Source organism: Nocardia speluncae NBRC 108251 (genome assembly GCF_001613245.1).
Lineage (GTDB): Bacteria > Actinomycetota > Actinomycetes > Mycobacteriales > Mycobacteriaceae > Nocardia > Nocardia speluncae.
In genome coordinates this window covers 57672-115342 of record NZ_BDBZ01000013.1, presented here as the reverse complement: position 1 = coordinate 115342, position 57671 = coordinate 57672, and the positions used below count along the sequence as shown (strand labels likewise).

Annotated in this window: 52 protein-coding genes (2 of these 52 cut by a window edge); 22 read left to right on the top strand and 30 right to left on the bottom strand. The window is 67.5% G+C overall.

Annotated elements, in window-relative coordinates; translation table 11 throughout:
- From NS6_RS14700 to NS6_RS14685, 4 genes are all read right to left on the bottom strand, one after another.
- Window positions 1-1025, bottom strand: the 5' portion of a protein-coding gene (locus NS6_RS14700; protein WP_168443488.1) for an MFS transporter. 283 nt of this gene lie to the left of the window's left edge; the window shows 1025 of its 1308 coding nt (coding positions 1-1025); its start codon is at window positions 1023-1025; the stop codon falls past the left edge of the window.
- Between the two features lie 389 nt (window positions 1026-1414).
- The gene (locus NS6_RS14695) at window positions 1415-3202 is read right to left on the bottom strand and encodes an FAD-dependent oxidoreductase (protein WP_068042271.1); all 1788 of its coding nucleotides are present in this window, start codon (window positions 3200-3202) and stop codon (window positions 1415-1417) included.
- Between the two features lie 171 nt (window positions 3203-3373).
- Window positions 3374-5032 carry an alkaline phosphatase D family protein gene (locus tag NS6_RS14690; protein ID WP_068041940.1) on the bottom strand — a complete coding sequence of 553 codons (1659 nt, stop codon included), beginning with the start codon at window positions 5030-5032 and terminating at the stop codon, window positions 3374-3376.
- 197 nt (window positions 5033-5229) lie between these two features.
- Entirely contained in the window at window positions 5230-5439 is a 210-nt protein-coding gene (locus NS6_RS14685; protein WP_157112762.1) for a hypothetical protein, read from the bottom strand.
- 38 nt (window positions 5440-5477) lie between these two features.
- Here NS6_RS14685 and NS6_RS36230 point away from each other — a divergent pair, with 38 nt between their 5' ends.
- On the top strand, window positions 5478-5609 hold the full coding sequence (locus NS6_RS36230) for a hypothetical protein (protein ID WP_281211410.1): 132 nt from the start codon (window positions 5478-5480) through the stop codon (window positions 5607-5609).
- A gap of 62 nt (window positions 5610-5671) precedes the next feature.
- Here NS6_RS36230 and NS6_RS14680 read toward each other — a convergent pair whose 3' ends face one another.
- Together NS6_RS14680 and NS6_RS14675 are read right to left on the bottom strand one after the other, a co-directional pair.
- Window positions 5672-6403 (bottom strand): hypothetical protein, encoded by a 732-nt coding sequence (locus NS6_RS14680; protein WP_068041935.1) that lies wholly within the window; start codon window positions 6401-6403, stop codon window positions 5672-5674.
- Window positions 6400-7008, bottom strand: coding sequence for a DUF8020 domain-containing protein (locus NS6_RS14675; RefSeq protein WP_068042269.1), 609 nt, complete (start codon window positions 7006-7008; stop codon window positions 6400-6402). The genes NS6_RS14680 and NS6_RS14675 overlap by 4 nt, the downstream gene beginning before the upstream one ends.
- 467 nt (window positions 7009-7475) lie before the next feature.
- Between NS6_RS14675 and NS6_RS14670 the strand changes: the two genes are divergently transcribed.
- A complete protein-coding gene (locus NS6_RS14670) occupies window positions 7476-7892 on the top strand; it encodes a hypothetical protein (RefSeq protein ID WP_068041931.1) in 417 nt (138 codons plus the stop codon).
- 124 nt (window positions 7893-8016) lie between these two features.
- The gene (locus NS6_RS14665) at window positions 8017-8877 is read left to right on the top strand and encodes an SDR family oxidoreductase (RefSeq protein WP_068041928.1); all 861 of its coding nucleotides are present in this window, start codon (window positions 8017-8019) and stop codon (window positions 8875-8877) included.
- A gap of 151 nt (window positions 8878-9028) precedes the next feature.
- Here NS6_RS14665 and NS6_RS14660 read toward each other — a convergent pair whose 3' ends face one another.
- The 5 genes from NS6_RS14660 to NS6_RS14640 all read right to left on the bottom strand — a co-directional run bounded on the left by NS6_RS14660 (window position 9029) and on the right by NS6_RS14640 (window position 15020).
- Entirely contained in the window at window positions 9029-9709 is a 681-nt protein-coding gene (locus NS6_RS14660; RefSeq protein WP_245669348.1) for a TetR/AcrR family transcriptional regulator, read from the bottom strand.
- Complete coding sequence (locus NS6_RS14655) at window positions 9706-10491, bottom strand: PaaI family thioesterase (RefSeq protein WP_068041926.1); 786 nt, start codon at window positions 10489-10491, stop codon at window positions 9706-9708. The genes NS6_RS14660 and NS6_RS14655 overlap by 4 nt, the downstream gene beginning before the upstream one ends.
- A 331-nt stretch (window positions 10492-10822) precedes the next feature.
- Window positions 10823-12094, bottom strand: a complete 1272-nt coding sequence (locus NS6_RS14650; protein ID WP_068041924.1) for an acyl-CoA dehydrogenase family protein — start codon at window positions 12092-12094, stop codon at window positions 10823-10825.
- Window positions 12095-12305: 211 nt separating this feature from the next.
- Complete coding sequence (locus tag NS6_RS14645) at window positions 12306-13583, bottom strand: cytochrome P450 family protein (RefSeq protein ID WP_068041920.1); 1278 nt, start codon at window positions 13581-13583, stop codon at window positions 12306-12308.
- Between the two features lie 264 nt (window positions 13584-13847).
- On the bottom strand, window positions 13848-15020 hold the full coding sequence (locus NS6_RS14640) for an aminoglycoside phosphotransferase family protein (protein WP_068041917.1): 1173 nt from the start codon (window positions 15018-15020) through the stop codon (window positions 13848-13850).
- A 272-nt stretch (window positions 15021-15292) separates the two neighbouring features.
- On the opposite strand from NS6_RS14640, the gene NS6_RS14635 reads away from it, so the two are divergent.
- Window positions 15293-15520 (top strand): FitA-like ribbon-helix-helix domain-containing protein, encoded by a 228-nt coding sequence (locus NS6_RS14635; protein WP_068041915.1) that lies wholly within the window; start codon window positions 15293-15295, stop codon window positions 15518-15520.
- A gap of 20 nt (window positions 15521-15540) precedes the next feature.
- Here NS6_RS14635 and NS6_RS14630 read toward each other — a convergent pair whose 3' ends face one another.
- Window positions 15541-16149, bottom strand: coding sequence for a TetR/AcrR family transcriptional regulator (locus NS6_RS14630; protein ID WP_068041912.1), 609 nt, complete (start codon window positions 16147-16149; stop codon window positions 15541-15543).
- A gap of 68 nt (window positions 16150-16217) precedes the next feature.
- Here NS6_RS14630 and NS6_RS14625 point away from each other — a divergent pair, with 68 nt between their 5' ends.
- The 3 genes from NS6_RS14625 to NS6_RS14615 all read left to right on the top strand — a co-directional run bounded on the left by NS6_RS14625 (window position 16218) and on the right by NS6_RS14615 (window position 18655).
- Window positions 16218-16802, top strand: a complete 585-nt coding sequence (locus NS6_RS14625; RefSeq protein ID WP_068041910.1) for a peroxiredoxin-like family protein — start codon at window positions 16218-16220, stop codon at window positions 16800-16802.
- A 141-nt stretch (window positions 16803-16943) separates the two neighbouring features.
- The gene (locus NS6_RS14620) at window positions 16944-17984 is read left to right on the top strand and encodes a flavin-containing monooxygenase (protein ID WP_068041908.1); all 1041 of its coding nucleotides are present in this window, start codon (window positions 16944-16946) and stop codon (window positions 17982-17984) included.
- 137 nt (window positions 17985-18121) lie between these two features.
- Window positions 18122-18655: a hypothetical protein gene (locus NS6_RS14615; protein WP_068041905.1), complete on the top strand. Its 534-nt coding sequence runs from the start codon at window positions 18122-18124 to the stop codon at window positions 18653-18655.
- Between the two features lie 51 nt (window positions 18656-18706).
- On the opposite strand, the gene NS6_RS14610 is transcribed toward NS6_RS14615, so the two are convergent.
- Complete coding sequence (locus NS6_RS14610) at window positions 18707-20119, bottom strand: aminotransferase-like domain-containing protein (protein WP_068041902.1); 1413 nt, start codon at window positions 20117-20119, stop codon at window positions 18707-18709.
- Between NS6_RS14610 and NS6_RS14605 the strand changes: the two genes are divergently transcribed.
- A complete protein-coding gene (locus NS6_RS14605; RefSeq protein WP_084471054.1) occupies window positions 20118-21137 on the top strand; it encodes a DMT family transporter in 1020 nt (339 codons plus the stop codon). The genes NS6_RS14610 and NS6_RS14605 overlap by 2 nt on opposite strands.
- 106 nt (window positions 21138-21243) lie before the next feature.
- On the opposite strand, the gene NS6_RS14600 is transcribed toward NS6_RS14605, so the two are convergent.
- On the bottom strand, window positions 21244-21690 hold the full coding sequence (locus tag NS6_RS14600) for an NUDIX hydrolase (protein ID WP_068041897.1): 447 nt from the start codon (window positions 21688-21690) through the stop codon (window positions 21244-21246).
- Window positions 21691-22416: 726 nt separating this feature from the next.
- Between NS6_RS14600 and NS6_RS14595 the strand changes: the two genes are divergently transcribed.
- The 4 genes from NS6_RS14595 (at window position 22417) to NS6_RS14580 (ending at window position 26968) form a co-directional block, all read left to right on the top strand.
- A complete protein-coding gene (locus tag NS6_RS14595; protein WP_068041894.1) occupies window positions 22417-23226 on the top strand; it encodes an SAM-dependent methyltransferase in 810 nt (269 codons plus the stop codon).
- Window positions 23227-23254: 28 nt separating this feature from the next.
- Complete coding sequence (locus NS6_RS14590; RefSeq protein ID WP_068041891.1) at window positions 23255-24523, top strand: sensor domain-containing diguanylate cyclase; 1269 nt, start codon at window positions 23255-23257, stop codon at window positions 24521-24523.
- Between the two features lie 61 nt (window positions 24524-24584).
- Window positions 24585-25139 (top strand): TetR/AcrR family transcriptional regulator, encoded by a 555-nt coding sequence (locus NS6_RS14585; protein WP_068041888.1) that lies wholly within the window; start codon window positions 24585-24587, stop codon window positions 25137-25139.
- Between the two features lie 71 nt (window positions 25140-25210).
- Window positions 25211-26968 carry an alpha/beta fold hydrolase gene (locus NS6_RS14580; RefSeq protein ID WP_068041886.1) on the top strand — a complete coding sequence of 586 codons (1758 nt, stop codon included), beginning with the start codon at window positions 25211-25213 and terminating at the stop codon, window positions 26966-26968.
- 118 nt (window positions 26969-27086) lie between these two features.
- Here the strand turns inward: NS6_RS14580 and NS6_RS14575 are convergent, their stop codons facing one another.
- A complete protein-coding gene (locus NS6_RS14575) occupies window positions 27087-29141 on the bottom strand; it encodes an MDR family MFS transporter (protein ID WP_068042263.1) in 2055 nt (684 codons plus the stop codon).
- Window positions 29142-29412: 271 nt separating this feature from the next.
- Between NS6_RS14575 and NS6_RS14570 the strand changes: the two genes are divergently transcribed.
- Entirely contained in the window at window positions 29413-30147 is a 735-nt protein-coding gene (locus NS6_RS14570) for a dienelactone hydrolase family protein (protein ID WP_068042260.1), read from the top strand.
- 282 nt (window positions 30148-30429) lie between these two features.
- Window positions 30430-31857: a DUF2252 domain-containing protein gene (locus NS6_RS14565; protein WP_068041882.1), complete on the top strand. Its 1428-nt coding sequence runs from the start codon at window positions 30430-30432 to the stop codon at window positions 31855-31857.
- Between the two features lie 20 nt (window positions 31858-31877).
- On the opposite strand, the gene NS6_RS14560 is transcribed toward NS6_RS14565, so the two are convergent.
- Together NS6_RS14560 and NS6_RS14555 are read right to left on the bottom strand one after the other, a co-directional pair.
- A complete protein-coding gene (locus NS6_RS14560; RefSeq protein ID WP_068041880.1) occupies window positions 31878-32540 on the bottom strand; it encodes an O-methyltransferase in 663 nt (220 codons plus the stop codon).
- 258 nt (window positions 32541-32798) lie between these two features.
- The gene (locus tag NS6_RS14555; RefSeq protein WP_068041877.1) at window positions 32799-33488 is read right to left on the bottom strand and encodes a TetR/AcrR family transcriptional regulator; all 690 of its coding nucleotides are present in this window, start codon (window positions 33486-33488) and stop codon (window positions 32799-32801) included.
- Window positions 33489-33576: 88 nt separating this feature from the next.
- Here NS6_RS14555 and NS6_RS14550 point away from each other — a divergent pair, with 88 nt between their 5' ends.
- Together NS6_RS14550 and NS6_RS14545 are read left to right on the top strand one after the other, a co-directional pair.
- A complete protein-coding gene (locus tag NS6_RS14550) occupies window positions 33577-34539 on the top strand; it encodes an ATP-binding cassette domain-containing protein (protein WP_068041875.1) in 963 nt (320 codons plus the stop codon).
- Window positions 34536-35357, top strand: a complete 822-nt coding sequence (locus NS6_RS14545) for an ABC transporter permease (protein WP_068041872.1) — start codon at window positions 34536-34538, stop codon at window positions 35355-35357. Before NS6_RS14550 ends, NS6_RS14545 begins: the two co-directional genes overlap by 4 nt.
- Before the next feature lie 60 nt (window positions 35358-35417).
- On the opposite strand, the gene NS6_RS14540 is transcribed toward NS6_RS14545, so the two are convergent.
- Complete coding sequence (locus tag NS6_RS14540; RefSeq protein ID WP_068041869.1) at window positions 35418-36338, bottom strand: alpha/beta hydrolase; 921 nt, start codon at window positions 36336-36338, stop codon at window positions 35418-35420.
- A 140-nt stretch (window positions 36339-36478) separates the two neighbouring features.
- Here NS6_RS14540 and NS6_RS14535 point away from each other — a divergent pair, with 140 nt between their 5' ends.
- Both NS6_RS14535 and NS6_RS14530 read left to right on the top strand, forming a co-directional pair.
- Window positions 36479-37411 (top strand): aminoglycoside phosphotransferase family protein, encoded by a 933-nt coding sequence (locus NS6_RS14535; RefSeq protein ID WP_068041866.1) that lies wholly within the window; start codon window positions 36479-36481, stop codon window positions 37409-37411.
- Window positions 37412-37523: 112 nt separating this feature from the next.
- Entirely contained in the window at window positions 37524-38462 is a 939-nt protein-coding gene (locus tag NS6_RS14530; RefSeq protein ID WP_068041863.1) for a helix-turn-helix transcriptional regulator, read from the top strand.
- A 16-nt stretch (window positions 38463-38478) separates the two neighbouring features.
- Here the strand turns inward: NS6_RS14530 and NS6_RS14525 are convergent, their stop codons facing one another.
- Together NS6_RS14525 and NS6_RS14520 are read right to left on the bottom strand one after the other, a co-directional pair.
- Entirely contained in the window at window positions 38479-39678 is a 1200-nt protein-coding gene (locus NS6_RS14525) for a cytochrome P450 family protein (protein WP_084471051.1), read from the bottom strand.
- 228 nt (window positions 39679-39906) lie between these two features.
- Window positions 39907-40665 (bottom strand): GntR family transcriptional regulator, encoded by a 759-nt coding sequence (locus NS6_RS14520; RefSeq protein WP_068041860.1) that lies wholly within the window; start codon window positions 40663-40665, stop codon window positions 39907-39909.
- A 164-nt stretch (window positions 40666-40829) separates the two neighbouring features.
- Here NS6_RS14520 and NS6_RS14515 point away from each other — a divergent pair, with 164 nt between their 5' ends.
- Entirely contained in the window at window positions 40830-41975 is a 1146-nt protein-coding gene (locus tag NS6_RS14515) for a TIGR03364 family FAD-dependent oxidoreductase (RefSeq protein ID WP_068042254.1), read from the top strand.
- A 117-nt stretch (window positions 41976-42092) separates the two neighbouring features.
- On the opposite strand, the gene NS6_RS14510 is transcribed toward NS6_RS14515, so the two are convergent.
- The 8 genes from NS6_RS14510 to NS6_RS14475 form a co-directional block, all read right to left on the bottom strand.
- On the bottom strand, window positions 42093-42896 hold the full coding sequence (locus NS6_RS14510; protein WP_068041859.1) for an alpha/beta fold hydrolase: 804 nt from the start codon (window positions 42894-42896) through the stop codon (window positions 42093-42095).
- A gap of 197 nt (window positions 42897-43093) precedes the next feature.
- Window positions 43094-43735, bottom strand: a complete 642-nt coding sequence (locus NS6_RS14505; protein ID WP_068041857.1) for a dihydrofolate reductase family protein — start codon at window positions 43733-43735, stop codon at window positions 43094-43096.
- A gap of 374 nt (window positions 43736-44109) precedes the next feature.
- Complete coding sequence (locus NS6_RS14500; protein ID WP_068041853.1) at window positions 44110-45009, bottom strand: alpha/beta hydrolase family protein; 900 nt, start codon at window positions 45007-45009, stop codon at window positions 44110-44112.
- 234 nt (window positions 45010-45243) lie between these two features.
- Entirely contained in the window at window positions 45244-46275 is a 1032-nt protein-coding gene (locus NS6_RS14495; protein ID WP_068041851.1) for a TIGR03617 family F420-dependent LLM class oxidoreductase, read from the bottom strand.
- A 124-nt stretch (window positions 46276-46399) separates the two neighbouring features.
- Window positions 46400-47881: a catalase gene (locus NS6_RS14490; protein WP_068041848.1), complete on the bottom strand. Its 1482-nt coding sequence runs from the start codon at window positions 47879-47881 to the stop codon at window positions 46400-46402.
- Window positions 47882-48489: 608 nt separating this feature from the next.
- On the bottom strand, window positions 48490-49224 hold the full coding sequence (locus NS6_RS14485; RefSeq protein ID WP_068041846.1) for a TetR/AcrR family transcriptional regulator: 735 nt from the start codon (window positions 49222-49224) through the stop codon (window positions 48490-48492).
- Window positions 49221-50447 carry a cytochrome P450 gene (locus NS6_RS14480; protein WP_068042251.1) on the bottom strand — a complete coding sequence of 409 codons (1227 nt, stop codon included), beginning with the start codon at window positions 50445-50447 and terminating at the stop codon, window positions 49221-49223. The genes NS6_RS14485 and NS6_RS14480 overlap by 4 nt, the downstream gene beginning before the upstream one ends.
- A 100-nt stretch (window positions 50448-50547) precedes the next feature.
- A complete protein-coding gene (locus NS6_RS14475; RefSeq protein WP_068041844.1) occupies window positions 50548-51681 on the bottom strand; it encodes a questin oxidase family protein in 1134 nt (377 codons plus the stop codon).
- 62 nt (window positions 51682-51743) lie between these two features.
- Between NS6_RS14475 and NS6_RS14470 the strand changes: the two genes are divergently transcribed.
- Entirely contained in the window at window positions 51744-52244 is a 501-nt protein-coding gene (locus NS6_RS14470; RefSeq protein WP_068041841.1) for a MarR family winged helix-turn-helix transcriptional regulator, read from the top strand.
- A gap of 123 nt (window positions 52245-52367) precedes the next feature.
- A complete protein-coding gene (locus NS6_RS14465; RefSeq protein ID WP_068041838.1) occupies window positions 52368-52670 on the top strand; it encodes a DUF1540 domain-containing protein in 303 nt (100 codons plus the stop codon).
- Between the two features lie 208 nt (window positions 52671-52878).
- On the opposite strand, the gene abmR is transcribed toward NS6_RS14465, so the two are convergent.
- Complete coding sequence (gene abmR, locus NS6_RS14460; RefSeq protein ID WP_068041835.1) at window positions 52879-53478, bottom strand: ATP-binding transcription factor AbmR; 600 nt, start codon at window positions 53476-53478, stop codon at window positions 52879-52881.
- Between the two features lie 557 nt (window positions 53479-54035).
- Between abmR and NS6_RS14455 the strand changes: the two genes are divergently transcribed.
- On the top strand, window positions 54036-57317 hold the full coding sequence (locus NS6_RS14455) for an arabinosyltransferase domain-containing protein (protein WP_157112771.1): 3282 nt from the start codon (window positions 54036-54038) through the stop codon (window positions 57315-57317).
- 331 nt (window positions 57318-57648) lie between these two features.
- Here NS6_RS14455 and ligD read toward each other — a convergent pair whose 3' ends face one another.
- On the bottom strand, window positions 57649-57671 hold the end of the coding sequence (gene ligD, locus NS6_RS14450; RefSeq protein ID WP_307647620.1) for a non-homologous end-joining DNA ligase. Its footprint extends 946 nt past the window's final position; the window shows 23 of its 969 coding nt (coding positions 947-969); its start codon lies beyond the right edge, outside the window; it ends in the stop codon at window positions 57649-57651.

The following is a 57671-nucleotide window of genomic DNA, read 5'->3' as shown; positions in this document are numbered from 1 at the left end:
GTCGCGCTGATGGTCGACAGCTGCGGTACGTACAGCAGGCCCAGCACCACGAAGCCGAGGATCGCCCAGCCGGTGCCCTGGCCCATCAGCCAGTACATCGGCACGGCGAACACCGCAAGACCCACCAGCGAGAACAACCACATGGGCCGACGGCCGACCCGGTCGGACAACTTTCCGAAGAACGGTACGCACAGCATCATGACGAGCTGGCCGATCAGCACCATGGCGGTCGTGGTGGACTCCCCCATACCGATGGTGTTCTGCAGGTAGGTCGGCTGATAGGTGAGCAGCGTGTAGTTCGCCACGTTCAGTGCCACCACGAGACCGAACAGGATCAGGACTTCGCGCCAGTACGTGGCGAGAAGGATCCGCAGCCCGCTCTCGGGATGCTCCTTCTCGTTCACCTCGGTGAAGACCGGGGATTCGTCGAGCCGTGTCCGCAGATACCACCCGATGGCGCCCAGCGGAATCGCGATCAGGAACGGAATCCGCCAGCCCCAGTCGTGCATCGCCTCGGAACCGAGGATCAACTGGCACAACAGCACGACCGCGGAGCCGCCGACGAACCCGCCGAGCGTGCCGAACTCCAGGAAACTGCCGAAGAAGCCGCGCTTCTTATCGCTGGCACATTCGGCCAGGTAGGTGGCCGCACCGCCGTATTCTCCACCCGTCGAGAAGCCCTGCACCACCCGGAGCAGGATCAGCAGGATCGGCGCCAGCACCCCCACCTGGCCGTGGGTCGGCAGGACACCGATGAGACCGGTGGCCGCGGCCATCAGCAGGATGGTGGTGGCCAGGACCACCTTGCGCCCCACCCGGTCGCCGAGCGGGCCCCACACCATTCCGCCGACCGGGCGCAGGACGAACGACACCGCGAACCCGAGCATCGTGCCCAGGGTGCCGAGTTCACCGGGGAAGAACGCGTCGGTGAGATAGGTGGCGGTGGCGGCGTAGACGCCGTAGTCGAACCATTCGGTGGCATTACCCATCGCCGAGGCCGCGACCGACTTCTTGAGATTCGGCATATCCTGCGGTTTCTCGAGGTGCGCGCCCTCTGGTTGCTTCTCGAGCCGTGGTGCTTCCGGCTGCTGCTCCGTCACGGTCAGTCCTCTCCGGCGCGCGCGGCCAGTCGGCCCGGCCGACCCATAGCGTCGCGCCCGCCGGCGACCGGGTTCCGGCGAGTATCGACCACAAACCGTTACCCGGGATTTGCCCTGGGTAAACGCAGACCAGCTCCGGACCCACCGGTCCGATGGCTTTGATCAGCAACTTCCCAGCTTATGTGAAGGTGGTCACGCCTGCCCGGTATCGGGCCGCCGACGCACCGGTGGACAGGCGCACAGAGCCGGCCGCGAGGTTTCGTGGCCGGCTCCGGCGGGCTGTTCGGCGATTGCCCGCGCCACCTGGATGTGGATCAGTGGGCCTGTTCTCCCGCGGCCACTTCCGGGCGCTCGCGGTGCTTCACCTCCACCAACGGCAGGCGCAGCGCCGCCGGCGCCGAGGCGGGGACCGCCGGCGCGACCGGTTGCACCGGCGTGATCCGCCGATACGGCGATCCCAGCGGCGGCCGTGGATCCGCCTCCCCTTTATTCGGCCACAGCGCGACAGCCCGCTCGGATTGCGCGGTGATGGTGAGCGAGGGATTCACCCCGAGGTTCGCCGAAATAGTCGAACCGTCGATCACGTGCAGGCCCGGGTATCCGTAGAGCCGCTGGTAAGGGTCGACCACACCGGATTCGGCGTTGTCACCGATCACGCAGCCGCCGATGAAATGGCCGGTCATCGGGATATCGAAAACGCTGCTGAGCGGCCCGCCGGGGGTTCCGTCGATTTTGCCGGCGACCCGCCGCCCCACCTCGTGCCCGGCAGGGATCCAGGTCGGGTTGGGGGCGCCTTCGCCCTGTCGCGTGGTCATCTTGCGCTTGAACAGGCCGCGTTTGGTGTAAGTGGTGATCGAATTGTCCACCGACTGCATCACCAGCAGGCCGATCGACTGCTCCGACCAGTGCCGCGGATTCTGCAGATGCGGCATATCGCGACGGTGCCGCCACATCTCCCGCAACCAGAGCCGTCGCTTGGATACGCCGGGCTCCTCGCTCACCATGATGCTGCCCAGCAGTGCGATCACATTGCTGCCCTTGCCGTAGCGCACCGGTTCGACATGGGTATCGGCGTCGGGGTGGATCGACGAGGTGATCGCCACCCCCTTGGTGAAATCGTTGTCCGTCCCCCGGCTGCGGATGGCGAGCAGTTCCTCTGAGTTGGTGCGCGAGAGGAAACCGAGCCGGCCGGAGATATCGGGCAGCGATCCGGCATCACGCAATTTGTGCAACAACCGCTGAGTTCCCAGCGCCGCGGCCGAGAAGATCACCTGTTCGGCGGTGTAGGTGGTGCGCTTCTTGCGCACCCAGCGACCCGTGGCCACGGTCTCGACGGCATACCCGCCGCCCGGCAGCGGCTTCACATCGGTGACGGTGCGCAGTGCATGCACCGCGGCACCGGCCTGCTCGGCCAGGTACAGGTAGTTCTTCACCAGTGTGTTCTTGGCATTGTGACGGCAGCCGGTCATACATTCACCACAGTGGGTGCAGGAGCGCCGCGCCGGGCCCGCCCCGCCGAAATACGGGTCCTCGACCTCCGCACCGGGCCGGGCGCCGGGGCCGCCGAAGAACACACCGACCGGGGTCGGCTGATACGTATCGGCGACCCCCATCTCCTCGGCCACCTCACGCAGCACCCGGTCGCTCGGGGTGGTGGCGGGGTTGGTGGTCACGCCCAGCATGCGCTTGGCCTGGTCGTAGTGCGGACCGAGCTCGTCCTTCCAGTCGGTGATATGCGCCCACGGCCCGTCCCGGAAGAACTTCTCCGGCGGCTCGTACAGCGTGTTCGCGTAGACGAGGGAACCACCGCCGACCCCCGACCCGGCCATGATCAGGGTGTCCTTCAACAACGCCAGCCGCTGGATACCGAAACACCCGAGGTAGGGCGCCCACAGGTACTGCCTGGCCCGCCAGGACGTTTTCGCGAATTCGTCGTCGGCGAAGCGGCGCCCGGCCTCGAGGACACCGACCCGGTAACCCTTCTCGGTCAACCGCAAAGCGCTCACGCTGCCGCCGAAGCCGGAGCCGATGACGAGTACGTCGTAGTCGAAGGTCTGGCCGGGCCCGGCGCCGGTGCCGGGACTCGTTGCGGAACTGGACATTCTTCCGAGAATATGGCCTGGGTCACCCGGCGGAAACACACGCGCGGTCAGAAAATCGGCTTTTTCGGCCAACTGCAGTCGTGAACGGCCGGATGCCCGATCGACGACGACGCAACAGCCCCCGTTCCGGCGAACCCACCGTGGTCACGAATTCCGCGGGGCTGCCCGCGCTCATCGTCCTGCGTCGATTTCCGTTTCGTGGCCGGATACCTCCACTTCCGGCGGCGCGGTCGCCGGACCCGGATCCCCGGCGTGTTCGGCGCCGGGCCGGCCGTGTTCGACCACAAAACTCGCTCGGGTGGCAACGGGTGCACCGGGTTCCCGCACGTATGGCACCACCCGGAAATCACTGCGCCACAGCTGGTGATCCACCTCCACCCGGACGTAGCCGCGCTGACCGTTGAAGAACTTCATATCGGGATTGGCGGCCAGCAAGGTTCGACCACGCGGGGTCAGGTCCGCGCCGTCGCGACCGGTGGTGATCGAGGTACCGGTGAATTCCGTGGCCACCACCGGCGACCCCGGATCCCGGTAATCGCCGCGGATATCGACCACATAGTTCTCGTGCCGATCGCCGGTGAGCACCACCAGATCTCCGCGGCCGCGGGCGGCGGCCGCCGCGAGAACCGCGTTGCGATCGGCGACATAGCCGTCCCAGGCGTCGGTCCCCACCGCCACGGCGGGACCGGGGTCGTAGTCCGATTGCGCCATGGCGACCTGATTGCCCAGGATCTGCCAGCGCGCCGGCGAGCGGGTGAGACCGTCGATCAGCCATTCGCGTTGTTCGACGCCCAGGATCGTACGGTCGGGGTCGAAGCGATCCGCACAGTCGACGACCAGATTCGCACCGTCGCCGCAGACCAGCGATGAACGGTACTGGCGGGTGTCGAGCATGGTGAGATCGGCCAGGTCACCGAAGGTGTACCGGCGATGCATCCGGGCGTACGGCCCCGTCGGGAGTTGTTCGATACGCAGCGGCAGATGTTCGTACATCGCCTGGAATGCGGCGGCGCGGCGCCGCCGGAACAGAGCGGGCAGCAGATGGATATCGATTCCGGCGCCGGGTTCGAAACCCGCCCAGTTGTTGTCGATCTCGTGATCGTCGAAAGTGCAGACCCAGGGAAAAGCGGCGTGCGCCGCGCGCAGTTCCGGTTCGGCCTTGTACTGCGCGTAACGGAGGCGGTATCCGGTGAGGTCGGTGGCCTCATCACGCAACGTCTGCGGGATCGCGGACCCCACCCGGCCGCGCGCCCATTCCATTTCGTAGATGTAGTCGCCGAGATGCACCACCAGATCCAGGTCCTCGCCGGCCAGGTGCTCGTATGCGGTGTAGTAGCCGGAACTCCAGTGCTGGCAGGACGCGAACGCGAACCGCAGCCGCTCGGTCCGCGCTCCGGTCGCGGGGGCGGTGCGGGTGCGGCCGACCGGTGAGATCGCCGAACCCGCACGGAATCGGTAGAAGTACCAGCGATCCGGCGCCAGACCGTGCACCTCCGGATGCACACTGTGGCCCAGTTCCCGGGTCGCTACCGCGCTGCCCCGGGCGGCGATCCGGCGGAACTGCTCGTCCTCGGCGACCTCGTATTCGACGGTGACCGGCGCAAGCCCGGTCCCGGCCAGCCCGTCGGGTGCGAAAGGGTCGGGGGCCAGGCGCGTCCACAGCACCACGCCGTCGGGCAGTGGATCGCCGGAAGCGACTCCGAGCGTGAACGGGTCGCCGAGCAGACGCGGCGCTCGTAACGGTGCACTACTCACCAGCCCCGCACCGGCCAGCACTGCGACGGCACCGGCCGACCCCGCATGCAGCAATCTGCGACGGGATAGGGGCATGAATCAAATTATGGCCTGTCCCCCGCCGGTGGTCACCGTGACCCGGTGGTCCCCGCAGCGATACGGCCACACGACCCGGCCCGCCGACTCGGCAAGCTCCGGACCGCTCGGGCCGATTGCCCGCGAGTCGCCACTCCCGGTCACACTGCCCGGCCCGTGGGTTCCTTGTTCCCGTACCCGCCGAACGGCGACCGCATTCACCGGGCGATACGATGCCGCCAGTGTGAGGCCGTGGCCCCAGCGGGCCCGGCCGGCGCCTCGACCACCACTACATCGGGCTCCCCGAAATCCATCGCAGCGCAGGCGTCACCGAATTGTTCGACACCGCGATCGCCTTCCTGTCGTGCCCTGTCGACTGCCCCGCCCTGCAACAACTCGTGATATCGGCGACCAGCGTTGCCGGTCACGGGAAATCCGGCGTCCGGAACCACGACGGATCGTGCACGTGCGGGTTCGCCGGCTCCTCCCGTACACCGTCGCCGATGCGCGGGTCGGCGAACTGATCGGGCCCACTCGTGCACTGGCCACCGCCCATATGGACCCGTCGGCCGGCGACGACGCACCGGCATATTCATGACGGCCGACCGTAACCGCGCACTCGGCGGACCGCTACCATCCGCCGCACGGTTTCCGGGTCGGCTAGAGGCCGGCGAAGCAGACCACGAAGCGGCGCTGGTCGTAGACGAATCCGCTGTCGGCCGAGGGGCAGGCGTTGACGCTGTTGGTGTCCGGCAGGATGCTGATCACCTGTACCCCGCCGGGGCCGCAGTCGGCCCGCTGGGGCTCATCGCCCGACACGTCCACGCAACTGCCGACGACCCAGTCGATATCGAGGCACAGGGTGGTGTCGGCGATCGTATGGCTGGTGTCGCCGTCGGCGGGACACGCCGTTGCGGCCGGACCCACCGCGGAGATCTTGTACCGGGATTCCGCGCTGCCACAGGGTGCTTCGGTGACTTCTTTCTCACCGAATCCGCTGAGACATTCCCCGGCGGCCACTTCCACCTTCGGCGGCGCCTGTTTCGCCTCCTTGTTGACCTCCCCCGCGGTGCCCAAGGGGGGCGGGGTGGTGGTCGGCGGCGCGGAGGCCGCAGGCGGTACGTCCGGCGACACGGGCGGTGCGGGTGTCGTGGTCGTCCCGGCGATCGCGGTGGTGGCGGCCGTGGTGGGTGCGGCGAGGTCCTCGGTCGCCTCCTCGGCGCCGCCACCACCGGCCGTGGCCAGCAGGGCGGCGATCCCGATTCCCAGCACGATCGAGGTCACCACCGCCGCGATGGCGATGGCCGCCGCGGTGGCTCCTACCCGTGCTCGTTTGTCCTGCTTCGAAAGCGGCGGCTGCCCGTCGTTCTCGTTCGGTGCCGGATCGGTCACGGTTCGCCGCGCAGGACCGCCGCCACGGCGTCACCGAACGACTGCCCACCCATGACGTAACCGCCGGCCACACCGCCGACGAGCAATCCGATCGGGCCGGTGATGATGCTCAGGAAGCCGAGTCCGACAAGCGCGCCGAGCAGGCCGCCCAGCACCGCGCCGACCGCGACCCCGGCGACGTTCTTCTCCAGTTCGGAGGTGAGCCGCGCCATCGAACTCACCGGCCGCATCTCGCCGATGTTCTCGGCGGTCACGGTCGGGGTGAGTTCGAGAGAGGTGCCGTCGTCGCTGATCTCGTGTGCGACGGCCATATCGCTGCCGGAGATCTCGTAGGTCAGCGGTACCTCGGCCACGACGGCGCCGCTGACGGCTTTCAGTACGGCCGTGGCGCCGTCGGGAGTGAGTTCGAATCGGCCGTTCTCGACCTCGGTGACGATGGTCTGTGTCTTCTGGTCGACGCTGGTTTCGTAGGCGATTCCCTGGTCGACACCCTCGCTTTCGAGCGTGGGAGCCGGAGCCGCCGGTTCGGCGTGCACGGTCGCGGCCGAAATACCGACGGCGGCGACGGACAGAAGTGCGGTTGCGGCGAAAGTGCCGAACTTCATTACGTTCAATTCCTTCTCACGTAGACCGCCCGTAACGGGCGGCTGCGATTTCAGTTCGCGCACAGGACCATACCGATATTCGGACTCGAGGTGCATACCCAGAATTCAAAGGAATGTTCATCATTTAAATTGCTACGCAATAACGGGCATTCGGTGGCGGAATTCCACAGAACTCGCCCGACGCAACGGTTATACCGTTCGGCAATGTCCGCAGCGAACGACAGAACCGGCCATCAGCATTCATCTGGCAATCCCACGACTTCGATAACGTTTACGCACCGTTATCCACTCGAAGACCCCCGGCTGTTACACGTACGCCGGATTCCCGCAGTGCCTTCGGTGAGCACTACCCGATTCGTGACCCCCGCACACACTTCGTGATCATCCGGGGCTGTGTCCCGTGATCCGCGGGTGCTCGACTACTTACCAGGATGTCCGATACCTGCCGATACCACCGGGAGCCGGCCATGAACTCATCGGGAAGTCGCTACATCGGGGTCATCGCCTGCGCGCTCGCCGCGGCAGTCGTCCTCGGCCGGCCTGCCGCCGCCTCGGCCGCCATCACCGATGTCGGCGTATCCGGCGGTTTCGGCCTGGGTTTCATCCAGTACGGCGTCGGCTGCACGTACACCGTGACCGCCACCGGCGCGCCCGGCGATCGGGTGGTTTTCGAGGATTCGGTGAACGGGCAGCCGGGCGGCGGCACGTTCGGCCCGGTCGAAGAGGAGGAACCCGGCGTGTTCACCGCGGACTGGAATCCGGCCGTGCTCGGGCGGCACACCGTCTCCGCCGGGGGCGCCGCCACAGATGTCAACGTCCAGGTCGGATACGACTTCGGCATCATCTGCTTCACGCTGCCGGAGTGGGTTCACCTGCCGTTCTGACCCGGTCGGCGCATCAGCCGGCCCGCGCTTCTGCTTCCAGAGCGCTTGACAGGCCCGGCAATTTTGACAGACTCCGACGAAATCGCCGGGCGGGTAGACGCCGGGTCGTACGGAAGGATTTCGGATGGGTGTCTATGCGGTCACCGGAGCTGCATCGGGTATGGGCCGTGCCGTCGCCGAGAAGCTGACAGCCGAGGGGCACCGCGTGATCGGCGTGGATATCCAGGAAACCGATATCGTCGCCGACCTTTCCACCGCAGCAGGACGCCGCCAGGCGATCGACAGCGTGCTCGAAGCGGCGGACGGGCGGCTCGACGGCGCCGTCCTGGCGGCGGGACTGGGGCCGGTACGCGATCGGGCGCGACTCCCGGTGATCGCCGCGGTCAACTATCTCGGCGTGGTCGATCTGCTCGAGGGCTGGCGCCCGGCCCTCGCCGCAACGGGCGCCGCGCGTGTGGTGGCCTTCGGCAGCAATTCCTCCACCACGGTCCCTATGGTGCAGAACCGGACGGTCAAGGCATTTCTGGCCGGCGATCCCGCTCGCGCGGTCCGCACTGTGCGGATCTTCGGCGCCCAGGCCGCGCCTTTCGTGTACGCCGCGTCCAAGATCGCGGTGAGCCGCTGGGTCCGCCGCCACGCCGTCCGGCCGGAATGGGCGGGCGCCGGTATCCGGCTCAATGTCATCGCGCCGGGTGCCATCCTGACCCCGCTGCTGGAGCGCCAGCTCGCCACGCCCGCGGAGGCCAAGGCGGTCGAGGCCTTCCCGGTTCCCACGGGTAATTTCGGCAAACCCGAGCACATCGCCGACTGGGTGTACATGATGCTGTCCCCCTCGGCTGAATTCCTTTGCGGCAGTGTATTGTTCGTAGACGGTGGTACCGACGCCCACTTCCGCCCGAACGATTGGCCGCGGGCCGTCCCGTTGCGGGGGGTAGTGGGATACCTCCGGAAATTCCTGGGGTTCACCGCGGCCCGGCGCGGGTGATGACACCGGGCGCCGGACTTGTTCACACCGGGCAGTGCCGTCGAGACGGCCCGGCCCCGCACCGGTCGCCTGCTGTACGGGTTGCCATGGCTCTACCTGGTGTCCCTGAGCTTCTTCTGCTTTTTCGTGTCCGAAGGCGGTGACGCCGACGTCACGGCTGTTCGGGCAGTTGGAGTGCGTTGAACCAGATCCAGTTCAGGGTTTCGAGCAACGTATCGAATCCGATCTTCTCGCCCTCGACAAACACCAGCGAGGCCATCCGGCTCACCATGCTCGACAACGCCAGCGCCGTCACCCGCGCGTCCAGCCGCGGCGTTACCAGTCCGCGCTGCTGAAGATCACGGATCAGCGCCGCGTTGCGATCGATGAACGCCGACGCCCGTTCGGCGCGCAGGGCCGCGAACTGCTGATCGACCCGCGATACCTGTTCCAGCGCCGCCATCAGCCGGGCATTACGCCGGTAGGCGCGTAAGTACTCCCGGTTGGCGGCGGCGATCCAGTCCCGCGGATCGGCACTACCACCCCGGGCCCGGACATGTGGATGCAACATTTCGTCGCGGACCTGCGCGACGACTTCGGAGAAGATCTCTTCCTTGTTGTCGAAATGGGTGTAGAAGGAACCCGATGCCACGCCCGCGGTGCGCGTGATATCGCTGATCCGGGCATCGACGAACCCGTCGCTTTCGAAAACCTGCCGCGCCGCGGCCACCAGTGCGGCCCGGGTCCGGATGCCGCGCCGGCTCTTCGGCGCCGGGCGCGCGCCGGCCGGTCTCTCCGCGGCGCCGGGGCCGGTTACGGTCTCCGCCTCCGGGCTGCCTTCCCGCGCTGTCACCGGCCGGTCGCCGGAAACAGGCGGCCCGTCGCCAAGGTGGTGATCCGATCCTCGTTACCGGCGTCGCGTAGCGTCGCCCGCACCACATCGGCCCGCAGCGTTGCGGCGGCGACCACCGGCCCCACTCGCGCGGCCTGCAGATAGCGCAGCCCCAACGTGCTCAGGGTCGCGCCGGGAGCGAGCGAGAGCATCGCCTCTTCGGCGGCGAGCGCGATCAGGCCACCGTTCACCGTGCGCGAAGCGTTCAGGCCGTCGTCGGTACGCGGCAGCACCGCGGTCCCCGGTGCTCGACGCTCGCAACCCGCCCGCTCGGCCAGCGGTACCGCGAGCAGCCGGCCGGTGACCGGCATATCGATACTCATCTGCTCCGGTAACCGCAGTTCCTCGTTCGGCGACACCATGAACGACCCACCGCCGAACGCGAAAGGCTCCCCGTCGACGGTCCACTCCACCTCCGCGACGAAGACCGAACGCCCCGCCTTGATCGTGCGGCCCACCGCCCGCACCTCACCGGAACTCGGCGCCGGCCGGTAGAGGTGCACATCGAGTTCGAGCGTGACCGGGACCCGCGGCCCCAGAGTGAGCGCTGCGAGCAGCCCCGTCACCGTATCGGTCCAAGTGGCGAGAATCGAGGTACGCAGCCGGTCGGTCCCCGGTACATGCATCTGCGGGGTGATCGTCGCCGACCCGTGCAGCTCCTCCCCCACCATCGTGGTCGCGAACCCCAGCTCCAGCAGAATATGGCGCCGCCGCTGCGGTTCCGTACCGGTCTCCACGCTCATCCGTTGCCTCCTCGTGCTCGTCCACGACACCACCCGGTGATCGCCGGGCACCGTCAGGACCTATTCAACGTATCCGCCGACGGGCGCGTGCACAGCAGCTACGCCGGCGGATTGCCGGCGCGATGCCGGCAAACTCCGCCGAGGGCTCGGCCACGACCGAGCTCCCCGACAGCACCGTCGGTGCCGGCCGGAAAGAGCCCGGCGCCTGAATTCAGGAGGCACAAGTCTTCGGCCGGTCCTTTCCCTCTCCGGGACAACCGGCGCCTGCGCGTAGCCCGAGCGGCAAGCCGGGCCGGCGGGTTCCGCGCCACCGGCCCGGCTTGCCGGGAGTTCAGCGGGCGGCCTCGGCGGCGGCGCGGGCCTTGCCGAGTTCGGCGCGGGCGATGGTCAGTTTGTGCACCTCGTCGGGGCCGTCGGCGATACGCAGTGTCCGCAGATGGGCGTACATACTGGCCAGCGGGAAATCCTCGGTGACCCCGGCCGCCCCGTACACCTGGATCGCGCGGTCCACGATGCGCAGCGCCATCACCGGCGCGGCGATCTTGATGGCCGCGATCTCCGTGCGCGCCTCCTTGTTGCCGACCGTATCCATCATCCAGGCCGTTTTCAGGGTGAGCAGCCGTGCCTGTTCGATATCGATGCGGGCCTCGGCGATCCAGTCGCGGATATTCGCGCGTTCACTGACCTTGCGCCCGAACGTGATACGCGATTCGGCCCGCGCGCACATGAGTTCCAGGGCGCGCTCGGCCATACCGATGGCACGCATCGCATGGTGGATCCGACCCGGTCCGAGCCTCGCCTGGCTGATCGCGAACCCCTCGCCTTCGCCTTTGAGTACATCGGTCGACGGCACCCGGACATCGGTGAATTCGATTTCGGCGTGCCCCTCGCGGTCGACATACCCGAACACCGGCAGATTGCGCACCACCCGGACCCCTGGCGCATCGATCGGCACCACCATCATCGACTGCTGCCGGTGTTTGGGCGCCTCCGGATCGGTCTTGCCCATGACAATCAATACCTTGCAGTTGCGGTGCATGGCATTGGAGGCGAACCATTTCCGGCCGTTGAGCACGTAGTGGTCTCCGTCGCGGTCCATCCGCATCTCGACATTCGTCGCATCGGAGCTGGCCACACCGGGCTCGGTCATCGCGAAGGCCGAGCGGATGGTGCCGTCGAGCAGGGGCTCGAGCCAGCGCTGCTTGTGTTCTGGGGTACCGAAGAGGGTGAACACCTCCATATTCCCGGTATCGGGCGCCGAACAGTTACATGCCTCCGGTGCCAGCGCCGGGCTGCGGCCCATGATCTCGGCCAGCGGCGCGTACTCCAGGTTGGTCAGCCCCGGGCCCCATTCCTCGTGCGGATGGAAGAGATTCCACAGGCCGCGCTCCTTGGCCTCGGTCTTCAGATCCTCGAGGATCTGCGGGTGATGATGCGGGTCGCCGGCCGCGGCCATCTGCTCGGCGTAGACCGGTTCGGCCGGGTACACGCACTCGTCCATGAAACCGAGCAGTTTCTGCCGGTACTCGCGGGCGCGGTCGGTCGAGGTGAACAGTTCCACGGGAGAACTCCGATCTTCGGGGCGCGGCTCGATGCGCCGCATGCGGACCTTCGCTGCTCTCCGCACGCTAAACCAACTTGAATCCGGATTCAAGTAATACCCCCGCCCCCTCGCGTCGATATTCGGGCGTGGTCCGGTATCCCGAGAGCCTCGTCGATCTCGAGATACCGCAGCCGGCGCGCCCGGCTCCCACGGCCCCTTCACACGCGTCGCCGAACCTCGCGAGACGCGGGGATGCCCGTACCGCCTTTCGTCAGGTGTATGTCGCGGGACGGGCCGCTGCATGCTCGACCCCCAGCAGGGGCGCACCAGGCGGGAAGCTGACCGGGAGTTCCACCAGCGACCGATGGAACGGGCCCGGACGCCACTCGGGTTCGCCGTCGGGGAAATCGGCGCGCATCTCCGGTAGCGCGTCCAGCAGCTGATCGATCGCCCCTTCGGCGATGATGTAGGCCAGCGACTGCGCGGGGCAGGCGTGCGGCCCCAGCCCCCAGGCGAGATGGGCACGGTTACCGGTGAGCTCCGAGCCACGGATCTTGGGATCGTTGTTACAGGCGGCCATGCTGATCACCACCGGCTGATGCGCCGGCAACCAGACATCGTCGAGCAGGATCGGCATCCGCGGATAGGTCACCAGCAGGTTGGCCAGCGGCGGATCGTTGAACAGCACCTCATCCAGGGCATCGCGCGAGGTGAGGTTGCCCCCGAGCACACTGCCACCGAACCGGTCGTCGGTGAGGATCAGCAGCAGGGTGTTGACGATCAGATTGAGTTCGAATTCGATCCCGGTTCCGTACACCTGCGAAACATGATGGGACACCTCCTCATCGGAGAGCTCCGCGGAATGCCGCAGCAGTACCGAGGTGATATCGGCCGCGGGGTTCTCGCGCTTCATCGTCACCAGATTCGCCAGGGCCTCGCCCAGCATCCGGCTGCCGGCCTCCGCGTCGATCCCCTCGAGCATGGCGGCGATACCGGCGGCGACCTGCTGACCGACCTCCGGGGGGCTGCCGAGCAGATAGTTGATCACCTGGAACGACAGGGGGAAAACATATTGCTGGATGAGTTCGGCACGCCCGTCCGCGCAGAACGAGTTGATCAGCGGGCCGGCGATGTTCTCCACCACGGCGTGGATGGCAAACATATCCACTTCGTCGATACTGGTCGTGATCGCCTGCCGGTAGCGCAGGAACTCCTGACCGGCGCAGCGGCTGGCCATCGGCCGCCACTCCATGATCGGCAGCACCGGGCATCCCGCCGGAACATCCTTCTGCCAGTTCCGTGGATCGGCAGGGAAGCGTTCGGGATCGTTGAGTACCCGCAGCGCGGTCGAGTAGCCGATCACCAATGTGGCAGGCACCCCCGGGGCCAGTTCCACGGGTGCGAGCGATCCGTAGCGCCGGCGCATCTCCCGGTAGGCGCGATGCGGATCGGCGGCGAATTCCGGGAGATACAACGCGTACCGGGGGTCATCGTGTGAACCGGGACCGGCCGTGGGCGGGGCGAGCCTTCGATATTCCGAGCTGGTCAAGAAGGAACTCCATACGTCTGGTGGCGGGACCGATGGTTTTCCACCGGCCGGGCACCGGTTCGAGCCTCCTCCTGCGTACTGGCTCGAGCCGGAACGACGCGATGTTACGACACTGCCGGACTATCTGTTTGCTTTCGAAAAGGCTTGCCCACACGTGTATTTCGAGAAATTCATTGGACTGGTCCACACATCTGCGGCCCGCCGCAGCAGGCGAATATGCGGCTGACCGGGACCGGGCCGCCGACCCCGGCCCCGGCTCACCGGTCAGACCCCCAGCGCGTCCAGCGATCGATTGTCGTGCACCGCAGTGGTGATCCGGCGCATAAGCGTCAAACAGGTCTCCTGCGGTTGCATTTCGGGTTGATAGGAGGCCCGGCCGATCGTGAACGCCCACGCGGCGTACGCGAACATCGATTGCTGCCGGTAGATCAGCCAGGCATCGCCGAAGGACGGCGCGCGACCACCGGCGGCAGCGAGTTCGTCGAGATAGGCCGTCAGCAGATCCTCGGCCCAGGCGCGCCGGTCTTCCGGCTCGCAGCCCGAGTTCACCGTGTAGGCGAAATCGTGACCCCAGCCGCCGCGCATTACGACCTGCCAGTCGACGTATCCCATCCGGCCGTCCGCGGTGCGGTAGGTCTGACCGATATGCGGGTCCCCGTGCAGCAGGGTGTGCGGAAGTTCCCGCGTTGCCAGGTCCACCGCCCGTTCCACCCCGGCCCACAGCCGGTCCGCCCGACCGTGCAACTCGTCGGGTACGACCTCGGCAGCCCGCTCCAGCCCCACGGAGCAACGGGTCTTCATATCGATTGCGGCCAGGTACGCGGCCAGCGCCTCGTTCGTCGTCTTCAACGGTTCGATTGCCGGGCTCTCCCAGAAAGTGCCGTGCAACCGGGCCAGGTTGCGAACCAGATCTTCCATCTCCGCCCGGCCGATCGGCTCGGTGGGCTCGCTGAATACCGCGCCCCGCGTCACGGCGATATCCTCCATCAGCGCGATCGAGCGCCAGGACGCCGGATCGGAGGCGCCCCAATAGCCGAGCGGCGCCTGGATCTCGAGTTCCGGACGGAAATCCCGGAAGAACCGGGTCTCCCCGTCGATCATCTTGCCGCCGCCCAGCAGGATGCGCTGGCTGAGCGAGGTGGTGGTTTTCGCGAACAGGGCCCGCGGCAATTCTGCGGCCTGCCCGGCCTCGTTGTACTCCACCCGGATGGCGACCCGGGTGGAGGTGCCGCTGCTACCACCGTCGATCTCGAACGAGACGACTTCCGCACCGGGGGTGTCCCGGCACAGCACTGCGGTGAGCCATTCGGTGGTCAGCGCCGCCCCGGACGCGGGGACATCGTCGATGGTGCGGGCACGGTGCCGGGTGATCTTCTCCCCGAGAATATGCCCGCCCACCGCGGCGAGCCGCCCGAGCAACCAGAGTTTGTGATTCATTTCCGCCTCACTTTCCGGATGCGCGCATGGACAGCCGCGCACCGCACCGGACCATTCGGCCCAGATTTCCTATCGCATCGACCGGCCTCGATCTTGCGTCATATTCCTAGTGCAGGAAGGATTTTCGGATGATTATGTAACCCGGCGCCGCGAGCCGGCGAACGGGCCGCACCGCGGGCGGCGATACCGGAACGAGACGCCGGATAACCCGGCTTCGGGCCGGGCGGGAAATATAATCGGGGCACCGACGACTGTCGACGAAAGACGGCTCCATGGTGACGCTATCTGTTCGGCATGTACCGGACGCGGTGTACCGCGCCCTGCGGATTCGTGCGGTCGACCACGGCCGAAGTCCGGAGGAAGAGATTCTGGCGATCCTGGAGGAAGCGGTGATGCCGCCCAGAGCCCGGTTGGGCGCCATTCTCGCCGGGGACTGCCCCGATATCGCTCCCGGTGACGACGAGGACAGCACTCCGGACGATCCGGACGATCCCCGCTGAACGGTGCGAGGCCGGCCCGATCAGCCCCCGAGCCCGCGCAGCACGATATCGAGACCGCGCCGGAACTCCTCGGCGACCGATAGCGTGCGGGCGTCGGCCGCGGTATCGGAGAGGTGCGGGTACCGCTCGGGGGCCAGCTCGGACATCGTGACGGTGCCCGTCCCCGACAACGCCGCATAGTGCTCGTTCTGCAGGAATCCGAGCAGATAACCGATCAGCGTGCGCTGCGCGACGACCCGGCCGGTTCCGGTATATCCCCCCTCGGTGAGCGCGGCGAGCATGGTCTCGATCAGCAGCAGCGCGGCGGGCGCGGCCTGCCGGTGGCGCAGGACCAGCGGTACCGCGGCCGGATGCGCGTCCGCCGCGGCCCGTAGGCGTTCCATCAGGATCCGGATCCGGTCCGCCCAGTTCACCGCGGGCAGCGCGAGGTCGACCGTGCCGAAGATGCGGTCGACGACGAGGACTTCCAGTGCCTGCCGGTCGGCGACATACCGGTACAACCCCATGGTGGCGATGCCCAGTTCCCGGGCAACCGCGCGCATGGTCAGGCCGGGCAGACCGTCCCGGTCGATCACCGACAGCGCGGCGGCAACCAGTTGTTCATCGGTGAGGGAACGCGGCCTGGGCACGGGTTGACAGCGTACGGGGTATGCGCATACTCGATTGTAAGCGTACGAAGTACACCTAAGGAGATCCGATGTCGCCAGCCAACGGCGTATCCGCCCGCACCCTGACGAGCACCACCGGCGCAGCGATACCTCTGCCCGACCCCGGCCACCTCACTCACCTGCAATTCCGCCGTTTCGCCGGCTGCCCGGTCTGCAATCTGCACCTGCGATCGGTGGTCACCCGACTTCCGGAAATCCGGGCGGCCGGCATCCGGGAAGTGGTGGTCTTCCACTCGAGCGCCGGCGAACTCCGCAAGTACACCGACGACCTGCCGCTGGATGTCGTCGCCGATCCGGACCGGGTGCTGTATCGCGAATTCGGCGTCGAAACCGCCGCCCGCGCACTCCTGGACCCGCGCGGCTGGACGGCCATCGCCCGCGCGATCGGTAGCGAACTGCCCGGCCGGCGCGGCGAACGCCCGGCTCCGCCCGCCCGGCCCGAAGGCGGGCGCCTGGGCCTACCCGCCGATTTCCTGATCCACCCAGACGGCACTGTCCTCGCCGCGAAGTACGGCGCCTACGCCGACGACCAGTGGTCCGTAGGCGAACTGCTCGCCGTGGCCGCCCGCCACAGCGGAACCACCACCCCGATTCCCGTAACACCGGAAGAATGAACCAGCATGACGACCCCGTCCTGCCGCAAGGTCTTCGCCGAAGCTCACATCCGGAGCTGAACGACGGCGGCGAGCAAGAATCCCCGGGCCGCCGAAAAATCCGTGGCGGCCCGATGCCCGAAATGTCACGATACGGCCATCATGGATACCCCAGCTATTGTTATCGGCGCAGGCCAAGCCGGGATAGCCGCGGCACTGGCCCTTTCGGATCACGGATTCCGCCCGGTGGTGCTCGAAGCCGGCTCGGACACCGCCGGATCCTGGCCGTGCTACTACGACAGCCTGCGACTGTTCACCCCCGCCCATATGAACGCGCTCCCGGGCAAGCCTTTTCCGGGTGATCCGCACAGGTACCCGACGCGTGATGAGGTGGCCGCATATCTGCGGCAATGCGCGGCCGCGATACCGGGCGGGATCCACACCGGGCAGGGGGTCGCCACTGTAGACAGGTCCGGCGAAACGTTCCGGGTGCGCACCACCACCGGTGCCGAATTCACCGCTCCGGTGGTGGTCTCGGCCACCGGTGGCTACGCCAATCCCTACCGTCCGGAGATTCCCGGATTGTCCGGCTACACCGGCGAGGTGTTGCACGCCGCCGAGTACCGTCGCCCGCAACCGTTCACCGGGCAGCGGGTCGTCGTAATCGGATCCGGTAACTCCGCCATCCAGATAGCCATCGAACTCGCCGCCGAAGCGCGGGTAGTCCTGGCGCATCGAACCCCCCTGCGCTATGCGACGAACGACCCGATCCCGGCCGACTCACGATTCTGGCGGGCGATATCGCTGGCGTCCCGATTGCCGATCGGCCGGTTATTCCACAGCGGCACGATCCCCATCGTGGACACCGAGGGCTACCGCGACACGCTCGAGCAGGGCAACCCGGCAGCCCGGCCGATGTTCGTCCGGGCCGACGGACGGGTACTGCACTGGCCCGACGGTCGCAGCGAGGTGGTGGATACCGTCGTCCTGGCCACCGGATACCGGCCGGCGCTGGCGCATCTGAGCGCACTGTGCCCACCCGATGCCGCGGGCTTCCCGCCACATCGGAACGGCATCTCGGCTGCTCACCCGGGTCTGGCCTTCCTGGGCTTGGAGTATCAGCGCAACATCCTCTCCGGCACTCTGCACGGTGTAGGACGCGACAGCCGTTATCTGGCCCGGCATCTCGCCCGATACAGCTGAGCCGGGTCGCCGGCGCACGGCCCGAACCCGGGAAACGCCGCACCGGGCGAAACGGAAACGCACGCGAGCGCGACACCTGAGTAGATATTGTCTTCCACGCGCAGTACCGACAATCCTCTACGGATCAGGGAGCCCAGATGCCTCGCGCACGTCAGCTCGTCACCGCAGCACTCGCCCCGGCTACCGCCGTCACCGCGGCCGCTGCCCTGCTCACGGCCGGCGCCGGCACCGCCGCTGCCCAGCCACCGTCGTCGACCGTTATGACCTGCGGCAGCGCGAACCCGCTGGCCTGGGCGCCGGGGTTCACCTGGCATATCCGGGCGAGTTCGGGGGCCAGCCGCCCACCGGGCGGCGAACTGGAACCGGCGCTGCTGCTCAGCGGCGACAACGATCTGCCGAACCCGCCCGCGAGCCTGTTCCCGATTCCCACCACCACGCCGTACGGCACCCAGGTGCAGGTCGACTGGCACAACGAGACCACCGGCGCATCGGGCACCAGCGTCAGCGACGAAGAGATGCTGAAGGGTAAGCCGGGCATTCCGGTGAATCGCACCTGGACCGGCGTCGGCACCGTAGCCTTCACGGTCACCGCCCGGACCGGTGGCGGCTGGTGGTGGCTCAACACCCAGACCGCGGTCTGCCAGGGCAGTATCTCGATTCTCCCCGACTGATCGGTGCCCGGTACCGGCCGTGAAACCCATCGCGACCGGTACCCGCACGGCCTACTGCGCCTGCCGTGCCAGCGCCCGGGAGATAATCCGCGTGCCCTCGGGGAACGCGCCCGGATTCGGGCCCGAATAGTTGAGCCGTAGATAAGCACCCGTGGGTTCGGCGGGAAACCATTCGTCTCCGGGCGCGATCACGACCCCGTCGTCCTCGCAGTCCCGGACCAGCCGGGTCAGATCGGTGGGATCCGGTAACCGCACCCACAGATTCAGCCCGCCGCGTGGCACCACATCCAGGCGGGCCTGCGGCAGGTGCGCACGCACCGCGGAGATCAACAGATCACGGCGGGTGGCGAGCCGGCGGCCCAGCCCGCGGGTATGTGTGCGCCAGCCGGGTTGGGTGACCACATCGAGCGCGACGGCCTGCAGCAGACCACTCACATACATCGACTCCGCTCGGGCATCGGCCAGGATCCGCTCCCGCGCCGGGCCCCGGGCGACGACAGCGGCGATCCGGACCGACGGCGAAACACTTTTGGTGAGCGACCGCAGATACACGACATGGCCGCCGTCGTCACGGGTGGCCAGCGGGATCGGGACGGTGTCGATACCGAAATCGTGTGCCCAGTCGTCCTCGATCAGGAACGCCCCGTGCGCGCGCACCACCTCGAGTACCCCCGCGGCACGTTCCGGCTGCCACTGGGCTCCGGTCGGGTTCGCGAAATGCGGCTGGGCATAGAACGCGCGAGCGCCCGTCCGGTCGAATGCCAGTGCCAGGTCCTCGGGCCGGGGCCCCTCGGCACTGCTCGGCACGGGTACCACCTGCACACCGGCCCGGTTCGCCGCGAGAATCGCGCCCCAGTACGTGGGTGATTCCACCAGCAGGGGGCGGCCGGGACCGACCAGCGCCTGGAAGGCGGTACCGAGGCCACTCTGACTGCCCGGGAAGATCACGACATCACTCGGAGCCGGCGCCATCACACCGGCGGGGGTCACCGCCGCCAGTTCGGTCGCGAACCATGCCTGCAGATCCGGCAGACCGCTGCTGGGCGGCCGGTTGACCGTGGCGTCGCTGCGGGCCGCGCGGGCGAAGGCACCGCGCACCAGTCGTTCGGGCAGCAGCTCCCGGTCCGGATAGCCGGAATGCAGGGCGATCCGGTCGTTGGCGACGGTCTGCAACGCGGTGAAGCGCCGGCCGGAAGGGTTGCGCGGTGTGCCCAGCGCCGCGGTCTGCCAGCCGTAGTCGTGCGCGCGGGTATCACGCACTGTGCGGACGAAAGTTCCTACACCGGGCCGGCTTTCGACCAATCCCTGGGTGGTGAGGATGCGCAGCGCCTTCTGCACCGTAACCGGGCCCGCGGCATACCGGGTCACCAGCGCCCGAGTGGACGGCAACTGCGCACCGGGCGGGGCCTTGGCGATCCAGTCACGAAGATCCGCCGCGATCCGAGAGCTGCTATCGTCAAACATGAGAGATCATAGTAGCGCTACCGGCCCGGACGCAGAACCGCTATCGCCCCGATATGTGGGCCCGGCCTGGGGCCTGCTCGGCGTCCTGGCGTTCTCGTTCACCATGCCACTCACCAAAGTCGCCGTAGCCGACGCTGGTTTCACCGCACTTTTCGTCGCCGCCGGACGCGCGGTCGTCGCCGGCATCCTGGCGGCGGGTGCGCTGATGCTCACAAAACAGCGGTGGCCACGAGGCCGGCAGTGGGTCCGGCTGGGCGTCGTCGCCGGCGGCGTCGTCGCCGGATTTCCGCTGCTGACGTCCTTCGCACTCACCGAAGCCTCGGCCGGCCACAGCGCCGTTGTGATCGCACTGCTACCGGCCGCGACCGCCGCACTGGCCGTCCTGCGCGGCCATGAACAGCCGCCGCGGGCATTCTGGCTCGCCGCGGCCGCCGGCGCGGTGGCATCGGCGGTATTCGCCGGGTTCCGCGGTGGCGATTTCGGCGGACCGCACTGGTCGGACCTACTTCTACTGGGCGCGGTCATCGCGGCGGCCTGCGGTTATGCCGAGGGCGGGCTGCTGGCCCGTGAGCTGGGTGCCTGGCAGACCATTTCGTGGGCACTGGTGTTGTCCGCACCGGTAATGGTGGTACTCACGGGCATCTCGGTGGCCCAGCAGCCACCGACGGGTTCGCCTGCACAGTGGGCCGCCTTCGCCTACCTCGGCCTGGTGAGCATGTACCTGGGCTTCCTGCCCTGGTACCGCGGCCTGGCGGTCGGACCGATGACGCAGGTCAGCCAGGTTCAGCTGGCCCAGCCCATCTTCACGCTCGGCTGGGCTGCGTTGATACTGAACGAGGAACCGACCTGGGCTACCGCACTCGGTGCTGTCGCGGTGATCGGTTGCGCCGCAAGCGCAGTACGAACACGCGGGCGCCGGTCTCCGGTCTCCGGCCGGCCACACAGCGAGTACCGGCCGAGAACCGCACGGGCGGAATCCACCGGGGAAGCGCAGGCGGCACGTACGTCGAGTCCGTGATCGGCGTACGCCCCGAGGTCAGCACGTGCACGAGATAAGCCACTACTGCACGGTCAGCGAAACCTGACCTGATCAGCCCGGCCGGGTTACGGCACACGGGATTCGATCACGGGTAGACGAGTTCCCGATAGGTATCGAGAATCTTCTGGACCGAGGAGGTGACCGACAGGTCGTCACCGTCCACAGGTGCCCAGACGTAGCCCGCGTGCGCGCTCAGCACCACAGGACCCGGCGATTCGACCTCGACTTCGAAATGCAAGCGCCGCACCGGTTTACCAGCGGGCGAAAGGTACTCGAAGTCGCCGACGTGGTGGCGGATATCGGTGACCGTGAGCCCGGTCTCTTCCTCTACACCGCGGATCAGGGCGCCGGTCACCGATTCACCGGGCTCCACAGTGGCCCCGGGCAGCTTGCGAGTGGGACGAATCGGCCCGGTGCTGGGTAGTTCCAGCAACAGCACCTCACCACCCCGATCGATGATTGCGCCGACCCGCAGCCCGACCCCGTCTCGTTCACCGCGTGGCAGGGTTTCGTCGAACATCGATACCGACATGGGTGGTGTCACCAACCTTCGATCCGGCGGGGCTCACCTGGTACACGCCTCGGCGAGCAATTCCATATTACCGTGTTGTGACCTTCGGATAACACAGGTTGACGAGACCTTGACGGGGCCGGGACTTCCCCGGCGGGCATACGCAGGACGTTCAGCGAAGAATTCACCTGCGGACCGCCCAGTCGTTCACCGGCCCGAAGGTGCTTGCCGGACAAGAACTTCGAAATGCAGCGACCCGCACCCAACGGTTGCGCCACGGAGCTCCCGTCGCGTGCCACCGGCCCCGCGCGATTCGGCGATCCACCCGGCACAAAATGTGACACACACCGCTTTCAGCCCCCTCCGATACTGTGCGGCAAACCACTGAACCGAGTCCGAACCCGGCGGTCGCGCCGGCTTCGTACGGCGGCGAGACATCCAGCCGCCGGAATCGGATTCTCAGCTTCAGAGCATTGATCACCGAGCCCCCGGCCCCGAACCGGTTACCCGGGCGAGCTTTTCATTCTCGCACCGGCTCCGATCCGGGCCACCGGCCGCGTTCCCGCCGACGAGAACGGCACCGTACCGGCTATTATGCGCAGAGTGCCTTACGACCGCGACAAGAATTCGGCCGATGGACACCGGTCCGCCGCACCACGGGGCGGTCCGTAGCGCAGCGCAGGGGTTTCCCGGACACGGCCGAGGGACGATACGGCCGGGGCGGGTATCGAGCGCAGAGGGGATGAGATGGACAGGCCGGCCTGGGCACCCGAGGGTGTGGACATGATGCAGCCGAGCCCGGCGCGTATGTACGACGCGCTGCTGGGCGGTTCGCACAACTTCGAAGTCGATCGGCTCGCCGCCCTGCGCGGCAGCCGGCTGGTGCCGGATCTGCCCCGGCTGGCGCTGAGCAACCGCGCGTTCCTGCGGCGGGCCGTACGCTTTCTGATCGATGCGGGCATCACCCAATTCCTCGATATCGGTTCGGGTATCCCGACCGCCGGTAACGTGCACGAGATCGTCCGGGAGTGCGATTCCGGGGCGCGGGTGCTGTACGTGGATATCGATCCGGTGGCCGTGGCCCATTCACGGGCGATCCTGGTGGGCGAACAGAATTACGGCGCCATCGAAGCCGACCTGCGGGAACCCGCAGAACTACTGGCGCGGGTCCGCGACACCGGATTGATCGATCCGGAACAACCGGTCGGGATCTTGCTCATCGCGGTGCTGCATCTGCTCACCGACGACGATCTGCCCGCGGCGAAGGTAGCGGCTCTCCGGCATGCGGTACCCATCGGAAGTTATATCGCCATCTCACATCTGACGTCCGCGCTACGTCCCGACGACGCGGCTACCCTGCACAAATCCTCGCAGCACGGTAATCAGGTGGGGATCCAGTTCCGTTCGCGCGCCGCGATCACCGAAATGTTCGACAGCTGGGAGCTTGTGGAACCCGGAGTGGTCGAGCTGCCGATGTGGCGGCCGGAATCGGACCGCGATCGGCACGAAGCACCGGGCCGTTCGCTGGGATTGGCCGGTGTGGGGTGCAAGTCCTGACCAGGGGGGTACGGCGCAGGAGATTCGGGTGACCGCGCGGGATCTCGCGGTCGGCTGGGCCGATGCGCTCGACGGCGCGGTGGCGCCGACACTGACGCGCGACCATATCGAGGTACTGCTGACCGAACAGGTCGAACAGTTGCTCGCCGCCCTGCGCGGCACCATCGGGCCCCAGGCCGGGAAGTACGCGGCGGAGGCCCTGGTCGCGGCGAATTACCGCGACCCTGCCGTGGCCGGCCGGACGATCCCGCTGATCTGCGGGGATATGGCCCGCTACCTCCAGATCACAGACCCGTCCACCGGCGACGTGGTGCACGACCGTTCGCTGCTCGTGGCCGCCGAGTTCGCGACCGGGTTCACGGCAGCACTGCGCTCGGTGGCATTGTCGGAGCAGGAGGCCACGCTCGCCGCGGCACTGGCGTCCGCCCAGGAAGCCGAGCGGCGACGTGAGCTCTCCGAAGCACGTTTCGAGGCGGTGTTCGCGGGCGCCTCGGTGGGAATCGGGACGGTCGACACCCACGGGCAGGTCCTCGAAGCGAATGCGGCGTTCGCGGACATGCTCGGTATCGAGGTCGCGGAGATGCCTGGCCGGGCGGTAGCCGAGGTGGTGGGTCACGCCAATATCGGCGACGCCTACCAGCGGATGACGCAGCTGCTGGCGGGCAGTATCGACCGGTTCCGGCTGGAACTGGACCATCCACGTCCGGACGGGACGTCCACGGGGATCGATCTGTCGATGTCGGCGGTGCGCGATCACAGCGGCCGGGTCCGTTTCCTGATCGGTGTGGCAGTCGATGTCACCGAACGCCGGGAACTCGCCGCCCGCCTCTGGTACGACGCCAATCACGATGAGCTCACCGGCCTGCCCAACCGTGGCCATCTCTTCGACCGGCTGGCGGTGGCGACGCCACCGATCGGGATGGCCTATCTGGACCTGGACGGGTTCAAGGAGGTCAACGACCGGTGGGGACATGCCGTCGGTGACGAGGTGCTGCGGATCGTCGGCGCCCGTCTGCGGCAAACCGTTACGGCGGCCGGTGGGCTGGCGGCACGCCTGGGCGGTGACGAATTCATCGCCGTGCTCGAGCGGTGCACGGGAGCCGCCGAACTGGCTATGCTCAGCGCGGATGTGCAGACTGCACTCACGGTGCCGATGGAGATCCAGGAGTGGACGATCCGTATCGGTGCGAGTATCGGCACGGTGTATCTCGAGGATGCGCCGACAGCGATCGACGAGGCGATGCAGGCCGCCGATTCCGCCATGTACCGCAACAAGACCCCGCGTTCCCGCTCCTGACAGGGCACCGCTTCGGACTGTAAGCGTTGATTTTTTATGAAGACCGGTCTACTTTCTAGGCATGGGCGCAAAAGGAGCCGAAACCAAGCAGCGGATGATCGAGGCGACGCGATCGTCCATCGAACGCCGCGGCTACTTCGGCACCGGCCTCAACCAGATCCTGGCGGACAGCGATACTCCGCGTGGTTCCCTGTACTTCCATTTCCCGGGCGGTAAGGACGAACTCGTCGCGGCCGCCGTCACCCAGACCTCCGGGAGCATCGATGCCGCGCTCGCGCAGGCCGATCTCACCGACCCGGCCGGCGCGGTCACCGATCTGATCACCGTGCTCGGCGACCGGCTCGAGGCATCCGGCTGGGAATGCGGCTGCCCCGTCGCAACCGTCGCACTGGAGATCTCCGGCACGAACGACACGGTCCAGCGTGCTTGCGCCGAGGTCTACGAACGGTGGACGGAGACTTTGCGTATCAGCCTCCGGGCGGCCGGTTACGAAAATGCCGACGATCTGGCGGTTTCCCTGCTCGCCATGATCGAAGGCGCACTACTGCTCGCGCAGACACATCGCGACCGCACACCACTCGAACGGGCCGCGCGCGTCGCCCGCACCCTGCTCTAGATCCACGGCAACTCACACCGCGCATTCACATACCCACAAAATATGTAGACCAGTCTAGTTAGGAACTTGTTATGAGCACTCCCGATTCCGTCATCTTCGGGGCGGCCGGTTTCATCGGACGCGCCCTTGTCGCGCGGCTGCTGCACCGCGGGCATACGGTCGCGGCCGCGCTACGCCCCGGCAGCGCGGATCGACTCACCGGCTGGCTCGACGAGCACGGCGTAGCGCGCGAGCGGCTGACCGTACTCGACTGCGATATCACCGACCCCGGCCTGGGCGAGGTCGCCGGACTGGACACCGCCGCGGTACGCGATGTGTACAACTGCGCGGCCCGATTCAGCTTCGGGCTCGACGCCGGCCCCGCCCGGGCGGTGAACATCGACGGCGCCCTGCACATCCTCGACTGGTACACGAGCCTGCCCGCGCCGCGCCGGCTGGTCCACATCACCGGATACCGGGTCACCGTGCCGGATTCGGCCGAACACGATTACGCGGTCGGCGGCTACGGCGCGTCGAAATTCGAGGCCGACGCGATACTGCGCGAACGGGCCGCGGCAGCGGGAGCTGCACTGACGGTCGCGAACCCGAGCACAGTCGTCGGCCCGGGGCAGTACATCGGCCTCGCCGAACTCGTCCGCGACCTCTGGTACGGCAGGCTTCCCGCGCTCCCCGGCAACGCCCGCACCTTGCTGCCGATCCTCGAGCTCGACTATTTCGTCGATTTCCTCATCGCCCTCCCCGACAACCCGGATACCGCGGGCCGCTCCTACACCGTGCTCGACCCCGCGAGCCCGCCCCTGCCGGAGCTGATGCGAATCCTCGCCGAGCACCTGCGCGTTCGCGCACCCCGTTTCACGATTCCGACCGGCCTGGTGGCCCGCCTGCCACGGTGGCTCACCGGGGTCGACCGGGAGCGCCTCGCGTTCCTCGCCGAGGACCGCTACGACACCTCCGCCGCAGATGAGGTGGCTGCGGCTGCGGGCCTCACCATGCCGCCCGCCGGGGAAGTCCTGCGAAACTGGGCAGACCACCTGGTGAGCAGTCGATTCGGCAGTGCCGAGGCGGATCCGGCCGACGGCTTCGCCGACGGCCTCTGGGTGAGCGGCGATCGGCGGACACCGGATCTGGTACTGCTGCACGGACTCCCCACCGACAGCGACGCCTGGCGCGCGGTCACCGCAGCGACTACCGCATCCACCTACACCGCCGACCTCCCCGGCCTCGGCCGCTCGGCGCCCGGCGGCTCCCCCGTCCACTTCCGGCCGGACCGGCTCATGGCCTCGGTGACCACTCGTCCCCTACTGATCGGGCATTCTCTCGGCTGCCTCCCGGTCCTGCGTTACGCGGCCGCCCATCCCGACCGCATCTCCGGAATAGTCTTGGTGGCACCCGCTTTCCTGCAGAGCCGCGCGTCCTGGACGACCCGGTTCCCCGGCGCCGCCCTCGTACTGCGCCGCCTCGGCCCGGCACCGCTCGCCGCCACTCTGGGTGTGCCGTCCGGTCCTGCGATCGACAGCGCAAGCGCGAACCTGAGCCGCCCCGGTGCAGCCCGGCGGGCCGTCGCGGCACTACGAACGGCGAGCCGGCACGAGCAGCGTGCGGCCGCTCGCCGCCTGCTCGCGCAGATCACGGTGCCGGTGCATATCATCACCGGCTCCCATGACCCGCTCGAGATACCGGTATCCCTACCGACCACAGTGATCGAGGGTGCGGGCCACCACCCCCACCTCACCCATCCGGACCGGGTGGCCGAGGTCCTGGATACCGTCCGGAACCTTTTCCAGGGCCACACGGTCGTATCCGGCCGCCCGGCCCCGGCCTCCAGCTGACGTTTCGCGGGTTCGAACTACACGTCACCTTGCTCCCGGAATCCGAGGGTCTGCCCGGCCGGGCCGCCGAGTCACCACGCCGTGCGCGTGCCCCACCGCAGGGCGCGGTGGGGCACGCTCAGCCGGCGAATGTGGGGCGACTGCTCTGATCGTCCAGCAGTTCGCCGGCGATCTTGTCCAGTGCTCGGTCGAGCAGGGCTTTGTCGGTGGGATCGTCGAAGGACCAGTCCTCCAGTCGACCGTCCAGCCAGCTGCGCCAGACTCGCCGGAAGCACTGGGCGTACTGTTCCCCGGTGTCGGTCAGGCGTAGCGAATCCCCCTCGCCCCACACGTATCCCGCGAGCGCGGCGTCACGATAGACCGGCTCGAGTACACCGACCGGGACCATATGGTCGTCCGCGATGCCGGCGAGTGTGGCCCCGCCACGCACCTGGGCCCGCAGATGTACCGCACCGATCGCCCAGGTGACGGATTCGGGAAGTTCGCCACCTGTCAGGTCGTACAGCGAAGGACCCGGCAGAGCGGGTTTCCGCTCGCCCGGCACGCCGGGTATCCGGCGCTGATCCCGGCGCAACACCTGCGCGACAGCGTGTTCCAGCTGGGCCGCCCGGTCGCCGGAATCCGGCATCGAAAATCCCTCCCCCAGTTCCGCGGCACGCGCCCGGGTGCTGTCGCGTAGCGGCACCTCCCGCAGGAACCACGCCACCAGGAAACCGGCCAGAGCCACCGGCACCACCCAGCGGAACACAGTGTCGATGGCAGTCGTATAAGCCTCGATGATCGGGGCCGCCAGGTCGCCGGGCAACTCCCGCAGGGCCGCCGGGCTCTGCGCGATCTCCGGGGCGACACCCGTTTCGGCCAGCGCCGCGGCCAGGGAAGGATCGAGTTTGCCGGTGTAGAGGGTTCCGAAGACCGCGGTACCGAAGGCACTTCCCACCGTGCGGAAGAAGGTCACCCCGGAGGTCGCGGTACCGAGCTGCGCGTACGGCACGGTGTTCTGCACGACGATCGTGAGCACCTGCATCGACAGACCGATCCCCAGCCCGAGGACCAGCATATACAGCGATTCCAGCCAGATACCGGTGTGGCGTCCCATCGTCGACATCAGGTAGAGGCCGAGCGCCATCACTGCCGTACCCGCGATCGGGAAAGGTTTGTACCGGCCGGTGGTCGAAACGATATTCCCGGAGATGATCGAGGTGATCAGCAGACCGGCCACCATCGGCAGTGTGCGCAAACCGGACTCGGTAGCGGAGACACCATCTACGTACTGCAGGTACGTGGGCAGATACGTCATCGCACCGAGCATTGCGAAACCGACGATGAAACTGAGGATCGAGCAGACCGTGAACACGCGGTTGCGGAAAAGATCCATCGGCAGCATCGGCTCGGGCACCCTGGTCTCCACCACGACGAACGCCGCCAGCAACACCACCGACCCGGCGAACAGGCCGATGATCGTCGCCGAACCCCAGGCGTATTCGGAACCACCCCATTCGAGGCCGAGGATCAATCCGGCCACGCCGAGCGCGACCAGCGCGATGCCGAGGTAGTCGATCACCGGGCGTACGGCCGGGCGCACCGCGGGAATCGTCCGGGCGGCCAGCACGATCATCACCACCGCCACCGGAACGTTGATGTAGAAGCACCACCGCCAGCTGGCGTGATCGGTGAACAGGCCACCCAGGGTCGGCCCGAGTACGGTGGTGACCCCGAATACCGCGCCCATCGCGCCCTGATACTTACCGCGCTGCCGCAGCGGAATGACATCGGCGATCAACGCCATCGCGGTCACCATCAGGCCGCCGGCCCCGACCCCCTGGATACCCCGCGCGATGATCAAGGTCAGCATGTCCTGGGCGATACCGGCGAGTGCCGAACCCAGGATGAAGACCACCGCGCTGATCTGGAAGACGAGTTTGCGACCGAAGAGGTCACCGAATTTACCGGCCAGCACCGTCGATACGGCCTCGGCGAGCATATACGCGGTGACCAGCCACGCCATATGTCCGGCGCTGCCGAGATCGGCGACGATCGTCGGCAGGGTGGTCGCGACGATCGTCTGATCGAGCGCGGCCATCAGCATCCCGAGCACGATGGTGACGAACACGATGTTTCGGCGGCGGCGATCGAGCGCCGGCGCCGTATCGGGAACCTCGCGGGTGCCGGTCATCCGCCGAGTATCGGTGACGGCTCCGCGCATCAGCGGCGGGACACGCTCGGGGAGCCGCATCACAGTGCGCCGGCCCGCTCTCGCCCCGAAGCGCAGGTCCCGCGATTGCGGCGACCCCTCCGGGGCCTGGCTCGACCTGGCCGGCCGCAGAACGACTCCGGCGAGCCGGCGGCATCCGACCGCCCGTCCGGACCGGTCCGCACCGGGACGGTGCGGCGGCCGGGACCTCGAACCTCACGCACTCGGCCGGGTAGGGTCGCGGGGCGTGACGATGATCGAGATTGCATTTCCGGGTGGCAGTGCCGAAGGCTACGTATCCGGTGAGTCCGGACCCGGGGTTCTGCTCTTCCAGGACGCGATCGGTCTGCGTCCGCAGATCGAGCGGATGGCGGACCGGATCGCATCGTGGGGCTATGTGGTGCTGGCGCCGCATGTTTTCTGGCGGGACGGGCGCGCCGCGGACCTCGCCCCCACCGTCGACCTGCGGGATCCGGCAAGCCGAGACGCGTTCTTCGCCTCCGGGGTGGGTGAGCGGATGGCCCGGCTCACACCAGATGTTCTGCAGGCAGACGGTGACGTGTGGCTGGAAACCCTGCACGGGTTGCCCGGTGTGTCCGGCACCGCCATCGGTGCGACCGGATACTGTTTCGGTGGCCGTATCGCGCTGCACCTGGCCGCGTCCCGGCCGGACGATATCGCCGCGATCGGAATGTTCCACACGGGTGGAATCGTCACCGAGGAGGCCGGCAGCCCGCACACCGAGGTCCCTCGGATCCGGGCCGCAGTCTTGGCCGGGCACGCCGACAACGACGGTTCCAACACTCCCGGCCAGATCGCCGCGTTCGACGCCGCACTGGCGGCCGCCGGAGTCGACCACCGCACCGCTGTCTACCCGAACGCCCTGCACGGCTACACGATGTCCGATACTGCCGCCTACCAGGAGGAAGCCGCCGAGCGGCATTTCCGGGAGCTGCGGGAACTGTTCGACCGCACCTTGAAACAGTAGGCGGTCGCCGGACCCCTCGATCACGGCAGATTTCACGAGCTCCGCCCCGTCTGCTGCCCGCACGCGCCCGCGCCGCTGCGTGCCCGGGTGCCCGTCGACACCCGGGCCGGAGCCGGCCGGGACGGCCTCGTGATCGCCACCGCGCCGAGGACAGTCCTGCGAGACGTGCCCGGGAAGCCGGAACTGTCGACGGCAGCAAGCGGCTCCGGCCGCCACGCGGTTCCGTGGTTTCACCCTCGCCGGGTGACGACATACAGGTCGCACAGCGTCTACCGTGCGCCCATGGCCCGACCTCATGCAGGTGCCGAGCCCGCGACGGACCGGCGGGTGGACCGCTCACAACGCGTCGAGTGCGGGAACCGGCAGCGCGAGCGAACACCTTTCGACGCGCTCGCAGGCGTGGGAACCGTGGACGACCGCGACCCGCTCGCCCTCCTCGAATCCCAGGCCGGCACCCGCATACCCGAACTGGTACCCGTGCGCTACGCCAGGATGGCGACCTCGCCGTTCGCGTTCTTCCGCGGCGCCGCGCTGGTGATGGCCGACGATCTGGCCCGCATCCCGAGCACCGGCTTGCGCACGCAACTGTGCGGGGATGCGCATCTGAGCAACTTCGGCCTGTTCGCGACACCGGAACGCCGGCTCGCCTTCGATGTCAACGATTTCGACGAAACCTATCCGGGCCCTTTCGAGTGGGATGTCCGGCGGCTGGTCGCGAGTCTTGCCATCGCCGGCCGCGGCAACGGTTTCAAAACCAAACAGCGCCATCGCATCACCAGGGCCTGCGCCACCGAGTACCGCGAAACCATGGACCACCTGGCCGGATGCGGCGAGCTCGCCGTCTGGTACTCCCATATCGAGGCGGAGTCGGAGATGGCGCAGGTGCGCGAGGTGCTCAAAGCATCGACACGCAAGCGGGTCGCGAAGACGATCGATAAAGCGTGGGGCCGCGACAGTGCGCATGCCTTGTCGAAACTCACCACCACCGGCGCCGACGGGCAACCGCGGATCGTCAGCACACCACCGTTGATCGTGCCGGTGGAGGAACTGTTCACCGGTGCCGACGCCGAGCAGGTGCATCGCACCATGATGAAACGGCTGATCGACTACCGCGCCACCCTGCAACCCGACCGCCACTACCTGCTGGACCGGTTCGACTATGTGCACGCGGCCCGCAAGGTCGTGGGTGTGGGCAGTGTGGGGACACGCTGCTGGATAGTCCTGTTACGCGGTCCCGGCGGCGACCCGCTGTTCCTGCAGGCCAAAGAGGCGCAGCCGTCGGTGCTCGCCGGGTACCTCGACGGACCCGAGTACGAGAACCAGGCGGAGAGGGTGGTGACCGGGCAGCGGCTGATGCAGGCGACCAGCGATATCTTCCTCGGCTGGCATCACGGGCCGGACTCCGACGGGGTGCCGCGGGATTTCTATGTCCGCCAGCTCCGCGACGGCAAGGGTTCGGCGGAGATCGAGACCATGTCGCCCGAACTGATGGCGCTCTACGGCAGGTTGTGCGCGCGGGTGCTCGCCCAAGCGCACGCGCGCGGCGGTGACCGTTTCGCCATCGCCGGCTATCTCGGCAGCAGCAATGAATTCGACGATGCGCTGGCCGCTTTCGCCGAGGAATACGCCGACCTCAGCGCTCGCGACCACGCGGCCCTGATCCGGGCGACAGCCGAGGGCCGCGTCCCGGCCGCACGCGTCGGCGGGTAGGTGTGCGGGCCGTGGCCGCGCTAGTTCACCACGGCGAAAGCGAAGCCGTCCCAGCCCTTCGCGCCCACTGTCTGCACGACCGTGCCGTCCAGCCGGGGTTCCTCGGCCAGGAGTTCGACCAGTTCGCGGCTCGCGCGGACGGCGGGGTCGTCGGAGGCCTCGTCGGCGAGGCGCCCGCCACGAACCACATTGTCGACGACGATGACCGCCCCGGGCCGGCTCAATCGCAGGGCCCACCGCACGTAGTTCGAGTTGTTCACCTTGTCGGCGTCGATGAATACCAGGTCGAAGGGTTCCGGTTGTTCCTCGGCCAGGACGGGCAGCGATTCCACGGCCGCACCGATCCGGATATCGACGATATCCCCGACTCCGGCACGATCCAGGTTCTCCCGTGCCACCTGAGCGTGCCGTGGCTCGTATTCGAGAGTGACCACGCGCCCGCCCGCACCGACCGCGCGGGCCAGCCACAGGGTGCTGAATCCGCCCAGCGTGCCGATTTCGAGTACCCGCCCGGCGCGGGTCGACCGGGCGAGTAGGTAGAGGAATTTCCCCTGGGCCTCGGAAACGTCGATCGAGGGCAGTCCTGCCGCCGCGTTAGCCCGCAGCGTCGCGCTTCCCGCGTCGTCGCGCACGAGATGGTCCACCACGTACCGGTCCACGTCCGCCCACTCGGGTGTACTCATCCCCACAGTCTGCCATCGGTCACCGCGCGACGCCGAGTACCGCGAGGGAAAGGCACTCAGCCCGGTCGGCTTGTGCTGGGCCGCTATCCGCACGCCCGGACCGCTCGATATCCCGATTCCGGGCGAGAGCCCGAAGCCGCAGCGTGTCCGGAGCGGCCGCCCGGTTCCCTGCCGTCGACTGTCGGACTCGGCTGCGGCTACCGGCGCACAACGCGACTTTGTCCAGCACGTGACGAGCGGCGTCGTAGCAATGGTGCGTCAGCGCGTGCCTGCGATACCGAACAGCAGCGCATCGATCCCGGCCCGGAATACGGCATCGTTGTCGACGGCGGGCTCACCGGGGGCGTCGGGTTCGGCGAAGAGCGCGGCGAGGTGGGGATAGTGCCCCTGGCCGAGCATGGCGGCGATATGCCCGGCGCCCCCGCCCTGGGTGGGCAACGACTGCCCGGTGGCCTCCTGACCAGCGAATACGGTAACCCACCCGGAGAGCATCGCGATACCGGTCATGATCTCGGCCGGACGAAGCCCCGTGGGCACCAGTACCGCGACCATATGGTCCAGGTAGCGCAGACCGTGCGGTCCTAGGCTGCGCGGGTTCGTTTCGATCAGCCAGCGGTGGCGGCGGTACATGGCGCGCGCTTGTTCGGCGACATCCAGCACATCGGCCCGCAGGTCCCCGGTGGGGGGCGTGAATTCGTATTCGCCGGCGACCCGGTCGAACATCAGGGCGACGAGATCGTCCTTACCCGATACATAGCGGTACAGGGATGCGGCGCCGGTGCCCAGTTCCTCGGCGACCCGCCGCATCGACAGCGACCGCATGCCTTCTGCATCGGCGAGCCGGACGCAGGCCGCCGCGATGTCGTCGAGGCTCAGCGCGGGCCGCGGCCCGGGTTTCGTGTCACGGGCCTGTAGCCACAGCGCGTTCGTCGGTTCAGCGGATGGCATCCGGTAAGCATGCCTCGAGCCGGTTGCGAACATCGTTCGCATTCAGCTAGCGTCAATTGCGAACAGTGTTCCCAATCAAGGAGTAGGTGTGACGGCAATCGAGACCTGCGGGTTGACGAAGAAATACGGCGAGCGCACCGTGGTCGACGCTGTCGACCTACACGTGGACCCCGGCCGAGTGCATGCCTTGCTGGGCCCGAACGGGTCCGGGAAGACCACGACGGTGCGCATGCTGGCCACCCTGCTGCGGCCCGATGGTGGATCTGCCCGGATCGCCGGTTACGACACCGCGCGCGAAACCACCGAGGTGAAGAAGCGGATCGGATTGGTCGGCCAGTTCCACGCGGTCGATTCCCGGCTCACCGGGCTGGAGAACCTCACCATGTTCGGCCGGATGAACGGCCTCCCGGCCCGGCAGGCCCGCACGCATGCCGGTGAACTGCTCGAACGGTTCGATCTCGGCGCTGCCGCCGATCGTCTCGCCCGGGACTACTCGGGCGGGATGCGCCGCCGGCTGGATATCGTCGCGGCGATGGTGGTGCGCCCGGCCGTCCTCTTCCTGGACGAGCCGACCACCGCACTCGACCCGCGCAGCCGCAACCAGATCTACGGCTGTGTCAAGGAATTCGTGGCAGAAGGCACCACCGTACTGCTCACCACCCAATACCTGGACGAGGCCGATCGACTCGCGGATTCCGTGACCATCCTCGACAACGGCCGGGTACTCGTCGCGGGTACGCCGCATGAGCTCACCGCGAGCATCGGAGGCGGGCTGGATCTGGTCACCGATCCGCGCCGCCGCCGCGATATCGACATCGTGCTTGCCGGTTTCGGGGGAACCGCCACCACAACCGGCGGCGGCGCGACCGATGAATCGGAAGCCGAGGCACCCCTGTCCTATTCGTTTCCCGGAGCCGAAATACCGCTGCTGCCGATTCTGCGCGCCCTCGAGGATGCGGGAATCGAGGTGCACGATATCGGCCGCCGGCGCGCCACCCTGGACGACGTCTTCCTGACCCTCACCGGACCTGCCGTAAGGACGCCCCGATGACCACGATCGATTCCCGCTCCCCCGCTTTCTTCACCGCCACCGCCACCGCCTTCGGCCGCATACTGTCGGCATACCGGCATTCTCCCGGTCTGCTGGCCATAACCCTGGCCGCCCCCGCGGGCATGATGCTGCTGTTCGGATTCGTCTTCGGTGGCGCGCTCGCCGGCACCGCCGATGCCGCCGCCTACCGCTCCTATCTCACCCCTGGGGTTCTGGTCCTGGTCGCGGCGATGGGCCTCACCGCCACCGCCTCGACTGCCAACGCCGACCTGAACAGTGGTCTCACCGACCGATTCCGGGCGCTACCGCTACCGGCCCTCTCGGTCCCCGCCGGGCTCGCCCTCGCCGAAACCCTGACCGGTGGGATCGCCCTGATCATCATGTCCGGAATCGGCGCGGCTGCCGGCTGGCGCATCGACGCAACTCCGGTCGAAATCGTCGCCGCCGTAGCGCTTCTCCTACTGTTCCGGTTCGCGCTCAGCTGGGCCGGGATCTGCCTGGGCGCGGTGATCCGGGACGAACAGATGCTCCAGCAGACCGCACCGTTGATCTTCGGGGCGATCATGTTCTCCAATGTCTTCGTATCGACCGAGACCATGCCCGGGCCGCTGCGCGTGTTCGCGGAGTGGAACCCCATCAGCGCCGTCGTCGCCGCGTTGCGGGAGCTGCTCGGCGCGCCGGGCATGGTGCCCGCCGATGCGGCCTGGCCGCTGCGGGAACCGGTAACGGCCTCCGCCGTCTGGCTGACAGCCGCATTGGCCGTGACCGTTCCGGTGGTCCTGCGGCAGTACGGGTCCGCCCGGCCACAGCGGTCCTGATCGCGCCGGCGGGTACCGGCGAACAGAAGCAGGCACGACCACAACGGCCCCGCGGATAGGCTACGACGGGACCGGCCGACCTTCGCCGAGTGCCGTCGCCAGCGCGGTGAACCGCGCCTCCAGGTATGCCCGCCCGACACCGGTTCCCGCCTCGACCAGGTCGAAACCGTGGTATGCGCCGTCCACCTCGTACAGCTCGCAGGGCACCCCTGCGGTGCGCAACCGCTCGGCGTAGGCCAGGTCTTCGGCGTGGAAGAGATCATTGGTTCCGACGCCGATCCAGGCCGGTGGCAGGCCCGCGAGGTCGTCGCAACGTCCCGGGGCGGCCAGCGGCGGTACCTCACCGGCCGCCGCGGACCCCAGATAGGAAGACCACCCGAACCGGTTGCTTCCCGGGCTCCACATCCGCATCCGGCGCGCATCGAGCGGGGAGCCCGCACGGGTCCGGTCGTCCAGCATGGGATAGGACAGCAGCTGGAACACCGGCCGCACCTCCCCGCGGTCCCGGGCCAGCAGTGCCAGCGCCGCGGCGAGCCCACCGCCTGCGCTCTCCCCCACCAGAGCGATACGGTCGGCGTCGACGTCCGGTTGCCCGGCCAGCCAGCGCAGCGCCGCGTAACAGTCGTCGAGCGGCGCCGGAAAGGGATGCTCCGGCGCCAGCCGGTACTCCACCGACACCGCCGAGATCCCGAGGCGGCGGACCACCGAGCGGCAGAACCGGTCCCCCATCGCGGCATTGCCGATCACATAGCCGCCACCGTGGATGAACAGCAGTGCAGGGCCGGGCCGCGGGGCCGTCGCGGGACGGAACACCCGGACCGTCACCGTCTCGTCGACCCGTTCGATCGTCCCGCCCGCCGGCCGGGCCCGGCCCGCGCGATCCGTGAGACGCCGGAGGGTTCCGATCGTGCGCGGATACACCACCGAACGAGGTAGCAACCGTGCCAGGCGCAGGTCGGGATGAAAAGTGGGCGAGGGCATCGACGAGCCGTCCTCTCGCTGTCGAGCCGGGCCCGGATCACCCGGCCACCGCATCTTACGGGAGTCTCGGAACCTTCCGGCGCGGTTCGAGACCCGTAAATCCGGTTGTCGAAAACGGCGCCGCACCGCAAGCTGAACCGATGACGCTCGATCTCCCGCCCGATGTGGTGGACACTATCCGCACCAATTTCGAGGAACGAGGCGACCGCTGGCTCGCGGACCTGCCCGCCGTAGTGGCCCGGCGGTGCCGGGAATGGGACCTCGAGCTGATCGGGCGCCCGTTCAGCGGCGGCACGCATTCCTTCGTGGCTCCGGTGCGGCGCGGCGACGATTCGGTGGCGGTACTGAAGATCACAGTGCCCGACGAGGAGAACGCCGGTGAGGCCGCCGGAATGTACTGCTACCAGGGTGACGGCGCGGCGCGCCTCTACGATTTCGATCCCGGTACCGGCGCCATGCTGCTCGAATGGGCACGCCCCGGAACGCCGCTGATCGCACAGCCGCGGATTCCCCTCGAAGGCAAGGCGGAGAACGCGGGCAAGATCCAGACCGCCTGCGCCCTGTATCGGCGGCTGCGCCGGCCGCCCACCGATATTCCGGCCGGATATCCCGCGCTCCCACTCGTGGCCGATATCGTTTCCCATTGGGAGCAGGAACTTTTCACACCCGAAATGACCCGATACCTTCCGGAGGCGGTAACCGCCCGCGCCCGGGACCTCCACGCGTGGCTGACAGAACCGGACGGGCCGCTGCTGATCGTCAACCGTGATACCCACCTCGGCAATATCGTGGCCGCCGAACGGGAGCCGTGGCTGCTGATCGACCCGAAGGCATTCCTGGGCGAGGCTGCCTTCGACGCAGGATTCCTCATTCTGAAGCAGATCGAAACAGAACCCGGCCCCACCCACGCGGACCGGGTACTCGCGGCCACCGCCGACGGGCTCGAGGTCGATCGGGAACGGGCCCGCGCCTGGGCCTGGCTGCGCGCCATGGAAGAGATCGCCTGGTCACTGGAGGACGAGCGCCCGGATGATGCCGCCCGATACCGCGAGGTGGTCACGGCACTGTCGTGAACGGGTCCCGGTCACGGGAAGCCCGAATCCACCACGCCCAGTAGGGTGATTGCGCTGATCGTATCGGCGGATGGTGGACAACGGCCGATCCTCATAGACAGGAGGACCGCTCGTGCGCTGGAGCAGCGTGACCGCATTCGGTCGCGAATCGTTCGCCGGGCTGGCCGACGGATTCGTGCCGATGGCACACGAATTCGGCGACGAACCCGAATGGCGGGCCGGGCTCACCGCCCAGGAATCGGCGACTTACGCGCTGATGCGCTGGGATCAGCGCGGCCGGCGCCGCTGCCACCGGACCGCCGGCCATATCCGGCGAGAGCCCAGCGACGATTTCTACTGGGTGGTGATCCCCGACCGTGGCTCGTTCGGAATCCGGTTCCGCGACGAAATCTCCCATGTCACACCGGGTCACGCGACGATGGCCGGATTCGAGATCCCCTGCCACCTCGATATTCCGGATTCCGCGGCCTACGCATTCCAGGTCCCGCGCACCGAATTCGACCATTACCTGCGCCCGCGCATTCATATGAACCTCGTCCTCGACCTGACCCACGGGCTCGGCCGGGTCGCCGACACCATGATCCGCAGCACCCACGCCGAGCAGGCGCGTCTGTCGGCACGCGAGTTCGCCGCGGTCTGCGATCGGATCACCGAGCTGCTGTGCATGCTGGCGGCCGGGGACACCGAACCGCAGCGCGCTCACCGCGCGGAGATCGCGGAAAGCATCCGGCGATACCTGCGCGCGAATATCGGCCGGGGTGATGTGCGGCTGCCGGCCGTCGCGCACGCGCTCGGCTGGTCGGAACGTCAGGTGCGGGTGGTGTTACACGAATCCGGCACCACCTTCCGCGATCTGCGCCGGGAGGAAGCGCTGCGGGCCGCCCGGGAAATCCTGGACGACCCGCGCGCCACCATGACCATCGCCGAACTCGCGACCCGATGCGGTTTCACGCCCGCTTGGTTCTCCGCCGCGTTCAAGGAACGCTTCGGTCAGACGCCGCGGGAGTTCCGGCGGAGCCGCCGCGGCGAGATCACCGCCCGGCGGGCGTGAAGCACCGCGGCCTGCCTCAGGCCGCGGGTCCCGGCCGCACCGGCAACGCCACCGGGCCGACGGTACTGATCTGCACCGTGTACTCGATATCTTTCGGGTCCACCGCCAAGTCCAGTTCGGGGTACCGGGCGAACAGGGTGGCCAGCGCGATCCGGCTTTCCATGCGGGCCAAGGGTGCGCCCAAGCAGAAATGCGGTCCGCGGCCGAAAGCCAGCTGGTCTTTGTGTTCGTGGTCGATATCGAATACGTCGGCATCCGGGTAGCGCAGCGGGTCGCGGCCGACGCCGCCGTGCCACAGCGTCGGGGTGCCCGCCGCGATATGCACACCGGCGACGGTGACATCGGTGCGCGGATACCGCGTGAGCGTGCCGACCACCGAGGACCGGCAGCGCAGCGCCTCCTCCACCACATCGGCCCAGCGGTTCTCCGCCTGCGCGCGGGCAAGCTGTTCCGGGTATTCCCGCAGGGCCACCACCGCGTTGCCGAGCAGATGCACCGTGGTTTCGTGCCCGGCGACGATCACCAGCCACAACATGCTGATGAGTTCCTCATCGGTGAGCTCGTTTTCCTCGTTGGCCGCCAGCAGGGCGGAGGTGAGGTCGTCGCCCGGTTCGGCCCGTTTACGCTGCAACAACTCCGCGAAGTACCCGCCCATCGCGGCCATGGCCGCCTGCGCTTCTTCGCCCGTGCTGGTCACCGAGACGATGGTCAGCGTCCAGTTTTTCAGTTTCGGTTGTTCATCGGCGGGCACTCCGAAAAGTTCGCAGATCACCCGGACCGGCAGCGGGGTGGTGTAGTTCGCGATCAAGTCGATTTCGTCCCCGGCCGGGAAGTTGTCGATCAGTTCGTCGGCGATCTGCTGAATCCGCGGTTCCAGGGCCGCGACCCGCGCCGGGGTGAATGCCTTGTTGATCGTCTGCCGCAGCCGGCGATGCTCGGCACCGTCCTGGTTGAGCATATGTTCGGCGTCGGTGAGCGCCCGCAGCGGCCAGTCCGCGGGAATGGTGCCGTCGCGCAGCGCCGGACAGAGCGAGGGGTGTTTCCCGAAGACCTTGTCGTCGAGCACTTCGCTCACCGCGCGATGACTCACCGCGATACACGCGGGCACGCCGCCGGGCAGTTCGATCGGCACGATCTCCCCCGCGCGCAGGATTCGCTCATGGGTTTCGAGAATGGACTCACCTGGCGTCGGAAGTTGAATCAGTGGCTCGGACATGTTGCCTCCCTGGGCGTTTCGGTCTACCGAGGGATAGTGTGCGTCGACGGCCCGGACCGCACAAACGCTGCCGGGCTTTCTGCCGCCTCCCGATATTCCCGCGCACCGAACCGTAAGAACCACAGCGCGTTCCACGGCCGCGCCGGCACCCAGGACAGCCGCCCACAGTCCCGCCCGGCACCCCTCGGGCAGGTCGGCGTGCCGACGTGACCGCCGCGAGGATTCGAATCACTGCGCCAGTTTGCGGACCCGCAGATCGTGGGCGATACCCGAGGCGGCAGGGTGGGCGTTGTCGATGGTGAAGGTGACCTTGTCCGGCCGGTAGCGGTCGTCGCCGTATTCGACAGGTTCCCCAGCCGCCGTCGAGGTGCGACGCCGTTCCCGTAGCAGCGGAGCTCCCGGGGCGATGTCCAGCAGGGTCGCGTCGTGCGGGTCGGCGGTCAGCGCGTCGATGGTATGCCGCGCCGAGTGCAGGTCGACGCCCTGCCGGGCGAGGTGGGCATAAATCGATGAAGCGTCGGGGTCGAAATCGAAAAGCAGCCGGCCCACCGGTTCCACGAAGGTGGCGCGTTCCAGCATGACCGGTTCGCCGTCGAGCGAACGGACCCGCAGGACTTCGACAACCAGCGTTCCTGCACCGATCCCGAGCGCGGCGGCGGCGACCGCACCCGCTCCGCGCCGCGCGACCTCCACGGTGCGCTGCCCCGGCGTTCTACCGATCCGCTCCGCCCAGGCAGTGAAGGAGAGCAGACTTTCGAACGGCTGCCCGAGCGCGGTATCACGTACCACGGGCGGCCGGCCCTGGCCACCGGCGATCAGCCCTTCCTGCCGGAGGGTCGCCAAGGCGGTGCGCACGGTCCCCCGGGACGCACCGAACTCCGCGCACAACCGCGCCTCCGATGGCAGCGACGCGCCGGGCGGGAGGGCACCGCGGTGGATTCGCTCGCGTAGTTCCGCGGAAACCCGGGCGTGCAAGGGTGTGGCCACATCGTCCTTTCGGATTGCGGATGAACTTGACCGAATAAGCTTACGACGACCGCGCAGTTTCTGGCCATGCAACGCATCAGCCTGGTGAAACTATCGGTGAACTTATATAGACAAGTTGCTCGAAAGGCTTGAGTGGCGACGGCAACCTTGCGAACATTCCCGGCATGACAGCCGCTCCGCCACCCGTATCCCCCGCCCTGCCGACCCGGCCGGTCGACCTCGCCGTCGTCGGCGCCGGCATCGTCGGTCTCGCCCATGCCGTCGATGCGGTCGAGCGCGGGCTACGGGTCGCGGTCGTCGAACGCGATGCCCGCGCGGTGGGCGCGTCGATCCGCAACTTCGGCCATCTCTGCGCCACCCCGCAGACCGGGACCGTCCTCGACTACGCCATGGCGGCGCGCGAAAAATGGCTGCGGCTCTCCGAAAAGGCGGGTTTCGATATCGTCCGCGCCGGCACATTGGTCGTCGCCCGCAGCGCCGCCGAGATGGGTGTCCTCGAGGAATTCGCCGCCGAACGCGGCCATGAACAGGTACGCCTGCTCGACCGCGCCGGCGTCGAGAAACTGTTCCCCGCCGCCCGCAATATCGTCGGCGGCGCGCACCTACCGCTGGACCTGCGGGTCGACCCTCGGGCCGCGGTACCCGCGCTCGCGAACTGGCTCGCCGACAACGGTGTCGATTTCTACTGGCACACCCACGCGGGCGCCATCTCGCCGGGTATCGTCCACACTGCCCGCGGCGACCTACCGGCGACGGCGATCGTGCACGCCTCCGGCCACGATGTCGACCGCCTGTTCCCGGCGCTCGCCGAGGAATTCGAAGTCCGCCGCTGCAAACTGCACATGCTGGAAGTCGACCCGCCCGGCGATATCCGCATCGCCCCCGCCGTCCTCACCGGCTACTCGATGCTCCGCTACGGCGGCCTCGCCGCCACCGCTTCGGCCACCGAGGTCCGCCGCGAAATCACCGCACGCGCCCCGGAAACCCTCGATGTGGTGATGAACCTGATGTTCACCCAGCGCCCCGACGGCGCCATCGCCCTCGGCGACACCCATCACTACAGCCGCACCCATCTCCCCTTCGACGAGGAGTCGGTCACCGACCTGGTACTCCGCGAAGGCGCCCGCCTGTTCGGCGTCGACCAACTCACCGTCCGCCGGCGCTGGCGCGGAATCTACGCCGACTCCCCCACAGCCGATTTCCTCGTCGCCACCCCCGCACCCAGCGTCCGGGTCGTCTCGGTGACCTCGGGCATCGGTATGACAACCGCCCTCGGCCTCGCCCCGACGGTTCTCGACGATCTGCTCTGAACTCGCCCACAATCCCGGTCCGGGCACAGAGTTAACCGCGCTATATCAACGGCACGAAGAGCCGCGATCAGCGGCGCCGAGTTCCGGCCGGGGTGCGCACGCCCCGGCGCGCCTCGTTCACCCGGCCGCGGTGGTGATCGCCGCAGCGACCTCGTCCGGTCGGGAGACCAGCGAGGCGTGCGAAGCATCGAGTTCGCTCACCTGCGCACCCATCCGGCCCGCCATGAACCGCTGCGACGACGGCGGGATGACCCGGTCCTGAGCCGACACCAGATACCAGCTCGGGACGCCCACCCACGACGGTGGGCCGGACGGTTCCAGGTTCGCGGCAACAGCGATCGACTGCTGGTGGGCGATCATCTGGGCAGCGGTGGCGTCGTCGACATCCTGGGCGAATACCTCATGGAACCGGTCCGGCGCGACGTACGCGTCGAGGTTGCGTCCCGCGAGCCCCGCCGGATCGTCGACGACTTTCACCTGCAACGCCGGCGGCAGCAGCTGACTGCCCGGGAACCGGATCGGGTCCAGCGCCAGCTGCGCGAACTCGCCCTGCGTCGGCGCGAACGCTGCGACATACACCACCGACACCACATCGGGATCGTGCACGTTACTGATCACGAATCCCCCGTACGAATGCCCGGCCAACACTATCGGCCCCTCCACCGTATCGAGCACCGACTGAATGGCTGCGGCATCATGTGCCGGCCCTCGCAGCGGGTTGTCCGGTGCCAGCACCTGGTACCCCTGCCCGCGCAGCCGCTCGGCAACACCATCCCAGCTGGTGGGGTCGGCGAAAGCACCGTGCACCAGCACCACCGTCGGTAACGACTGAGCGGCCGCGGGAATCGCACCCCCCAGCGCCGCGGCCAAGGCGACGATCACAGCGAACAACGCAATACGCACAGTGCGGAATGTGGTCATGGTTTCCCTGTCCGGTCTCGATCGGATTCACACGAACTCGAGCAGCTGGGCGCCGAGCCAACCGGCGCCGCACAGGTGATACGGCCACTGATCCTAACCCCGCGCGAACACCGGCACCGGAAAATGCGCGGCTCGGCCATCCGGCAGTCGCGGAGTATCGCCGGGCGACCCACGGGAACAACGGCCGGAGCCGGGACTCACCCGACCTCCGACACCTCACGACCCCCCTCGACCAGGTACCGGCCCGCCCGGAACACGGTAGGTCGCAGCACCTGATACACCGCCCCCGACCCCGTCACCGCACTGTCGACCAGTGTGAAGCCCGATGCCGGCGAATGCGCATCGAACAACCGCTTTCCCGGCCCGACCACCACCGGGAACACCATCAGCCGATACTCGTCGATCAACCCCGCCTCGTGCAGGGTGCGTACCAACTGCCAGCTCCCGTGCACCTGCAATTCCCCACCCGGGCGTTTCTTCAACTCCTGCACCCGCCCGACAACGTCTCCGCCGATCACGACCGAGTTCTGCCACTCCGCGTCCGCGAGCGTGGCCGAAACGATATGTTTCGGCAACCCGTTCAGCTTCGCCGCCACGATATCGCCGGGGTCGGTGACCTGCGACCAGTACGCGTACATCATGTCGTAGGTACTGCGCCCGAGCAGGAACTCCGCCACCTGCTCGAACCATCCACCGACGATCCGCCCGAAATCCTCGTCCTCGGTGTACGGCACCTGCCACCCACCGCGCTCGAACCCGCCACTGGTGTCCTCGCCGGGAGCCCCCGGCCCCTGCATCACACCGTCCAAGGTGAGGAATTCGTGCACCGTCAGTTTCATTCGCTGCGTCCTTTCGCGTCGGCCCGTCGGTGGTTACGACCGCTCCGCGCAGCGAAAATCATCTGTCCCCCCGTGGTCAGAAGGCCTCAGCTCCCATCAGGGACTCCGGGCCGGGTCACAGGTACGACAGTTCAGCAGTAGGGATCGTCCGCGCAAGCTTCAACAGTGGCGTCCTGGTCTGCCCGGAACGCCGCAAGGTCGATATCCGAGGGAGTCCTCGTCATCGCCGCGAACTCATAGCGGGAGACGAAGCGGCGGCGGTGCAAGCGACCGGGTTGGGCCAACTCCGCGACCGTCATGGGTGACGATGCTACACAAGGTCACGCACCCACACCGGCAGGCAAATGCCTGTCGATCCGACCGCCGCTACGCACTCACCGGTGCGCGTGCGCCCCGGTCACGTGTTCGAGAATGATCGCGCGGGCAGTGGCCCAGGCGGTGGAATCGATATCCCCGAAATCCGCATGCCCAGCCCCTTCCAGCATGGCCAACCGCGCCGGATCACCAGCCTCCTGCGCGGCCCGCACATATGACCGCGACTGCACCGGATCCACCACCGAATCGGCCGTCCCGTGCACCGCGACCACCGGAATTCCCACCGGCAGATGCTTGATCGGCGACCCCACCGCATACCGTGCGGGCTGTTCCGAAGGCGCCCCACCGAGCAACCCGCCGACGAATTCGTCATGCCCTCTACGCACGGCCAGCGCAAGATCGAACACCCCGGCCATGATGGTCGCACTCCGCGGGCGCACCCGCGGCTGCGCGCCGGGCGCACCCGGCCCGAGAGTATGCCGCCCCGCGATCCACGCCGCCAAATGCCCACCTGCCGAATGCCCGGCCAGATGCACGCGTCCGAGGTCGAGCCGTCCACCTGCCGCCTGCTGCACGACGGTCGCCACGGATTCGGTGGCATCATCGGCATCGGCCAAGGTCGCCGGCCAGCCCCCGTCCCCTGCCACTCGCCGATACTCGATATTCCAGACCGCGACACCGGATTCGGCCAGGGACGCCGCCAACGGTTCGAAGTATCCGAGATCATGATCCTCGAGCCATCCACCCCCGTGCACCATCACCACCACGGGATGCGACCCTTCCCCCTCCGGGGCGTGCAGGATCCCGTAATTGTCGGGGTGATCCCCGTACGCGATCTTCATCGTGTCCGCACTACCACGGAGAGCGGGCGTTTCGGCATCCTCCCTGCCGCACGAAACCCCGCCCACAGCCACCGCCGCGATCATGAGGAAACGCCCCACCACCCTCGGACCACGCATCGGCACCTCGTCTCCACGGCTTCACGAACAGACCACCGTCCTCCAGGTCACCGTAAGCACGATGCCCCTGAGCCCCTGGATGCCACGCGGAGCCGAAACAGGCCGTGCGCCGCAGTGGCCGAGTGCGACCGATTCCCCGCATCGATGATCGACGAGCGCAGCCACGTGTCACTGCGGCGTCTGGTTGAACGCTCGATCACCGGCAGTAGGCACGTCGGCAGTCATTTCGCGGTGTCATGGTTTCGACTGAAGTTCTCGGACAACGTCTGCCACGTGGTGATCGTGATCGGGGTTCTCCGGCAGCGAGATGGCGACCCCTTGTGCGGCCGGGCCGAGGTGGTCGTGGATGGTCGAGGCCAGCGCGTCGTAACGCGCGGTGGGTACCAGGACATCCAGGACCTCGTCTGTGACCACGCCGGGTAACCGCTGCCACTGGTCACTGCGGACAAGTTCGGCCAGTTCACCCTGCAGCCCGTGGAAACCATTGCGTTCCAATGCTCCCCGGTAGGCAGGAGTGGAGTACAGAAACGCGAAAAGCCGGCGCCGGCGCGCACGTTCGCGGATGACATCGTCGTCGGTGGCGCCGGTGATCACCTGGAGCCCGGCAACGATCTCGAAATCCTCCAGTGTCCGGGAGGCGTCGCGCGCCCCGGCGGCGAGGGAAGGAGCGCAGACTGTCGAAAGGTATTGCGGGTCGGAGTTGGTCGGGTGAGTCACCATCCCGTCCGCGCACGCACCTGCTGCTTCACAGATGCGGGGCCCGACTCCGCCGAGGTAGATCAGGGGCGCGGAGGTAACAGGATCCGGGCCCGGATTGAAGTACGGCTGCATCCTGGAAAAGTGGTAGTGCTCGCCGTGGAAAGGAACCAGGGCACCGGTTCGGAAGGTTTCGAACCCGGCCCGCACCACCTCGACATACTCCCGCATCCGCGCGGCCGGCGCGGCCGCCCAGGGCATGGCGTAGCGGTCTTCGATATTCTGCCGAACCTGGCTACCGAGCCCGAGCTGGAACCGCCCTCCGGACAGTGCGGACAGATCCCACGCCGTATAGGCGGTCAACATCGGGCTACGGATGAACGCCACGGCGACGGAGGTCCGGACGATTATCCGTTCCGTCGCGCGAAGGGCCAGCAGCGCGAGCATGAACGGGTCGTGAACCGTCTCCGATACATGGATCCCATCGAACCCGGCGGCCTCGGCGCGACGGGCGAGTTCACCGATGGCAGCCAGCGGCGTCGCCGCATCGGTTCCTGCATAGACTTTCACCAGGACAGTTGTAGCAATCCGGTAACAGCCCACCGGCGATGGCAGGGCGAGTGGCGACCGGGGGCGAGACAGCACTGCGGCCGGACCTTCGGGAAGGTCCGGCGGCTGCGCTCAGGTGACTACATCACTTGCCGGCCTGGCTGTTGTATTCCTTCTCGATGCGCTCCCCGACCTCCTGGTCGATGTTCTTCCAGTACTGGAAGGCGCGTGAGAGAACCGGTTCGACGACCCCGGCGAGCAGCGCTCCGGTGACGGTCTGGACGAGACGTTGCCGTTCCTCATCCGAGAACACGTCGCGCACGAGCGTGTGGGCCTGGCCGAAGTCGTCGTCTTCCGCGTGCAGCGAGTAGGCCGACCGGACGAGTTCGCCGTCGGACTCCCAGCCGTTGTCCACCGGGCCCTGCGCGTCCTGGTAGGCGCGACCGTAGGAGTTCGGCGCGTAGACCGGTGCGTCACCGGCGTGGAGGTACTGCATCGCGCCCTCCTTGTCGTAGGAGTTGGTGGTCACGACCGGGCGGTTCACCGGGAGCTGGTTGAAGTTGGTGCCCAGCCGGTTCCGCTGCGCGTCGGGGTAGGAGAAGATCCGGCCCAGCAGCATCTTGTCCGGCGAGATGCCGGTACCCGGGACCGTGTTCGAAGGACTGAACGCCGCCTGCTCGATCTGCGCGAAGTGGTTGACCGCGTTGTGGTTCAGGGTGAAGCGTCCGACCGGGATACGCGGGTAGTCCTTCTTCGACCAGGTCTTGGTGAGGTCGAAGGGGTTGAAACGGTATTTCTTCGCGTCGTCGTAGGGCATGATCTGCACCTCGACCCGCCACGACGGGTAGTCGCCGTTCTTGATCGATTCGAACAGATCGCGCCGGTGGAAATCCGCGTCGTCGCCGGCCAGTTCGCCGGCTTCCTCGTTACTGAGGAACTTCAACCCCTGATCGGTCAGGAAGTGGTACTTGACCCAGAACTTTTCCCCGGCCTCGTTGACCCACATGTAGGTGTGCGAGGAGTAGCCGTTCATATGGCGCCACGTCCGCGGGAGACCGCGGTCGCCCATGAGGTAGGTGACCTGGTGGGCGCTCTCCGGGGAGAGAGTCCAGAAGTCCCATTGCATGTTGTTGTCGCGCAGGCCCGAGTCGGGGGTGCGTTTCTGGGAATGGATGAAATCCGGGAACTTCATCGGATCGCGGACGAAGAAGGTCGGCGTGTTGTTGCCGACGATATCGAAGTTGCCGTCCTGGGTATAGAACTTCAGTGCGAAACCGCGGACGTCGCGCCAGGTATCGGGCGAGCCCAGCTCGCCGGCCACGGTGGAGAACCGGGCCAGCATCGGCGTCTTGGTTCCCGGCTGGAACAGTTTCGCCTTGGTATAGCGCGAGACGTCCTCGGTGATCTCGAGCTCGCCGAACGCGCCGGACCCCTTCGCGTGCGGGCTCCGTTCCGGGATCCGCTCACGGTCGAACCGGGCGAGCTTCTCGACGAGCGCGACATCGTGCAGTAACAGCGGCCCGTTCGATCCCACGCTGAGCGAGTGGGCGTCGCTTTCCCGCGGTGCGCCGGATTCGGTCGTCGATGGTTTCGAGGAGGTGTGGTCTGTGGTGGGTTCGGTGGTCATGCAATCTCCTCCTGGTGAACTGTTCGATTGGTCCATGAACCGGCCGGTCCGGGCGGAGCCATGCCATGTCGTCCGCTTCGGCGTGCGGGTTCTCAGCAGTGCACGTTTCCACCCTACCGACAATCTGGAATGATTCAAGTTATTGATCCGATAAAGAGAGCCTGGCAATTCCCGAACCGGAAACCTGGTCATCGTCTTGCGTGGACTCCGCCGTTCTCGTGACGAAGGGCGATCCGGACCCGCTGAATAAGTCGTCGTTCTCGTCCGCGTTCGGCGAGAGTGTGGCCGGAATCGTCGGGTCGGCGTCCACCACATCCCGGGAAACAGCGGGTCGAATCCGAGATCCATCAGCGCTTTGTTGGCGTTGTAGTGCAGAAACTCGATGGCGTCGTCGGCGAGGCCGACGGGGCCGTACAGACCGCGAGTCTACTGCACCTCGTTTTCGTGGAGGTCGCGAAATCGGCGTTCGTCACCACGGCCCGCGGCCGAACCAGATCGGCAGCGCGGGAGCATCGGGACCGGCCACATGCGCGTTGCCATCGCCCCATCCGTCCCACACGATCAGATCACCGCGGTCCGGCCGCAAACCCGCGGGACGAGGGCCGAAGCTATCCGCCGTCTCCCGCGACGAGCCCGATTCCGGCGGCGAGATCGGTGAGGACCGCGTCGAACAGCACGTCCGGGTCGCTCACCGGCATCGGGTAATTGCCGAACACTTCGAGTGTTACGTGACCGTAGAGCCGGACCCACACCGTCATCATCAGGTACGCGACCCCGAGGTCGAACTTCTCGGCCGGGAACTTCTGCTCCGATCCCGCCAAAAGCGCCAGGAGTTCGGTCTGGAAGGCGATCAGATCGGTCCGCAGCGCCCCCGGAATCGATTCGACCGGCGGGGGTGCCAGGTCGTAGGCCGCCAGCACCTTTCCGGCGGCTTCCAGGAAAACCAGGCCGAACGATTCGTCGAATCGGCGCACCGTGCCCGGATTGCCGCCGGACGGGGAGGCAAATACCAGGGTGAATTCGTTGCGGTGAGCCAAGGCCCAGTGCCGGAATGCCCGGCAGATGGCGAACAGCCGGACCACACCGTCGTCGGGGAGTTCGGCGACCTGCGCGGCGAGATCGTCGGCCAAGCGGCGGCAGATATCACGGCGCAAAGCAGCCAGGAGCTCGTCCCTGGACGGGTAGTAGCGGTAGAGGGCGGGGGCGGTGATACCGAGTTCACGCGCGATGGCGCGGAGGCTCAGTGCCTCCGCGCCATGCGAGACCAGCAGCTCCGCGGCCACGCGCCGGATATCCGCGTCACTGACCGCGGGCATCCGGCCCCGCCGCGCGGGTGGTGTCATTCGTAGGCGACCTGCCAATTCTTGATGCCGTTCAACCAACCCGACCGTAGCCGAACGGGTTCGGCGACCTGACGCAGGTTCGGCATCACATCGGCGATGGCGTTGAAGATGAGGTCGAGTTGCAGGCGGGCCAGGTTCGCGCCGACGCAGTAGTGGGTGCCCGTTCCACCGAACCCGACGTGCGGATTCGGGTTACGGGTGACGTCGAACTCGAACGGCTTGGTGAAGTGGTCTTCGTCGAAGTTGGCCGAGGAGTAGAACAGGCCCACGCGCTGCCCCTTGGTGATGGCCTGGCCACCGATTTCGGTATCCACCAGGGCGGTCCGCTGGAAGGCGATGACCGGGGTGGCCCAGCGGACGATCTCGTCGGGGGCGGTGCGCGGGCGCTCGGCCCGGTACAGCTCCCATTGTTCGGGGTTGTCGACGAAAGCCTTCATGCCGTGGGTGGTGGCATTGCGGGTGGTCTCGTTACCGGCGACGGCCAGCAGGATGACGAACCAGGCGAACTCTTCCGAACTCAGTGCTTCGCCGTCGATATCGGCGCTGAGCAGCTGGGTGATGATGTCGTCGGCCGGGCAGCCGCGACGCTCCTCGGCGAGGTTCCAGGCGTAGCCCATGACCTGCGCGTTGGCCATCTTGTAGCTGTCGGCGTACTGGGGGTCGTCGTAGCCCATCATCTGGTTGGACCACTCGAACAGTTTGCCGCGATCGTCCTGCGGCACACCGAGGAGTTCGGCGATGGCCTGCAGCGGCAGTTCGCACGCGACCTGTTCGACGAAATCGCCGCCGCCGGTCTTCTTGGCCTCGTGCACGATCCGCTCGGCGCGTTCGGTGAGTGCGTCGCGCAGGCTCTGCACGGCGCGCGGTGTGAAACCGCGGGCGATGATGCGGCGCAGCTTGTCGTGTTCCGGCGGATCGGTGTTGACCAGCATGGCGCGCTGGATGTCGATCTCGTCGCGAGTGATCTCACCGTTGAAGCGGATCACCGCGGTATTGGCGTTGGTGGAGTAGACCTCGGAGTTCTTGGATATCTCCTTGATGTGGTCGAGCTTGCTGACCACCCAGTACCCGCCGTCGTCGAAACCGCTGACGCCGTCGGGCTGGTCGACCCACCAGACGGGCGCGGCGCGGCGCAGTTCGGCCCATTCTTCGATCGGCAGCCGAGCGGCGAGCAGGTCGGGATCGGTGAAATCGAAGTCGTGGGACAGGGACGGTGCGGTCACTATGCCTCCTTGCAGAACACTGTCCTTAGGAGTGAACCACACCACACCCTCATTTGTGAACACCCTTTAGTAAATAGCGTTCACTCAACGTGCGATCCGATCAGCGTTGCGACGGCGCACCGAACCGGACAGCCACCGCCGGACCGTTCGGCCCCTCGGGGCGCTCCACCAACTGCTGGGCACGATCCACCGCCCAGGCGTAACGCGGATCCGGACTCAGGGCGTTCTCGCGCAGGCATGCCTCGGTGAACTTGATGACGTGTTCGTCTCCGTGGTCGACCGCACGGGCGATCAACTCGTCCCACGGCGGCGTATCCGTCTCCTGTGCATGCACCGGCGCCTCGGCCTCACCGGACCGGTCGGTGGTCGCCGCCATCAGCAGCGTCACCTGCGCCTGCCATACCGCGGCGAGGGTGGGCTCGTACAACGCTTCGGGTAGACACGGCAACACCAGCCGGGCCGCGGCGGGAGCCGTCACGCCGTGGATGAGCGGAATCGGGAACTGCGCCACCGCATGTGCGCCACAGATGCCGGCGAAATGGGCGGTCATCCGGGACAGCAGGCGGTCGGCGCGCTCGGGAGCCAGTGCGGTCAGGGATTCGTCGTAGCCGGGCATAGTGCGGGGGGTGCGCAGACGGGCCATCGCCTGCTGCGGGCTGTCCGGTTCCGGCAACCTGGGCACCGCCGCAATCGAGGCAGGGAGACCGGATTTTCCGGTGAGACGGCCCGGGCCGGGCGCATCGATGAACCGGGCAGCCCAGTAGCCCAGCGCCCGGGAGAGTTCGCCCAGCTGCAACGGGGTCGGCCGATCGGTGGCCGACAGTCCGCGTACGGCATGCGCCGTCCGGATCAGTCCGTGCGTGAGGCCGGTCATCGGCCCGGGGAGCAAACGCGGCCACCAGCGCACCAGCACCTCTTGCCAGCCCTCGTCCGCCATCTGACGCCGGAACAGTTCCTCGAAATCGCCGGCCCGCCCGATATCGCCGAGCGCGGCCCGCCAATCGGATTCCTCGTCACCGAGTCGGCGGGAAGGCACGGGCGGTTCGTGATGCGGCGCGGCAGCCCGATACACCGCGACCCAGTCCGGGATCGCGGCGGTGTGGCCCAGCACTGCAAGCGCTTCGGCGGCCATCGGGCCGTGGTTGGCCAGATCGCCACCGCCCAGGTTGCGCTCGTATCCGAGATCGTCCAGCCGTTCGAGCGCGTCGTTGACCGCATCGCTGTAAGCCGACATCACTACCTCAATCGCTTCGCATATCCGAACTATTTGGAAATACGAACATATAAGATGACTCCATGCCGGACAAGACCCACACGCCGAGGCAACCGACCGCGCAGGAGATCACCGACCTGATCGGATTCCTGCCGCTGGTCGCGAACTTCTTCGACAAGGCACGCACGGATATGCCGGCCGAATACCTCGAATCCTTCACCGCGCACCGGCTCACCCCCCGGCACGGCGCGGTATGCGTGCAACTGGTGGCCGAGGAAGCGATCAGCGTCGGCGAACTGGCCGGCCGGATGGGACTGGCACTGTCCACGGTGAGCGAGCTGGTGGGCGATCTCGACCGCGCCGAATGGGTGCAACGGCGGCCCGACCCGGCCGACCGGCGGCGCACGCTGGTATCGCTGCTGCCGCACCGCCGCGCACATGTCGAAGAATTCGTCGCCCGGCGAGCCGAGCCGCTGCTGGCGGCCGTATCCACCCTCACCACAGAACAGCGCGCGGGGTTCCAGGCGGGGCTTCAAGCCTGGGCCCACGAGATCCGGAACTGGCGAACGGAACCCCTGCCGTGAACCCGCCCGGAGCGGGGTCGAGCGTCGCGCCGGATTCGAGTTCCCGGGTATTCAGCGCTGTCACCTCGGTCTATTCTGGTAGCCGCATGAGCATGACTCCCACAGCCCAGGAGGACGAAGCGCATGACAACCATGGAAATGCCGCACGTCAGCGAATGCACAGTGAACGACTGTTCCTACAACAACCACGACGGCTGCCATGCCTACGCCATCAATGTCTCCGGCCAGAACGGCAGCGCCGATTGCGCGACGTTCATCCCGTTGGCGGTCAAAGGCGGACTGGATACGGTCACCAGCATGGTCGGGGCCTGCCAGCGCGCGGACTGCGCGCACAACACCGGCCTCGAATGCACCGCCGGTGAGATCCGGGTCGGCCCGGGCAGCGGGGATCACGCCGCGCGTTGCATGACCTACACCCCCAGCTGAACTATCCACCGTACGGTGCGGGGCGTTGTCGTCCCGCACCGTACGGGGCGCTCGGGCTGTTCAGCCGCGCCTTGCCCACGAGGTAGCCGCCCACATCGGCGGCAGTGGCTGTCGCGGAACCGCCGACCGGTATCGGCCTCCCACGCCACCGGCCCGGTTACCCCTGCATTCACGCCGCAGGACCACTGCGTACCGCAGCGACAACGCATCAAAGCCCTTGCGGACCTTCCGAACGCAGATCGTCGACCTTCCGCATCGCCGTACGCAGCTCCTCGAGCCACGACTCGGTGTGCTCGCCCACCAGCCGCACCGCCCACGCCAAAGCATCGGCCCTCGACCGCGCCACCCCGGCATCGACCAGCGTGTCGAGCACCTTTCGTTCCGGTTGCCGCAGCCTGGTCATCACCGGAACCGCCAAGTGGGTGAACAGGATTCGCTGCCCGTCGATCGCGACGCCCCACGCGACACTGCGCCGGTAGCGCTGCTGCGCCTCGTCCGCGATCTGCATCCGCGCGGGCCGAGTGGACTCGCGGAACCTGGCAACCGCCCCTTCCTTTGTCGCCTCCGCGATCGGGGGGGTCGCCTTGTCGCCGGATCCCTCGCTCGCTGCTTCGTCCGGTCGCGGCAGCGGCAGTTCACCGATTACCACGATCTCGTCCCGGTCGATCTCGATCACCGGTGGTCCGGTGAACCATTCGGCGGGCAAGCGACCCGCGAACCAATCCACGATATCGCCGGTTTCGGGCAGATCCGCCTGCTGCCATCCGCCCGCTCGACCGAATCCACGCCCCCGGTGTCCATGCCTCATGGGATCACCTTCTCTGTAGAACGATTACTTGATTACAAGATTACGCCGCAAGCCACGTAGCGGGTTCAGCTCAGCGCGAACGCTGACGACGGGAAGTCCCAGGCAGCATTCCCGACTGGCACGTTGCGGAAGGTTCCGCCTTCCGCGTGTCTGCCGGAGATGGTTCGAATCTCTCCGTATTCTGCCGCTGACCAGGCAGTACCCGCCTCACGAAGCGAGGACTCATGGCATCCGGACCGGGCTCGGGAACCACAGGCGCCCACGGCAGGGCGCCGGGCATCGGAGGGGCGCGCAAGGTGAGGGTCGAGCCCTGACCGGGGCGGCGGTTCCCGCACCGATGCTCGCAGTTGCGGGGCGGGCGCCGAACGGCCCGGAGTGGGCGGCGGAAATGAAATGGGACGGAGTACTTCTCTGAACCTCGCAAGTCCGGGTAGGTTTCAGGGCACCGGCAGGTCGACTGTGGCAATTGCAAGTCGGGCAAATAGCTCTGGTCCGGTCGTCGTTGGTTTATAGAGCCACGGTTAGCATCCTTGTTCGTGACCGTCAGCAAAGAGCGTGTGCGGGTTTCTGTTCCGGACTCGACGCCACAGGGGGATCAGCGGGCCGATACAGCGGCCAGTCGACAGGTTGGGGTGTGGGCTGTTGTAGCGGCGGTGGTCGCTGTTTTGGCTGCAGTCACGATTCCGTTCTTGCCGGTGGAGCAGGAGCAGGCGCGGGTGTCGTGGCCGCAGGGGTCGACACTGTCGTCAGTGTCCGTGCCGCTGGTGTCCTATGCCGCGGACGAGGTGTCGGCCGAGATTCCCTGCGCGGCAGTGGACGCAGTGGCCGGGACCGGTGGGGTCGTGGTTTCGACGGTTCCTCGTCAGTCCCCGGAGTCGGAACGTTACGGGCTGGTCGTGAAGGCGGTCGCCGATACCGCGGATCGCCCGGGACGGGTTGACGTCGTCTCGCGGAGCACGTTGTTGTGGTCGGCGCCGTTGGAGCAGGTGCGCAGCCAGTCGTGCACGTTGTCGCTGCATGTGGACCGGACGGGCGCGACGGTTTCCAGCAGTGGTGGCCCGGTCGGCAAGAGCGAACGGCACGAGGGAGATCTGCGTCCGCAGGTGGTGGGTGTGTTCACGGATCTGACCGGTGCGCCGGATCCGGGGATGCACGCCGAGGTGCTGGTGGATTCCCGGTTCTCCTCCTCGCCGTCGCTGTTGAAGCTGGCTGTGATGGGGGTGTGTCTGGCGGCGACGCTGGCAGCGCTGGTGATGCTGTATCGGCTCGACGCGCCTCAGCGAGGTCGTGCGAGGCGGGTACTGCATGCACGTTGGTGGCGGTTGCGGCCGGTGGATGTGGTGGTGGTCGCGACGATGGGGGTGTGGCACTTCATCGGTAACAACACCTCCGATGACGGCTATCAGCTCGGCATGGCCCGGGCCTCGGATAGTTCGGGGTACATGGCGAACTACTTCCGGTGGTTCGGTGTGCCCGAGGCTCCGTTCGGCACACCGTATTACGACCTGCTCGCCGCGATGGCCAAGGTGTCGGCGGTCAGCCCGTGGGTTCGGCTGCCTGCGCTGCTGGCCGGGTTGCTGACCTGGTGGGTGATCAGTCGAGAAGTGATCCCCCGGCTCGGTGCGGCTGTGAAGCGCAGCCCTGTGGCGGTCTGGACCAGCGCCGCTGTGTTTCTGGCATTCTGGATGCCTTTCAACAACGGGCTGCGCCCGGAACCGATTGTGGCTCTCGGGGTCCTGCTGACGTGGTGCGCGATGGAGCGAGCCATCGCCACCCGGCGAGTGTTCCTGGCAGCGGTCGCGCTGATCCTGGCAGCGCTCACACTCACCGTCGGCCCCTCCGGGGTGATCTGCTTCGCAGTGCTCATTGCCGGCGCGCGCCGTCTCGTCGTGATCACCGCCGACCGGGCTCGCAGCAGTGGTTACCTGCCACTGCTGGCGCCGCTGGTTGCTGCCGGACTGGTCGTGCTCACCGCGGTGTTCGCCGATCAGACTGTGGCCGCGGTGCGGGAAATGACCCATGTGCACAGCCTGATCGGGCCCGGAGAACCGTGGTTCTTCGAGTATCTGCGCTACCAGTGGCTGCTACAGATCAACGCCGATGGCTGGCTGACCCGCCGGTTCGGAGTGTTCGTCATGGTGGCCGGACTGGTGGTGTGCATTGTGGCGATGCTGCGCCGCGGCGGCCATATCCCGGGCACCGCGGCGGGCCCCTCGCAGCGCCTCGTCGGCGTCACGATCGGCGCGATGATGCTGATGATGTTCACCCCCACCAAGTGGACACACCACTTCGGGGTCTATGCCGGGCTGGCCGGGGCGATCACCGCGCTCACCGCCGTCGCGGCCGGCCCAGCAGTGATGCGATCACCGCGCAACCGTGCCCTGCTCGCCGCCGCAGTGTTTTTCCTGCTGTCGATGTCATTTGTCGGCGCCAACGGCTACTGGTACGCCTCGTCGTGGGGTGTGCCGTGGGCGGATATCCCGCCCGAGATCGCTGGTAAGGGCCTATCCACTTTCGCCGCCGGTGCCGCGGTGGTGTGTCTGGCGTTGGCCGCCTGGTTCCATCTTCACCCGAGCACGACCTCACCGCGGCCACGCTCGCTCACTGTCCGTGTGACCCGGATCCCGGTGTTGCTGCTGGTCGCCGCGGCGATGGTCGTGTTTCAACTGCTGTCGATGACCAAAGCCGCGCTCGCCCAGCACGGCTCCTACTCGATCGCCGCCTCAAACCTGGCTGCCCTCGACGACGGATGCGGACTGGCCGACGAGGTCCTGGTCGAGACCGACCCGAACGCGTCCATGCTCGCGCCTGTGGCTGGCGACATTGGCACCACTTTGGCCGCGACCACCGCGACCGGGTTCACCGCCAACGGTGTCTCCGGTGACCTCACGTCCGATGAAGTCGAGTCGACCACCGGGCTGGCGAACTCGGTCGACGATCCCAACGACTCCACCGATACCGACCGCACTGCCGTTCCCGCCGGATCCGAGACCGGCACTCCGCGAGGGACCGGGGTCAACGGCAGCGACGTTCCGCTGCCGTTCGGGCTCGACCCCGCCGTCACCCCCGTACTCGGCAGCTACCAGAACGGTGACCAGGCGCCCGCAGAGTTGATCAGCGGCTGGTACCGGCTGCCCCAAGCCACCGGCACCAGCGAGGGCCAGATCATCGCCATCACCGCCGCCGGCCGGATCCGCTCCACCGACGAGGACGGCATCGTCACCCCCGGCCAAGACCTCGTTGTCGAAGTCGGCCGAAGCCAAGCCGACGGCACCATCACTGCTCTCGGGGCGGTCGAGCCCATCGATATCGGCCCCGCACCGTCCTGGCGTAACCTGCGAGTACCTCTCGACCAGCTCCCCGGCGACGCCGATGTCGTCCGGATCGTCGCCACAGACAAAGACCTGGCGCCCGACCAGTGGCTGGCAGTCACTCCACCCCGTGTGCCGCAGACACGCACTCTCAACGCTGTGCTCGGCACACAGACCCCGGTGCTACTCGACTGGGAAGTCGGGCTCCATTTTCCCTGCCAGCAGCTCATGCCCACCCGCGGCGGCGTCGCTACCCCACCCGAATACCGGATCCTGCCCGACCGCAGCGGCGCCACCATCACCAACCTGTGGCAAGGCCACGACGGCGGCGGCCCACTGGGCTGGATCGAGCTTCTACTGTCCGCCGAGACCCTGCCCACCTACCTCGACAACGACTGGCACCGCGACTGGGGCTCCCTCGAGCGCTACACCTTCCTGGACCCGACCACCAACCCGGCCCACATCACCTTCGACCGCCTGCAGCGATCCGGAACCTGGACTCCAGGCACCATCACCACCGCGTTCTGAAAGTACCCCGCGATCCATCCATCGATTTCGGGTTGTTGCTGGTGTTGCTGCATCTCAGGCTGCCGTTCGTGGTCGCGAAGACCATCAGTTTCGTCGCCGGAACGGGTTATGGCCTACTGATCAACCGCCGGTGGGCCTTCCCGGCGCCGCCCAGTCGCAAGCGGTTCCTTGCGGTGGCGGTTCTGTACGGCATGGACCGAGCTTCACCATGGCGCTATCCGCGGTGGTCCAGTCGATGCCGACGAAGCACCAAGGGTGGTTACCCGGCTATGCCGTGCTGGCCGACGAAGCGGCTTCCCGGCGGCCAACCACGCTCCTCTGCGACTCGGGATCAATTTTGTGGCGCTGTGATCT

Coding starts and splice junctions, on each gene's coding strand:
- NS6_RS14695 (WP_068042271.1), bottom strand. CDS start 3,202: ATGTCCAGTTCCGCAACGAGTCCCGGCACCGGCGCCGGGCCCGGCCAG.
- NS6_RS14690 (WP_068041940.1), bottom strand. CDS start 5,032: ATGCCCCTATCCCGTCGCAGATTGCTGCATGCGGGGTCGGCCGGTGCC.
- NS6_RS14675 (WP_068042269.1), bottom strand. CDS start 7,008: ATGAAGTTCGGCACTTTCGCCGCAACCGCACTTCTGTCCGTCGCCGCC.
- NS6_RS14670 (WP_068041931.1), top strand. CDS start 7,476: ATGAACTCATCGGGAAGTCGCTACATCGGGGTCATCGCCTGCGCGCTC.
- NS6_RS14665 (WP_068041928.1), top strand. CDS start 8,017: ATGGGTGTCTATGCGGTCACCGGAGCTGCATCGGGTATGGGCCGTGCC.
- NS6_RS14655 (WP_068041926.1), bottom strand. CDS start 10,491: ATGAGCGTGGAGACCGGTACGGAACCGCAGCGGCGGCGCCATATTCTG.
- NS6_RS14650 (WP_068041924.1), bottom strand. CDS start 12,094: ATGCGGCGCATCGAGCCGCGCCCCGAAGATCGGAGTTCTCCCGTGGAA.
- NS6_RS14640 (WP_068041917.1), bottom strand. CDS start 15,020: ATGAATCACAAACTCTGGTTGCTCGGGCGGCTCGCCGCGGTGGGCGGG.
- NS6_RS14635 (WP_068041915.1), top strand. CDS start 15,293: ATGGTGACGCTATCTGTTCGGCATGTACCGGACGCGGTGTACCGCGCC.
- NS6_RS14625 (WP_068041910.1), top strand. CDS start 16,218: ATGTCGCCAGCCAACGGCGTATCCGCCCGCACCCTGACGAGCACCACC.
- NS6_RS14620 (WP_068041908.1), top strand. CDS start 16,944: ATGGATACCCCAGCTATTGTTATCGGCGCAGGCCAAGCCGGGATAGCC.
- NS6_RS14615 (WP_068041905.1), top strand. CDS start 18,122: ATGCCTCGCGCACGTCAGCTCGTCACCGCAGCACTCGCCCCGGCTACC.
- NS6_RS14605 (WP_084471054.1), top strand. CDS start 20,118: ATGAGAGATCATAGTAGCGCTACCGGCCCGGACGCAGAACCGCTATCG.
- NS6_RS14610 (WP_068041902.1), bottom strand. CDS start 20,119: ATGTTTGACGATAGCAGCTCTCGGATCGCGGCGGATCTTCGTGACTGG.
- NS6_RS14600 (WP_068041897.1), bottom strand. CDS start 21,690: ATGTCGGTATCGATGTTCGACGAAACCCTGCCACGCGGTGAACGAGAC.
- NS6_RS14595 (WP_068041894.1), top strand. CDS start 22,417: ATGGACAGGCCGGCCTGGGCACCCGAGGGTGTGGACATGATGCAGCCG.
- NS6_RS14585 (WP_068041888.1), top strand. CDS start 24,585: ATGGGCGCAAAAGGAGCCGAAACCAAGCAGCGGATGATCGAGGCGACG.
- NS6_RS14580 (WP_068041886.1), top strand. CDS start 25,211: ATGAGCACTCCCGATTCCGTCATCTTCGGGGCGGCCGGTTTCATCGGA.
- NS6_RS14575 (WP_068042263.1), bottom strand. CDS start 29,141: ATGACCGGCACCCGCGAGGTTCCCGATACGGCGCCGGCGCTCGATCGC.
- NS6_RS14570 (WP_068042260.1), top strand. CDS start 29,413: ATGATCGAGATTGCATTTCCGGGTGGCAGTGCCGAAGGCTACGTATCC.
- NS6_RS14565 (WP_068041882.1), top strand. CDS start 30,430: ATGGCCCGACCTCATGCAGGTGCCGAGCCCGCGACGGACCGGCGGGTG.
- NS6_RS14560 (WP_068041880.1), bottom strand. CDS start 32,540: ATGAGTACACCCGAGTGGGCGGACGTGGACCGGTACGTGGTGGACCAT.
- NS6_RS14555 (WP_068041877.1), bottom strand. CDS start 33,488: ATGCCATCCGCTGAACCGACGAACGCGCTGTGGCTACAGGCCCGTGAC.
- NS6_RS14545 (WP_068041872.1), top strand. CDS start 34,536: ATGACCACGATCGATTCCCGCTCCCCCGCTTTCTTCACCGCCACCGCC.
- NS6_RS14540 (WP_068041869.1), bottom strand. CDS start 36,338: ATGCCCTCGCCCACTTTTCATCCCGACCTGCGCCTGGCACGGTTGCTA.
- NS6_RS14535 (WP_068041866.1), top strand. CDS start 36,479: ATGACGCTCGATCTCCCGCCCGATGTGGTGGACACTATCCGCACCAAT.
- NS6_RS14525 (WP_084471051.1), bottom strand. CDS start 39,678: ATGTCCGAGCCACTGATTCAACTTCCGACGCCAGGTGAGTCCATTCTC.
- NS6_RS14515 (WP_068042254.1), top strand. CDS start 40,830: ATGACAGCCGCTCCGCCACCCGTATCCCCCGCCCTGCCGACCCGGCCG.
- NS6_RS14510 (WP_068041859.1), bottom strand. CDS start 42,896: ATGACCACATTCCGCACTGTGCGTATTGCGTTGTTCGCTGTGATCGTC.
- NS6_RS14505 (WP_068041857.1), bottom strand. CDS start 43,735: ATGAAACTGACGGTGCACGAATTCCTCACCTTGGACGGTGTGATGCAG.
- NS6_RS14500 (WP_068041853.1), bottom strand. CDS start 45,009: ATGCGTGGTCCGAGGGTGGTGGGGCGTTTCCTCATGATCGCGGCGGTG.
- NS6_RS14490 (WP_068041848.1), bottom strand. CDS start 47,881: ATGACCACCGAACCCACCACAGACCACACCTCCTCGAAACCATCGACG.
- NS6_RS14485 (WP_068041846.1), bottom strand. CDS start 49,224: ATGACACCACCCGCGCGGCGGGGCCGGATGCCCGCGGTCAGTGACGCG.
- NS6_RS14475 (WP_068041844.1), bottom strand. CDS start 51,681: ATGTCGGCTTACAGCGATGCGGTCAACGACGCGCTCGAACGGCTGGAC.
- NS6_RS14470 (WP_068041841.1), top strand. CDS start 51,744: ATGCCGGACAAGACCCACACGCCGAGGCAACCGACCGCGCAGGAGATC.
- NS6_RS14465 (WP_068041838.1), top strand. CDS start 52,368: ATGACAACCATGGAAATGCCGCACGTCAGCGAATGCACAGTGAACGAC.
- abmR (WP_068041835.1), bottom strand. CDS start 53,478: ATGAGGCATGGACACCGGGGGCGTGGATTCGGTCGAGCGGGCGGATGG.